This window comes from Rhizobium sp. Root483D2 (assembly GCF_001426685.1).
GTDB lineage: Bacteria > Pseudomonadota > Alphaproteobacteria > Rhizobiales > Rhizobiaceae > Pararhizobium > Pararhizobium qamdonense.
This window is the reverse complement of sequence record NZ_LMFB01000012.1, coordinates 356,090-401,978: the sequence shown is the minus strand read 5'-3', so window position 1 is coordinate 401,978 and position 45,889 is coordinate 356,090. Positions and strand designations below refer to the sequence as shown.

44 protein-coding genes (1 of these 44 only partly in view) are annotated in these 45,889 nt (G+C 61.0%); 13 read left to right on the top strand and 31 right to left on the bottom strand.

All coding sequences use genetic code 11. The features are described 5' to 3' along the window. Positions 1-180 precede the first annotated feature (180 nt). Together dapE and ASD32_RS11470 are read left to right on the top strand one after the other, a co-directional pair. Entirely contained in the window at positions 181-1,374 is a 1,194-nt protein-coding gene (gene dapE / locus ASD32_RS11475; RefSeq protein ID WP_060638139.1) for a succinyl-diaminopimelate desuccinylase, read from the top strand. Continuing rightward, on the top strand, positions 1,361-1,972 hold the full coding sequence (locus ASD32_RS11470) for a hypothetical protein (RefSeq protein ID WP_060638138.1): 612 nt from the start codon (positions 1,361-1,363) through the stop codon (positions 1,970-1,972). Before dapE ends, ASD32_RS11470 begins: the two co-directional genes overlap by 14 nt. 12 nt (positions 1,973-1,984) lie before the next feature. Here the strand turns inward: ASD32_RS11470 and truA are convergent, their stop codons facing one another. The 5 genes from truA to def all read right to left on the bottom strand — a co-directional run bounded on the left by truA (position 1,985) and on the right by def (position 4,952). Beyond that, the gene (gene truA, locus ASD32_RS11465) at positions 1,985-2,728 is read right to left on the bottom strand and encodes a tRNA pseudouridine(38-40) synthase TruA (RefSeq protein WP_060638137.1); all 744 of its coding nucleotides are present in this window, start codon (positions 2,726-2,728) and stop codon (positions 1,985-1,987) included. Further along, on the bottom strand, positions 2,728-3,663 hold the full coding sequence (fmt, locus tag ASD32_RS11460; protein ID WP_060638136.1) for a methionyl-tRNA formyltransferase: 936 nt from the start codon (positions 3,661-3,663) through the stop codon (positions 2,728-2,730). Before fmt ends, truA begins: the two co-directional genes overlap by 1 nt. 22 nt (positions 3,664-3,685) lie before the next feature. Then, positions 3,686-4,105 (bottom strand): type II toxin-antitoxin system VapC family toxin, encoded by a 420-nt coding sequence (locus tag ASD32_RS11455; protein WP_060638135.1) that lies wholly within the window; start codon positions 4,103-4,105, stop codon positions 3,686-3,688. After that, positions 4,102-4,362, bottom strand: coding sequence for a hypothetical protein (locus ASD32_RS11450; RefSeq protein WP_060638134.1), 261 nt, complete (start codon positions 4,360-4,362; stop codon positions 4,102-4,104). The genes ASD32_RS11455 and ASD32_RS11450 overlap by 4 nt, the downstream gene beginning before the upstream one ends. A gap of 65 nt (positions 4,363-4,427) precedes the next feature. Next, positions 4,428-4,952, bottom strand: a complete 525-nt coding sequence (gene def / locus ASD32_RS11445) for a peptide deformylase (protein WP_060638133.1) — start codon at positions 4,950-4,952, stop codon at positions 4,428-4,430. A gap of 144 nt (positions 4,953-5,096) precedes the next feature. On the opposite strand from def, the gene ASD32_RS11440 reads away from it, so the two are divergent. The 4 genes from ASD32_RS11440 (at position 5,097) to ASD32_RS29545 (ending at position 10,399) form a co-directional block, all read left to right on the top strand. Next, positions 5,097-6,296 (top strand): DNA recombination protein RmuC, encoded by a 1,200-nt coding sequence (locus ASD32_RS11440; protein ID WP_060638132.1) that lies wholly within the window; start codon positions 5,097-5,099, stop codon positions 6,294-6,296. A 51-nt stretch (positions 6,297-6,347) separates the two neighbouring features. Further along, positions 6,348-7,247 (top strand): ribokinase, encoded by a 900-nt coding sequence (locus ASD32_RS11435; RefSeq protein WP_060638131.1) that lies wholly within the window; start codon positions 6,348-6,350, stop codon positions 7,245-7,247. A 288-nt stretch (positions 7,248-7,535) separates the two neighbouring features. Beyond that, a complete protein-coding gene (locus ASD32_RS11430) occupies positions 7,536-9,905 on the top strand; it encodes a methyl-accepting chemotaxis protein (RefSeq protein WP_060638130.1) in 2,370 nt (789 codons plus the stop codon). Positions 9,906-10,069: 164 nt separating this feature from the next. Next, a complete protein-coding gene (locus ASD32_RS29545) occupies positions 10,070-10,399 on the top strand; it encodes a hypothetical protein (RefSeq protein WP_060638129.1) in 330 nt (109 codons plus the stop codon). A 51-nt stretch (positions 10,400-10,450) separates the two neighbouring features. On the opposite strand, the gene ASD32_RS11420 is transcribed toward ASD32_RS29545, so the two are convergent. Then, positions 10,451-11,395 (bottom strand): nucleoside hydrolase, encoded by a 945-nt coding sequence (locus ASD32_RS11420; protein WP_060638128.1) that lies wholly within the window; start codon positions 11,393-11,395, stop codon positions 10,451-10,453. Positions 11,396-11,550: 155 nt separating this feature from the next. Between ASD32_RS11420 and ASD32_RS11415 the strand changes: the two genes are divergently transcribed. The 4 genes from ASD32_RS11415 (at position 11,551) to ASD32_RS11400 (ending at position 13,963) form a co-directional block, all read left to right on the top strand. Next, a complete protein-coding gene (locus ASD32_RS11415) occupies positions 11,551-11,982 on the top strand; it encodes an Hsp20 family protein (protein WP_060638127.1) in 432 nt (143 codons plus the stop codon). 139 nt (positions 11,983-12,121) lie between these two features. Continuing rightward, positions 12,122-12,379, top strand: a complete 258-nt coding sequence (locus ASD32_RS11410; protein WP_037104558.1) for a DUF1150 family protein — start codon at positions 12,122-12,124, stop codon at positions 12,377-12,379. A gap of 231 nt (positions 12,380-12,610) precedes the next feature. Further along, positions 12,611-12,913 (top strand): metalloregulator ArsR/SmtB family transcription factor, encoded by a 303-nt coding sequence (locus ASD32_RS11405; protein WP_060638126.1) that lies wholly within the window; start codon positions 12,611-12,613, stop codon positions 12,911-12,913. Positions 12,914-12,973: 60 nt separating this feature from the next. Beyond that, entirely contained in the window at positions 12,974-13,963 is a 990-nt protein-coding gene (locus ASD32_RS11400; RefSeq protein ID WP_060638125.1) for a zinc-dependent alcohol dehydrogenase family protein, read from the top strand. A gap of 10 nt (positions 13,964-13,973) precedes the next feature. Here ASD32_RS11400 and trmB read toward each other — a convergent pair whose 3' ends face one another. The 14 genes from trmB to trpS all read right to left on the bottom strand — a co-directional run bounded on the left by trmB (position 13,974) and on the right by trpS (position 27,383). After that, positions 13,974-14,672 (bottom strand): tRNA (guanosine(46)-N7)-methyltransferase TrmB, encoded by a 699-nt coding sequence (gene trmB, locus ASD32_RS11395; protein ID WP_060638124.1) that lies wholly within the window; start codon positions 14,670-14,672, stop codon positions 13,974-13,976. Between the two features lie 86 nt (positions 14,673-14,758). Continuing rightward, the gene (gene metK / locus ASD32_RS11390) at positions 14,759-16,039 is read right to left on the bottom strand and encodes a methionine adenosyltransferase (protein ID WP_060638123.1); all 1,281 of its coding nucleotides are present in this window, start codon (positions 16,037-16,039) and stop codon (positions 14,759-14,761) included. Positions 16,040-16,289: 250 nt separating this feature from the next. Further along, positions 16,290-16,709, bottom strand: a complete 420-nt coding sequence (locus ASD32_RS11385; protein WP_060638122.1) for a helix-turn-helix domain-containing protein — start codon at positions 16,707-16,709, stop codon at positions 16,290-16,292. 156 nt (positions 16,710-16,865) lie between these two features. Continuing rightward, a complete protein-coding gene (gene lnt / locus ASD32_RS11380; protein ID WP_060638185.1) occupies positions 16,866-18,455 on the bottom strand; it encodes an apolipoprotein N-acyltransferase in 1,590 nt (529 codons plus the stop codon). 159 nt (positions 18,456-18,614) lie between these two features. Continuing rightward, positions 18,615-19,778 (bottom strand): hemolysin family protein, encoded by a 1,164-nt coding sequence (locus ASD32_RS11375; RefSeq protein ID WP_060638121.1) that lies wholly within the window; start codon positions 19,776-19,778, stop codon positions 18,615-18,617. Positions 19,779-19,790: 12 nt separating this feature from the next. Then, complete coding sequence (gene ybeY, locus ASD32_RS11370) at positions 19,791-20,297, bottom strand: rRNA maturation RNase YbeY (protein WP_060638120.1); 507 nt, start codon at positions 20,295-20,297, stop codon at positions 19,791-19,793. Between the two features lie 17 nt (positions 20,298-20,314). Then, positions 20,315-21,370, bottom strand: coding sequence for a PhoH family protein (locus ASD32_RS11365; protein WP_060638119.1), 1,056 nt, complete (start codon positions 21,368-21,370; stop codon positions 20,315-20,317). A 29-nt stretch (positions 21,371-21,399) separates the two neighbouring features. Then, entirely contained in the window at positions 21,400-22,800 is a 1,401-nt protein-coding gene (gene miaB, locus ASD32_RS11360; protein ID WP_060638184.1) for a tRNA (N6-isopentenyl adenosine(37)-C2)-methylthiotransferase MiaB, read from the bottom strand. Between the two features lie 92 nt (positions 22,801-22,892). Next, positions 22,893-23,681, bottom strand: coding sequence for a 1-acyl-sn-glycerol-3-phosphate acyltransferase (locus ASD32_RS11355; RefSeq protein ID WP_060638118.1), 789 nt, complete (start codon positions 23,679-23,681; stop codon positions 22,893-22,895). A gap of 141 nt (positions 23,682-23,822) precedes the next feature. Further along, entirely contained in the window at positions 23,823-24,335 is a 513-nt protein-coding gene (locus ASD32_RS11350) for an N-acetyltransferase (protein WP_060638117.1), read from the bottom strand. Between the two features lies 1 nt (position 24,336). Next, positions 24,337-25,002, bottom strand: a complete 666-nt coding sequence (tsaB, locus tag ASD32_RS11345; RefSeq protein ID WP_060638116.1) for a tRNA (adenosine(37)-N6)-threonylcarbamoyltransferase complex dimerization subunit type 1 TsaB — start codon at positions 25,000-25,002, stop codon at positions 24,337-24,339. A 45-nt stretch (positions 25,003-25,047) separates the two neighbouring features. Continuing rightward, positions 25,048-25,614, bottom strand: coding sequence for a NifU family protein (locus tag ASD32_RS11340; RefSeq protein WP_060638115.1), 567 nt, complete (start codon positions 25,612-25,614; stop codon positions 25,048-25,050). 156 nt (positions 25,615-25,770) lie between these two features. Then, positions 25,771-26,262 (bottom strand): universal stress protein, encoded by a 492-nt coding sequence (locus ASD32_RS11335; protein WP_060638114.1) that lies wholly within the window; start codon positions 26,260-26,262, stop codon positions 25,771-25,773. A gap of 53 nt (positions 26,263-26,315) precedes the next feature. After that, entirely contained in the window at positions 26,316-27,383 is a 1,068-nt protein-coding gene (gene trpS / locus ASD32_RS11330; protein ID WP_060638113.1) for a tryptophan--tRNA ligase, read from the bottom strand. A gap of 419 nt (positions 27,384-27,802) precedes the next feature. On the opposite strand from trpS, the gene ASD32_RS11325 reads away from it, so the two are divergent. Continuing rightward, positions 27,803-28,285 (top strand): D-Ala-D-Ala carboxypeptidase family metallohydrolase, encoded by a 483-nt coding sequence (locus ASD32_RS11325; protein ID WP_060638112.1) that lies wholly within the window; start codon positions 27,803-27,805, stop codon positions 28,283-28,285. 3 nt (positions 28,286-28,288) lie between these two features. On the opposite strand, the gene murJ is transcribed toward ASD32_RS11325, so the two are convergent. The 3 genes from murJ to mutS all read right to left on the bottom strand — a co-directional run bounded on the left by murJ (position 28,289) and on the right by mutS (position 35,566). After that, positions 28,289-29,881, bottom strand: a complete 1,593-nt coding sequence (gene murJ, locus ASD32_RS11320; RefSeq protein WP_060638111.1) for a murein biosynthesis integral membrane protein MurJ — start codon at positions 29,879-29,881, stop codon at positions 28,289-28,291. Beyond that, positions 29,878-32,724 (bottom strand): [protein-PII] uridylyltransferase, encoded by a 2,847-nt coding sequence (locus ASD32_RS11315; protein WP_060638110.1) that lies wholly within the window; start codon positions 32,722-32,724, stop codon positions 29,878-29,880. The genes murJ and ASD32_RS11315 overlap by 4 nt, the downstream gene beginning before the upstream one ends. Before the next feature lie 97 nt (positions 32,725-32,821). Continuing rightward, entirely contained in the window at positions 32,822-35,566 is a 2,745-nt protein-coding gene (mutS, locus tag ASD32_RS11310) for a DNA mismatch repair protein MutS (protein WP_060638109.1), read from the bottom strand. 102 nt (positions 35,567-35,668) lie between these two features. Between mutS and ASD32_RS11305 the strand changes: the two genes are divergently transcribed. After that, positions 35,669-37,954 carry an NADP-dependent malic enzyme gene (locus ASD32_RS11305; RefSeq protein ID WP_060638108.1) on the top strand — a complete coding sequence of 762 codons (2,286 nt, stop codon included), beginning with the start codon at positions 35,669-35,671 and terminating at the stop codon, positions 37,952-37,954. 215 nt (positions 37,955-38,169) lie between these two features. On the opposite strand, the gene ASD32_RS11300 is transcribed toward ASD32_RS11305, so the two are convergent. The 5 genes from ASD32_RS11300 to ASD32_RS11280 all read right to left on the bottom strand — a co-directional run bounded on the left by ASD32_RS11300 (position 38,170) and on the right by ASD32_RS11280 (position 43,815). Then, positions 38,170-39,048, bottom strand: coding sequence for a GNAT family N-acetyltransferase (locus ASD32_RS11300; protein ID WP_060638107.1), 879 nt, complete (start codon positions 39,046-39,048; stop codon positions 38,170-38,172). 93 nt (positions 39,049-39,141) lie between these two features. Continuing rightward, positions 39,142-41,442: an ATP-binding protein gene (locus tag ASD32_RS11295; RefSeq protein WP_060638106.1), complete on the bottom strand. Its 2,301-nt coding sequence runs from the start codon at positions 41,440-41,442 to the stop codon at positions 39,142-39,144. Between the two features lie 56 nt (positions 41,443-41,498). Next, entirely contained in the window at positions 41,499-41,990 is a 492-nt protein-coding gene (gene lspA / locus ASD32_RS11290; protein ID WP_200953593.1) for a signal peptidase II, read from the bottom strand. Further along, positions 41,987-42,841 carry an RNA methyltransferase gene (locus tag ASD32_RS11285; protein WP_060638104.1) on the bottom strand — a complete coding sequence of 285 codons (855 nt, stop codon included), beginning with the start codon at positions 42,839-42,841 and terminating at the stop codon, positions 41,987-41,989. Before ASD32_RS11285 ends, lspA begins: the two co-directional genes overlap by 4 nt. Then, the gene (locus ASD32_RS11280; protein WP_244490153.1) at positions 42,838-43,815 is read right to left on the bottom strand and encodes a class I SAM-dependent rRNA methyltransferase; all 978 of its coding nucleotides are present in this window, start codon (positions 43,813-43,815) and stop codon (positions 42,838-42,840) included. The genes ASD32_RS11285 and ASD32_RS11280 overlap by 4 nt, the downstream gene beginning before the upstream one ends. A gap of 290 nt (positions 43,816-44,105) precedes the next feature. On the opposite strand from ASD32_RS11280, the gene ASD32_RS11275 reads away from it, so the two are divergent. Next, positions 44,106-44,564: a carbon monoxide dehydrogenase subunit G gene (locus ASD32_RS11275; protein ID WP_060638102.1), complete on the top strand. Its 459-nt coding sequence runs from the start codon at positions 44,106-44,108 to the stop codon at positions 44,562-44,564. Between the two features lie 63 nt (positions 44,565-44,627). Here the strand turns inward: ASD32_RS11275 and ASD32_RS11270 are convergent, their stop codons facing one another. The 3 genes in view from ASD32_RS11270 to sppA are tightly spaced (at most 57 nt apart) and all read right to left on the bottom strand, a layout consistent with a single transcriptional unit that may run on beyond the window. Next, entirely contained in the window at positions 44,628-44,972 is a 345-nt protein-coding gene (locus ASD32_RS11270) for a DUF1049 domain-containing protein (protein ID WP_060638183.1), read from the bottom strand. A 53-nt stretch (positions 44,973-45,025) separates the two neighbouring features. Next, positions 45,026-45,406 carry an integration host factor subunit beta gene (locus ASD32_RS11265; RefSeq protein ID WP_280139426.1) on the bottom strand — a complete coding sequence of 127 codons (381 nt, stop codon included), beginning with the start codon at positions 45,404-45,406 and terminating at the stop codon, positions 45,026-45,028. Between the two features lie 57 nt (positions 45,407-45,463). Next, positions 45,464-45,889, bottom strand: partial view of a signal peptide peptidase SppA gene (gene sppA / locus ASD32_RS11260; RefSeq protein WP_060638101.1) — the end only. 534 nt of this gene lie beyond the right edge of the window; 426 of the gene's 960 nt are visible here — the last part of the coding sequence; its start codon lies off the right edge, out of view; its stop codon occupies positions 45,464-45,466.

Below are 45,889 nucleotides of genomic sequence, written 5' to 3'. Positions count from 1 at the left end.
CGCACCATCTCCGCTGCTCGTAACGACAGAGAATCACAACCACAGAATTTTGCAACGGTTCCCGCTGGGGAGAAGAGGGAGCGATCCTCCCCCCTCAAGGCGAAGGAAAGGCGGGCTAACCGCGTGACAGTCCGGCAGGGATCGGCTAAACCAAGCCCCGCGAAACAACAGGCTTTCTTGATGACCGCTATCGATCCCGTCGCCAATCTTTCCGCCCTGATCCGCTGCCCGTCCGTGACCCCTGCCGAAGGCGGCGCGCTGACGGCCCTTGAAGCCATGCTGAAGCCGCTCGACTTTGTCACCCACCGGGTGACGGCGACCGAGGAGGGCACGCCGGATATCGAAAATCTCTATGCCCGGCTCGGTACCGGTGGTCCGCACCTGATGTTTGCCGGCCATACCGATGTCGTTCCCGTTGGCGACGAGAGCGCCTGGACGCATGGGCCTTTTTCCGCCGATATCGCCAATGGCGACATGTATGGCCGCGGCGCCGTCGATATGAAGGGCGGCATTGCCTGCTTTGCCGCCGCCGTTGCCCGCTATATCGAGAAAAACGGCGCGCCTGACGGTTCCATCTCGTTCCTGATCACCGGCGACGAGGAAGGCCCGGCGATCAACGGTACGACCAAGCTGCTCGAATGGGCCGCTGCCAAGGGCGAGCGCTGGGATGCCTGCCTGGTGGGCGAGCCGACCAATCCGGATCACCTCGGCGATATGATCAAGATCGGCCGGCGCGGCTCGCTATCGGGAACCATCACCGTGCACGGCGTCCAGGGCCATGCCGCCTACCCGCATCTGGCCGACAGCCCGGTGCGCGGTATTCTCTCCCTCACGCAAGCCCTGATGGACCCGCCATTTGACGGGGGCACCGATAATTTCCAGCCGTCCAATCTGGAAGTGACGACGATCGATGTGGCCAACACAGCTGTCAACGTCATCCCGTCCAAGGCATCGGCAAGCTTCAACATCCGCTTCAACGACACCTGGGAGGCCGACAGCCTCAAGGCCGAGATCATTGCGCGGCTGGACCGTGCCGCAACGGAAAGCCCGCTTCGCCCCGGCCGCCCGCCGGTCCGCTACGATCTCGTCTGGAACGAACGCCCCAGCCACGTCTTCCTCACCCGCAACAATGCGCTGATCGCCTCGCTCTCCGGCGCCGTCGAGGCGGTGACGGGCCGCGAACCCAATCTGTCGACCACCGGCGGCACGTCGGATGCGCGCTTCATCAAGGATTATTGCCCGGTCGTGGAGTTCGGCCTTGTCGGCCAGACCATGCACATGGTCGATGAACGCGTCGCCGTCGCCGATCTCGAGACCCTGACGCAGATCTACGAAACCTTCCTCAGCCGCTGGTTTGGCCATGCCGCAGATTGAGGAGATCGGAGCCTATCTGAAAGGTGTCTGGCTGCTCATTCTGGGGGACAGAAGCGGCTTTGACTGGCTCGATATCACGGTAACGGGCGTCTGGCGCTCGTTTGCCGCGTTCCTCTGGTGCCTGCCGGCCATGGCGGTCGGCTGGGCGGCGTGGCGGCTGTTTTATCTGGAACAGATGCCGACGGGGACCGAAACCGGGCTCGGCTTCATCCTAAAACTGTTTCTCGTCGATATGACGATGTGGATCGTGCCCTTGGTGCTGGTCGCCGTGTTGGCAAAGCCGCTCGGCTATGGCGACATGCTGGCCTCGATCATCATCAGCACCAACTGGCTCGCCGTCCCCACGGTCTATGCCATGGCTGTTCCCCTGGCGATCAGGCTGGTCATCCCGGGCGGTCAGGGCCTCGCCTATCTCATGTCCCTGATCCTGCTGCTCGTCAATTTCACGGTGATTTTCCGGCTGGTCAAAACCGTGACCAACAACCAGCTTCTGCTCGCCTCGGCGATCTCGGCCCTTTTGATCCTGCCGTCGCTGATGCTGAGCGAAGCCCTGCCGCCGCTGCTCGGCCTGATGCCGGTCTATCCGGCGCCGCTATAAGCGGTACGAGGCCTAATAATCGACCTGCATGAAATAAAGCCCGTCCGGCGGCGCGACGGGGCCGCAGGCCTTGCGGTCTCTCGCCTCCAGCGCTGCCCGCACGTCATCCGGCGTCCAGCGCCCGTCACCCACCATTTTCAGCGTACCGGCAAACGAGCGGATCTGGTTGTGCAGAAAACTCTGCGCCGTCGCCCGGATTTCGATGACATCTTCATTGCGCGTCACATCCAGCCGGTCGAGCGTCCGCCACGGGCTGTTGGCCTGGCAATGCGTGGAGCGGAACGTGGTGAAATCATGGTAGCCGACCAGGGTCTGGGCGGCCGCGTGCATGGCCTCGTGATCGAGCTTTTTCGATACCCACCATGCGCGCTTGGCCTCTAAAGCCAAAGGCGATGGCCGCGAAATGATGCGATAGAGATAATGCCGCCGCAGCGCGGAAAAGCGGGCATCGAAATCATCCGGCACATCCGCCGCCTCGATGATCGACACCTGTTGTCCGGCTTGGCCCAGATAGGCGTTCAGCGCATTGCGCAACGTCTCCGGCTTCCAGGCGCGCGAAAGATCCACATGCGCCACCTGGCCACGGGCATGCACGCCGGAATCGGTCCGCCCTGCGCCGCGGATCAAAGCGGGCTCGCGGGTCAGCGCCAGAATGGCCTTTTCGACCGCACCCTGCACGGAAGGACCATTGTCCTGCCGCTGCCAGCCGACATAATTGGAGCCGTCATATTCGATCGTCATGCGAAAACGCGGCATCAGGACAGCCTTGTACCGGCGGGAACGGGCGTGCCGCGCCGGAAGTCGTCCGCATTCAGCACCTTGCCGCCGGCCTTCTGCAGCCGGGTCAGCCGCACAGAGCCATCGCCGCAGGCAATCGTCAGATCGTCGAACAGCGCCGTCCCGGTCTCGCCGCCGGCGGTTTCGACGACTGAGGACAGGACCTTGATCCGCTCCAGCTTGCCACCGGTCTCAAGCTCGAACCAGGCGCCCGGAAAAGGCGACAGGCCGCGAATGTGATTGTGCACTTCCGTGGCCGTCTTGCTGAAATCGATCCGCGTCTCGGCCTTGCTGATCTTGGCCGCATAGAGAACGCCCTGTTCGGCCTGTGGCGTCAACGGCAGCTCGCCGCCATCGAGCTTGTCCATGGCATCCTTCATCAACCCGGCACCGGCCAGCATCAGCTTGTTGTGCAGTTCGCCCGCCGTCATCTCGCTACCGATGGCGACGACCTTGGTCAGCGCCACGTCGCCGGTATCGAGCCCCTTGTCCATCTTCATCACCATCATGCCGGTCTCATGGTCACCGGCCATGATCGCCCGCTGGATCGGTGCAGCGCCACGCCAGCGCGGCAGGAGCGACGCATGGCCGTTGTAGCAGCCAAGCCGCGTGCCGCTCAGAATCTCTTCCGGCAAAAGCAGGCCATAGGCCACGACGACGGCGACATCGGCATCGAAATCCCGGAAGGCCTGGCGATCCGCAGCATCCTTGAAATTTAAAGGCGTCAGAACCTCGATGCCCAGCAGTTCGGCTGCCTGATGCACCGGCGATTTCTGCAAATCGAGACCACGGCGGCCACCGGGACGCGGCGGCTGCGTGTAGACGGCAACGATCTTGTGACCGGCAGCAGCCAAAGCCGCCAATGTGGGCACCGAAAATTCCGGCGTTCCCATGAAGATGATGCGAAGCGGCATGGTGCGCGGTCCCTCGTTCTGATCAGGCCCCTTCAAACGGGTTTACGAGCTTCAAATCAAGCCCCTCGAAGTCTTTTGTATTGCGCGTCGCCAGCGTCGCATCGTGCGACAGGCAGATGGCGGCGATCATGGCGTCCTTGGTTTCCATCGCTCTTCCCGCCTTCTGCCTTTGCGCGGCAATGGCCCCGTATCGCCCTACAGCGGTTTGCGAAAAGCTCAGGATGCGTCCGGAGAACTCATTTTCAATCCGCAACAATGTCTGGCGCAGGTTGTCCTGCCGGGCTCCCGGCTCCAGCAGGGCAATACCAAAATGCATTTCCGCCGTCGCAATTGCCGTGAGAAACACGGCCTCGCGGTCATAACCATCCAACCATCTCAGGATCCGCTCGCTATGCTGCCGGCCCTGAAGCTCCGAGATAACGTTGGTATCGAGAACGATCATGTGAAGTCTGGCGGAGCGCGATCGGGCTGCCTGCGGAACGCGTCGATAGCGCGCAGTTCGTCATCCTCGAACTTTGCATCCCCCAGAACAGCGCGGAGCCGCTGTCCGGCCGTTTGCCCACGCTGCTGAGTTCTTTCCAACGCCGATCGAATTTGAACAATGGCCTCGTCCGAAAGACTGCGGCCGTTACGGCGCGCACTTTCCTGAAGCTCGACCTTCAAAGCATCGTCTATTCCACGAAGAAGCAGATCACCCATACGTAACCTCCACTATGATATCAGTGATATCATAGTCTCTCCGGCCCATATTTTCAATGGAAGCGTCAGATCGCCTTGGCGCCGCGGGTCTTGGCGGCCTTGGTGAACTTGCGGATCACCATTTCGCGCTTGAGCTTGGAAATGTGGTCGATGAACAGCACGCCGTTTAGGTGATCGATCTCGTGCTGCAGGCAGGTCGCCAAAAGACCGTCGGCCTTGGCTGTCAGCTTCTTTCCTTCGAGATCGATATATTCGACCGTAATCGTCGCAGGACGTTCGACCTCGGCATAATAATCCGGGATCGACAGGCAGCCTTCCTCATAGACGGACCGCTCGTCCGATGTGGTGAGGATTTTGGGATTGATGAACACCAGCGGCTGCTTTTCCTCGCCGTCCTTGGCAACATCGATCACCAGCATCTGGCGCGGAATGCCGATCTGGATCGCGGCGAGGCCAATGCCCGGCGCGTCATACATCGTATCCAGCATGTCATCCGCCAGATGGCGGATTTCGGCACTGACCGTTTCCACCGGCTGGGACAGCTGGCGCAGCACGGGATCGGGAAGAATGATGAGCGGCTTGATGGTCATCTGGCTCCCATAACTGATCTTTTGCGCCGATGGAATTCTCGTTTTCAAGATTTTTGCAGCAAATGCAGCAGTTTGTATCGGCGCGTTTACCAATGTTCTTGTTTTGATCTAGTCAGCAAACCCGAATCCCCTTACTCTCTTCCGATGGAACCGACAATTCTGACGCTCGATCAACCGCTTTTCATCCTTGGCTCCTACACGGTGACGCTGGGCATGTGCCTGTTCGGCGCTGCCGCAATTGTGCTGTTTGCCGGCATTCCGGCAGTTCTTCGCAGGCGGCGCGACCGGCAATCGGCAGATGATGCCGAGCAGCGCATGACGGCGCTGCTTGCCGCGCAGACCGAGATGCAAGGCCGCATCGCCGCCATGGCCGATGTGTTTGGCGCGCGGCAGTCGGAACTCAACCAGTCGATCAGCCAGCGGATCGACGGCATGACGCACCGGCTAGGCACCTCGATTACCGAGCAGACGAAGGCGACGCATGAAAACCTGCGGCGGCTGCAGGAGCGGCTGGCGGTGATCGATACCGCGCAGACCAATATCCAGTCTTTGGCCAAGGACATGGCCGGGCTGCAAAGCATTCTGTCCAACAAGCAGACGCGCGGCGCCTTTGGCCAGTCGCGCATGGAAACGATCATTGCCGATGGCCTGCCGATGGGCGCCTATGCCTTTCAGGCGACGCTTTCCAACGGATCGCGGCCGGATTGCACCATCCGCATGCCGAACGGCCAGCCGGTCCTGGTGATCGACGCCAAATTTCCGCTGGAAGGCTGGAATGCCATTCGCAGCGCCGAAAACCCTGACATGGTCCGGCAGGCGCAGCAACAGTTCCGCCGCGACATGGAGGTGCATATCCGGGATATCTCCGGAAAATACCTGATCGCCGGCGAAACCCAGGAGACCGCCTTTCTCTTCGTTCCCTCCGAATCGATCTTTGCGGAAATCCACGAGCATTTCGAGGGGATCGTCCAGAAGGCGCACCGGTCGCGCATCGTCATCGTTTCGCCGTCGCTTTTGATGTTGTCTATCCAGGTTATCCAGGCGATCCTCAGGGACGCCCGGATGCGCGAGCAGGCGCATCTGATCCAGGGCGAAGTGATCCGGCTGATGGAGGACCTGACCCGGCTCGACGACCGGGTGCGCAAGCTTCACGGCCATTTTCTCACCACCCAGAAGGACGTGGACGATATTCTGATCTCCTCGGATAAGCTGAAGAAGCGCGGAACGCGCATCGAGGCACTGGACCTCGAAACGGCGGGCGCCGCTCAAGACGGCAAGACCGATCAGAAATCCTTCGATACGCGTATGGGGCAATTGAAGCTGCGGGTGGTTGACGAGGACTAACCCGGTCGGGCACTGTCCCGGAAAAATCGGCTGCCCCGGGAGACACCTGACATGATCACAGTTTTCGGCTCCATTAACATGGACCTGATCGCCACCACCGCACGCCTGCCCAAGCCCGGCGAGACCGTGACCGGCACCGGGTTTTCCACCGCTGCCGGCGGCAAGGGCGCCAATCAGGCGCTGGCGGCGCGCCGCGCCGGAGCGGCCGTGCGCATGGCCGGAGCCGTCGGCTCCGACAGCTTTGCCGATGGAGCGCTTGCGCTGCTGAAGCAGGCGGGCACCGACCTGTCGCTGACGAAAACAGTGAGCGAACCGACCGGCACCGCGCATATCCTTGTCGGTGGTGACGGTGAGAACGTCATCGTCGTGGTGGCGAGCGCCAACGGCACGGTCGGCGCAGGCGATGCGCAATCCGCCGTCGAGACGATGGAGGCTGGCGACACGCTGATGCTGCAGCTGGAAATTCCGGCCGCATCGGTCGAAAAAGCGCTCGTTGCGGCCAAGAGCAAGGGCATTAGCTCGATCATCAACATTGCGCCGTTGACGGCGGACGCCGCACGGCTTGGCCGGATGGCGGATATTGTCGTCGCCAATGAAACGGAATTTGAGCTTCTGGCCGGGCGCGAAGGGCTGTCGGCTGCCGAGCGTGAAGAGGCCATGCAGGCACTGTCGCAGGAAACAGGCCAGACCGTCATCGTCACGTTGGGCGCCGAGGGCGTCGTGGCGGTGCGCAGCGGCGCGATCCATCGTGCCAAGGGTTTGAAGATCGAACCGGTCGATACGGTTGGCGCCGGCGATACCTTCTGCGGTTATCTTGCCGCAAGCCTCGATGCCGGGCTCGATTTCGACGCGGCGCTGCGCCGTGCAGCGGTTGCAGGCTCGCTTGCCTGCCTCAATCCGGGCGCCCAGCCGGCCATTCCGCTGGCCGCCGAGGTGGATGCAAAAATCTGACCCGTTCTGAGCGCAACTGCGCCTCAGCGCAATCAGAACAGCGAACGTCGCCCGCACGGCACGCAGTAGAAAATCCCCTATAAACTATGGGATTTCAGTCTCTGACGTTGTTCTAATTTTAATAAATTCCGCGCTATCAAAAAGCTGCAAAGGCCGCCTTCCAAGGATCAAGGGCGGCCTCACGATGCCGGTCGGCATCTGGCGCCCTATGAGGGGGCATCTCCCATCCAAAGATCGCGTCATTCTGCGGCTTGAAATCCGCGGACCTCTCACAATGCGGGGACATTCATGTTCAAGTTCCAGGCCAAATCGCTGGCCACAAAGCTTATCGCGGTCACGGGCGGCACTATCGCGCTCGTCCTTCTCGCCTCCAACTACGTGCTCATTTCCCAGACGCAGGATCGTGTCGAGACACTGGTCATCGACCAGGCGCGGACCGAAGCGAAATCCATTGCATCCGACATTGCCAGCAACATTGCCGAGCTGGCGGGCGCTGCCCGCTCTACAGCCGGGATCATCGGACGCGGCCAGGAAGGCGGCTATCTCGACCGCAAGGCCGTCGTCGATCTGCTCAAAGCCAATGTCGAAAAGAATACATTCGCGTTTGGCAGCTGGTTTGCCGAAGAGCCCAATGCTTTCGACGGCAAGTCCAAGGATTATGCCGGCCAGAAGGATTTCGGCGCCAGCAAGGACGGAACGCTGAACCCCTACTGGACGAAGAGCAAGACCGGCATCGCGTTTTCGACCTTCGATTCCGACTATGCGGCCGACTGGTATGGGCTGGCTGCCAAGAGCCAGAAGGGCGCGATGTCGCCGCCCTATACCGAGACCACGACGGGCGACAGCAACTCGATGTCCTCGATCGCCTATCCGGTCATCTCCAACGGCAAGCTGATCGGCGTCAGCGGCGTCGATGTTTCCCTGTCCTCGCTTGCCAACAAGATGAAGGATATCCGCCCCTTCGGCACCGGCCGCGTGACCCTTCTCTCGCAGAGCGGCAAATGGCTGGTCGCACCGATCCCGGACCTCCTGATGAAGGACTATGACGGTATCGGCGCCGATATCGTCAAGACTGCGCTATCGACTGCAAAGCCGGGCATGATCCATGACCTGACTTACGATGGCAACGAAACCTTCGAGCGGGTGGTCTACCCCTTCAGCCTGCCTGACGTGAACACGACCTGGGTCGTGCTCGTCGATGTGCCGCAGAGCGCCATCAACGCCCCCATCATCGATCAGACCTATATGATGATCATCGGTGGCCTGATCGTGCTGGGCGCCGTGCTTCTCGGCCTCTACCTTGCGGTCCGCAGCTTCGTTCAGAAGCCGCTTGCAGGTCTGGTCAGCGATGTCGAAAACCTCAGCAAAGGTGTTTATACCAATGCCGTCTCCGGCCAGGACCGCACCGATGAGACCGGTTCCGTCGCCAAGGCGCTTGAAGGCTTCCGCCATAGGCTTGCCGATACCAAGCGTCTGGAAGCCGAAGCGCAACAGGAGCGCCGGTCTTCCGAACAGCAGCGCAGCCAGTCCGAGGCCGAACGCGCCCAGTCGAGCGCCACCCAGCGCGAGATTGTTGCCAAGCTCGCCAAGGGCCTGTCGCAGCTGTCCTCCGGTGATCTTGCCTACCGCATCACCGACGACTTCCCCGGTGAATACGCCCAGCTGAAGACCGACTTCAACTCCGCCATGGATAGCCTCGAAGAGACGATCCAGACGGTCAACAGCTCGGTCGTCAACATCGGCACCGGCACCAGCGAAATCAGCAACGCTGCCAACGATCTTTCGCACCGCACCGAACAGCAGGCCGCAAGCCTGGAAGAAACGGCAGCGGCGCTCGATCAGCTGACCTCGCAGGTCAATGCCAGCGCCGACAATGCCAAGGTCGCGGCAAAATCCGTCGAGACCGCCAGCAGCGACGCCGAACAGTCCGGCGAAGTGGTGCAGAAGGCGATCGCCGCGATGAAGGGCATCGAGCAGTCCTCCGGCGAAGTCAGCCGCATCATCGGCGTCATCGACGAGATCGCATTCCAGACCAACCTCCTGGCGCTCAATGCCGGGGTTGAAGCGGCCCGCGCCGGGGATGCCGGCAAGGGATTTGCCGTGGTTGCCCAGGAAGTCCGCGAGCTTGCCCAGCGCTCGGCCAATGCCGCCAAGGAGATCAAGCAATTGATCAACACCTCGGCCGGCCAGGTTCGCGATGGTGTCGATCTCGTCGGCCGTGCCGGTGGCGCGCTGCAGAAGATCGCCGACCAGGTGGTGCAGATCAACGGGCTCATCCGCCAGATTTCTGGCTCGGCCTCGGAACAGGCTGTCGGCCTGAAAGAGATCAACACGGCGGTCAACCAGATGGACCAGGTGACCCAGCAGAATGCTGCGATGGTGGAAGAGACAACCGCCGCCAGCATGGCGCTGAACGAGGAAGCCCGCGCGCTGAGCACGCTCGTCTCCCGCTTCCATGTCGCCCGTCATGGCCACTCGTCCACCGAGATGCTGCGCAACACGGCCGACAGGATGCGGGCACCAGTCCGGTCATCCGCGCCTGCCTATAGCGCGCCTGCGAAATCCGCTCCGGCCCGCTACAGTACGCCGGCGCCAAGGGCGGTGCCGCAGGTCTCCGGCAACACTGCTCTTTCCCAGGATAATTGGGAAGAATTCTGAACTGATAACGCAACCTACGGGAACGGCGCCCTTGCGGCGCCGTTTTCATTCATTCGTTTCGCGGCGTTTTTTTAATATTTCCAATATTTTAGATGAACGGCCGGTTCACATTGCGTTCATAGCGATAAGCGCAAGGTCCGGCATCACATCGAAAGGATGGAACTATGAACACGACAATCAAGACACTGGGCGCCGCTGCCATCGCCGTCATGGTCGGCCTGACATCGTTCATGCCGGCATCTGCTGCACCGGTCCGGGCAAACGACGTTCAGCTGTCGTCCAGCGTCGAACTGGCGCAGTACCGCCAGCGCGATTCGGATGCACCGCGCTGGAAGAAGCGCCACCAGAACAGGCATGACCGCGCCGAGCGCCGCAAGGAACGCCGGGGCTATTGGAACGGGCACCGTGGTTACCGCGAACACCGCCGCGGCTACCGCCGCCATAGCGATGGCTACTACTATTCTCCGGAAGTTTTCCGTCTTTACATTCGCTAACTGAGAAACGGCCGCCACTTTGAAACGTGGCGGCCGGTTCGTTTGAAAAGATTACAGCCGGGCGATGCGCTCGGTCAGAAGATCGAAGAAACCCTGGTCATCGACCTCGCGCATGACCTTGGCATTGTGCTTGCGGCCAGTCACCTGCCACCAATCGACGACGGTCATGCCCACGGTCAGTTCGGACTTGGTCTCGATCTCGACATTGCAATCGCGGCCCTTGAACAGGTCGGGACGCAGGACATAGGCGATCACGGTAGGGTCATGCAGCGGGCCGCCATCGGAACCGTATTTTTCGATATCGAAGCGCTCGAAGAATTCCAGCATCTCGGCCATCGCAACCGCTGCCGGCGAGCCGATCGCCTTGATCTTTTCGACGCGGGCCTTGTGGGTCAGAACCCGGTGCGTGACATCCAGCGACATCATCACGATCGGAATGCCCGACCTGAAGACGATGTCTGCGGCGTCCGGATCCACATAGATATTGAATTCGGCTGCCGGCGTAATGTTGCCGCCCTCGAAGAAGCCGCCCCCCATCATGACGATTTCGCGCACGCGTGGCGCAATCTGCGGCGCCTTGTTGAGCGCCAGCGCGATATTGGTGAGCGCGCCTAAGGTACAGAGCGTGACGGTGCCAACCTCTTCCGAAAGCAGTGTCTCGATGATGAAATCGACCGCGTGCTGTGTTTGCATCGGCATGGTCGGCTCCTCGACCACCGGGCCGTCCAGGCCGGTCTTGCCATGCACATGTTCGGCTGTCACCAACTGGCGTACCAGCGGCCTGTCGGCTCCGGCATAGACCTTGACGTCGCGGCGGTTGCACAATTCGCAGATCACCCGGATATTGCGGGAGGTCAACGCCACCGGCACATTGCCGGCAACTGCGGTGATCCCGAGCACGTCCAGTTCGCCAGGGCTGCCGAGCGCCAGCATGATGGCGGCGGCATCGTCCTGCCCCGGATCGGTATCGATGATAATCTTTCTCGGCGCGGGCATGCGGGTCTCCTCCAAATCAGCGAGCGGGACTATGATTTGCCTCTTGGTCCAGTGCAAGCGCCTTGCACTCGCTACGCACAGCTACCATATTGAAGCCTCTCGGATGCTGCCTCGCAGGTCCGTCAAAACAGTCGCTTGAGCTGCAAGGACTAGATATGACCCGGATCACGCCCTTTACGAGCCCGCTGCTGCTCGGTTTCGACGCGATGGAAAAGACCCTTGAGCGCATTGCCAAGGGCAATGACGGCTACCCTCCCTATAATATCGAGCGCGTGCGCCGGGACGACACATCCGGCGAGCCGGACAGCCTGCGAATCACGCTGGCCGTTGCCGGTTTTTCAGAAGACGATCTCGACGTCACGACCGAGGAAAACCAGCTGATCATTCGCGGGCGCCAGACTGAAACGGGGGAACGCGACTATCTGCACAGGGGCATTGCGGCGCGCCAGTTCCAGCGGATGTTCGTACTTGCCGAGGGAATGCAGGTTTCCAAGGCGCAGTTGAAGAACGGCCTGCTCTCTGTCGATCTCATTCGTCCAGAACCTGTCCGTATGGTAAAGAAAATTAATATTTTGGTCCCAGAGTAGGATAACCGGCAGCCTCTGCCGGCTGCACCAAGGACCCGGCCGCTCCCAATGGCCCCGACTTCGTACAGTAAAATCAATGTGTTGCGGGTTTCAATTGTCTTATCGGCGATGGAATCGGCAAAGCCACGGAGTACGACTCATGGGATTGAAACACGTCAGCTCGCATCTGTCGAAAAATGACCTGGCGCATCTGGGCGCCGGCGAAGTTGGCTATATCCGCAAGATGCGCTCGGACGAAGTGTCCCGCGTCTTTCCGGAAGCGCCCAATATGGATCCCGATCTCGACCTTTGGGCACTGTTCGGCGCCGACGGCACGCCGATCCTTCTGACCGACAACCGTTCCAGCACCTTCTTCAAGGCCGCAGAAGACGACCTGCGCACCGTGAGCCTGCATTAAATCACAGGCAAGTGACATTGCGGCTTAGTTTTGATCGACGTTCAGGATTGAACCGAGCCGATGTCTCCTCATCGCGGCGCTTCGACGATTTCGCCTTAAACGTCATAGACGCCGCCTCTCCTGCGGATGCTGATGAGCCCTTCGTCGCCTTCCGGCGTCCCATTCCCGAAGCCGAAACGTGACCGCACCTGACCGTATTGACATATCGGTAAATCTCGATATTATCAGCGCATGGATTTGCTCGAAATATTCAAAGCCCTGTCAAACCGTACCCGCCTTGAAATCCTGCAGGGTTTGAAGGATCCCGTGAAGAACTTCCCTCCACAGGATGAAGGTGACGTTCTGACGGTCGGGGTCTGCGTCAGCAGTATTCAAGAGGGCGTCGGACTGTCGCAATCGACGGTGTCCGATTATCTTGCGACGCTGCAACGAGCAGGCCTGGTGGAAGCCAGGCGCATCGGCCAGTGGACCTACTATAAACGCAACGAAGCAACCATCAGCGCTTTGGCCGGGATCATCGGCAAAGACCTGTAATTTTTACCATAGAATATCGGTAATTCGTGATATTTCTTTTTAACGAAACGAGGATTTGCAATGAAAGCGATGATACTTCACTCTTTTGGCGGGCCGGAAGCGTTCAAACTTCGCGACGTGCCGACGCCTGTTCCGCACGCGGGACAGGTCCTGGTGCGCGTCCATGCGACGTCGATCAATCCCTTGGATTACCAGGTCCGGCGCGGTGACTATCGCGACCTGGTGCCATTGCCGGCCATTACCGGTCATGATGTATCCGGAGTGGTCGAAGCAGTCGGCCCCGGCGTGACGATGTTCTCTCCAGGAGACGAAGTCTGGTACACGCCGCAAATATTCGACGGGCCGGGAAGCTATGCCGAATACCACGTTGCGAACGAAAATATTATCGGAAGAAAACCCAGCGCGCTCAGTCATCTCGAGGCGGCAAGCCTGAGCCTGGTTGGCGGGACCGCGTGGGAGGCGCTGGTCGTCCGTGCAGCTCTCAGAGTTGGGGAAAGCATCCTGATCCATGGCGGCGCGGGAGGGGTCGGTCATGTGGCGATCCAGCTCGCGAAAGCCATCGGTGCGAACGTGTTCACGACCGCACGCGAAGATAACTTCGCGTTCGTACGTGATATGGGCGCGGACGTTGTTATCGACTACAGGAACGAAGATTATGTCGATGTTATCATGCGGGAAACGGGGGGCCGTGGCGTCGATGTCGTGTTCGACACCATTGGTGGCAACACATTGTCGCGCAGCCCGGATGCGCTCGCACAACTCGGCCGCGTTGTCACGATCGTGGACATTTCAGAGCCACAGAACGTGGTTCAGGCCTGGGGCAAGAACGCGAGTTACCACTTCGTTTTCACACGGCAAAACCGCGGCAAGCTGGACGAACTGAGCGCACTGGTAGAGCGCGGCCAGTTGCGGCCCCATGTGGGCGCCGTCTACCCGCTTGCCGACATTCCGCTTGCCCATGCCCGGCTGGAGGCCCCCAACAACGGCCTTCGTGGAAAAATCGCGATCGCGGTCGAGCCTTCGGCTCATCCCGCAAATGCGGACATTTGACTGTTGAGTGTTAGAGCCGCCGGAATGTCAGATAGGCGGACTTGCGGCCTTCCCGGCGTGCCTTGGCCTCATAGCGCGTGCTCGGCCAGCCGGCATAGGGCGTCAGCCAGTCACTGGCATTTTCGGCCGTCCAGTTAAATGACGGGTGGTCGTGGCAATGCGACAGCGTCCAGTTGACATAGCTATCGATATCGGAGGCGAAGCAGAAGATGCCGCCGGGCTTCAAAACGCGCGCGAACCGGTCGAGATTGACCGGGGAGACGAAGCGGCGTTTCCAGTGCTTCCGCTTCGGCCAGGGGTCGGGATAGAGAAGATCGATCTGGTCGATCGCGTTTTCGGGTAGCCAGTCCAGAACCTGCGTCGCGTCGTCATCATGCAGGCGGATGTTTTCGACACCGCGCTCCTCGATATATCCCACCAGCTTAGCCATCGAATTGACGAAGGGCTCGACGCCGATAAAGCCGGTCTCTGCGTCTTCGGCCGCGCGGTGGATCAGGTGCTCGCCGCCGCCAAAGCCGATTTCCAGCCGCACGCGGCCAACCGGATTGCGAAACAGCGTCTTCACGTCGTCCGGTGCTGGCGATGCCAGATCAAGCCGCAGCAAGGGAAGCACGGTTTCGAGATGCGTCGCCTGCAGCGCGCGCAATGGCTTGCCCTTGCGGCGGCCGAAGAAGGCTTCGGTCGAACGGCTGCGATGCTGGTCAGTCATGGCAATGTCTTTCACGATAAAAGCGGACGTCTCCGTCAGGAAACATCCGCTTTACAGTTTTATCGGCAGGTCCGTAAAGAGCCGGATCAGGCGGCCTTCAGGGCTTCGTCCTTCAACGCATCCTTGAGTGGCTTGACGAGATCAAGCTTTTCCCAGGAGAAGGAGCCGTCGCGGCCGGCTTTGCGGCCGAAATGACCATAGGCCGAGGTCTTGGCATAGATCGGCTTGTTGAGGTCCAGATGACGCCGGATGCCCGACGGGGACAGATCCATCGTCTTGCGGATCGCAGCTTCGACCTGGTCTTCCGTTACCTTGCCGGTGCCATGCAGATCGACATAGATCGACAAAGGCTGTGCGACACCGATCGCATAGGCGATCTGGATCGTGCAGCGGTCTGCCAGACCGGCGGCAACGACGTTCTTGGCGAGGTAGCGTGCCGCATAGGCTGCGGAACGGTCAACCTTGGTCGTGTCCTTGCCAGAGAATGCGCCGCCGCCATGCGGGGCTGCGCCACCATAGGTATCGACAATGATCTTGCGGCCGGTCAGGCCCGCATCACCATCCGGCCCGCCGATCACGAACTTGCCGGTCGGGTTGATGTACCAGTTGCAGTCATCGGCAATCGCGATGTCATGCAGCGCTTCGCGGATATAGGGCTCGACGACGCTGCGAACCTTGGCCGAATCCCAGCTTTCATCGAGATGCTGGGTCGACAGAACGATCGAGGTCACTTCCGCCGGCTTGCCGTCGATATAACGGACCGTGACCTGGCTCTTGGCGTCAGGACCCAGGCGGCCGGCGTCGCCGCCGCCCTTCTTGCGGGCCGTGGCAAGCAGATCGAGAATGCGGTGCGAATAATAGATCGGCGCCGGCATCAATTCTGCGGTTTCCTTGCAGGCGTAACCGAACATGATGCCCTGGTCGCCAGCGCCTTCGTCGCCCTGCTTATCGGCGGCATTGTCAACGCCTTGGGCGATGTCGGCCGACTGCGGATGCAACAGAACGTCGATCTTGGCGGTCTTCCAGTGGAAGCCTGCCTGTTCATAACCGATTTCGCGGATGGCCTTGCGGGCGGCAGCCTTGAACTTGGCCGGGTTGATGACCGGATGTCCGGCGGCATCTTTCAGGACGTTGCCGTCCTTGTCTTTCTTCAAAAGCGTGTCCGGCACCCGGACTTCGCCGGCGATCACCACGCGGTTGGTGGTTGCCAACGTCTCGCAGGCGATGCGAACTCCCCAGGGATCAACCCCGGTCTTGGCGGCTTCACGATACACAAGGTCAACAATTTCATCGGAAATCCGGTCACAGACTTTGTCCGGATGACCTTCTGCCACGGATTCACTCGTAAACAGGTAGTTAGCGCGCATGCGGGAAGTCCCCTCAAAGAAAAAACTGCTTCAACCGTGTTAGTGATTTTGCAAGGAAATGACAAGCACACAAGGACATAAATATATCTTTATATGGGTAATGGAGGAACAGTTTTCCGGGCTTTTGATGCTTAAAAGCCGCATTTCAGCAATTTGAAGAGCGTGAGGTCAAGGTGACCCCCGGAATCCGGGCACAAAAAAAGCGGCACTGTCCGGCCGCTTTTTTTCATCTATGGATTGCAGCAGCCTATTATTCGGCTTCTGCTTCCGCTGCCAGGGCCTTGACGAGATCCACCAGCTTGCGGCGTACCTTGGGATCGCCGATCTTGACGAAGGCGCGGTTCAGCTGAAGCCCTTCCGAGGACGACAGGAAATCGACCACGTAGTTGGAGCTTGAGGCTTCGGCCATTCCAGACGGACCGGTTGACGAATCGCCCGGTGCATCTTCGAAAAAGAAAGAGACCGGAACATTCAAGATGCTTGAAATGTTCTGAAGACGGCTGGCGCCGACACGGTTCGTGCCTTTTTCATATTTTTGAATCTGCTGGAAGGTGATCCCGAGGCTCTCTCCGAGTTTCTCCTGGCTCATGCCCAGCATGGTACGGCGAAGGCGGATCCTGCTACCGACATGAATGTCGATAGGGTTCGGCTTCTTCTTGTTCTCTATCATAACGGTTTCCTAATAAGCGAAGTTTCAGTTGCTCCCATAACCTGGACACTTGCCGAGAGCAGACTACACGTCACGATGTGTAGCCGGGGCGGAAACCCCCCGAACATAGGTGAAGATCGATGGTGAGTGCCACTATGCAATTTTAGGGGTTTTTGGTCAATTCTCTCGCAGAATAAAACTTGCACGGGAAATAAGTGCTAAACCGAGCAGGAGGCACCCAATCAGGATTGCGTTCCTTTCCTGCTGCTCGTGGCTCATTAGCAAATCAAACTTTCCCGGCAAAAGTGTGTCCACGAAGCCCTTGGTTCCGAAGGGGAACCCGGTGACGATCTCTCCCCTGCCATTGATGACAGCGGATATCCCGGTATTGGCATCGCGGATGAGCGGCAGACCCGTTTCCACGGAGCGAACCCGCGCCTGTTGAAAATGCTGATAGGGGCCGGGCGTATTGTCGAACCAGGCGTCGTTTGTGAGATTGAGCAAGGCATCGGCCTGAGATGCCTCGCGGCCGATTTCCTGAGGAAAAATAGCCTCATAGCAGATCAGCGGATAAAACGTCCTGCCGCCTGGCAGTGTCAACAGCGTCCGCGTTGCCGCAGCCGAAAAACCGCCGGGCATGGCGACCGTGTCGAGACCCGCCGCCGACAGTAGGCTTTCCAGCGGCAGATATTCCCCAAACGGGACCAGATGGACCTTATCGGCCGCGCCGACGATCTGGCCGCGGTCGTCGATGACGTAAATCGAATTGTAATAGCGCGGCGGCTGGCCGGCACCGCTGGCTTCGGCCCGCACCGCGCCGGTGATCAAAAGCTGGCCATCCTGCAGCACATCGGAAATTCGCAGCAGCGCATCCGGATTTTCGGTCAGGATGAACGGCACGGCGGTTTCCGGCCAGACGACAATATCCGGACGCTTGCCGCCATCGGCGGATGGTGCCTGCGTCAGCGCCAGATGCTCTTCAAAGATCGCCATGCGCTCGGCGTCGTCGATTTTCTGCGATTGATCGATCAAGGGCTGAACAAGCCGGATCGTCAGGGCTGGATCGGCCGGTGGCGGCAGTGGCTGTTCCAGCCGGTAATAGCCGTAGCCGAAATGGGCGGCGACCAGGAGCACGGCAAGGCCCAACCCAAGGCTCAGCCCCTTGCGTGTGCCGATGAGTGCCGGCGCTGCAAAGACGAAGACAGCCAGCATATTGACGCCGGCAAGGCCGATCATGGACGCCGACTGCATCATCAGCGGAATCGGCATGGCAGCGTAACCGATGGCATTCCAGGGAAAACCGGTCAAAACGAAGCTGCGCAGCCATTCAAACACGCCGAACGCAAAGGCGAGCGCTGCGATCCGGCCCATACCGTCAGTCCAAAGGATGCGGGCGACGGCCGTAGCGAACGCATAGAAGAAGGCCAGAAACGCCGGCACCCCGATCACCGCCAGCGGCACGGCCCAGGCAAACTCATCGGCCTCGACAAGAAGCGCATTGCCCAGCCACCAGAGCCCGCCCAGAAAATAGCCGAAGCCGAAACACCAGCCGATCCAGAATGCCGGAAAACTGCGCCGGACGAACCCGTGGTCGGGATTGCCCGAGGCACCGTCGATCAGCCAGACGAGAATGGGCAACGAGAGGAACGGCGCTGCAAAAATGCCAAAGGGAGGCAGAGCGAAAACGGCGACCAGACCGGCAACAAAAGCGACAAGCGCCCGACGGGCGCCCGACAACAGCATGATCCTGCCCGCAAGCCACTCCATTCCCATCCCCCAATCGGCGCAAGCCGCCACACGGGTTATCCGCGCGGCCGATCGAATCGCGCAGCAACCGTTCACCCCGAATCAACCGGGGGCAGTGTTCCAAAAAAGCGGCGGCTTGTCGTGCCCGGAAACGCCGTTTTGGCGGTTCTGGCGGGGGGGTTATCCCGTTTCGCGCAGCGAGGTCTCCGGCTGGGCGATTGGCGTTGCCTCGAATGGCAGATCCTCTTCGCCCTTTACTGGACGGCGGCGGGCCGGCGGGCGCTTGCGGACGATCCGCACGCGCTTCACGCGGCGCGGATCGGCATCCAGCACCTGGAATTCAAAGCCGGGAATGGCCTGAACCACCTCGCCACGGGCGGGAATACGGCCGAGCGCGGCAAAGACCAGGCCACCCAGCGTATCGACATCTTCGAGCTGCTCGCGCACGTCGAAATCCGGCCCGATCGCAGCGGCAATCTCTTCCAGTTCGACGCGAGCATCGGCGACAAATACGTCATCCGAGGTTTTGGCGAACATCACTTCTTCATCGTCATGCTCGTCTTCGATATCGCCGACGACCATTTCAACGATATCTTCCAGCGAGGCGAGGCCATCGGTCCCGCCATATTCGTCGATTACCAGGGCCATCTGGATACGGGCGGCCTGCATGCGCTGCATCAGGTCGGAGGCATGCATGGACGGCGGCACGAACAGGACCTGCCGGATGATGCCGGCCTCTTCAACCGTCTTGGACAGATCGATACGGCCGAGATCGAAGCCGGGCTTGGGCTGGCGCACCGGCTTTTCCGGCTTTTCCGCCGTAATCGCCGTCGCAGTTGCCGTCGAACGGCTGCCATTGCGCCGCTTGTTGCGAGCCTGCTTGGTCACATAGGACAGCAGGTCGCGGATATGGACCATGCCGCGGGGATCATCGAGGCTTTCGCTGTAGACCGGCATGCGCGAGCGGCCGGATTCCTCGAAAATCACCATCAGCTCGGCAATGGTGATGCTGAGATCCACGGCCTCGATATCGGCACGCGGAACCATGACGTCCTCGACGCGGACTTCGCGGAAACGCAGGATATTGTTGAGCATGGCGCGTTCGGCCGGCGAAAAGGCAGTATCGCCATCGGCGCCACCTGTCATCAGCGCATCGGCGAGATCTTCACGAAGGCTGGAGGCATTGCCCGCACGCCAGATCCGGGCTGCACGGCTCCAGAAGGAGGAGCCCGACTTGCCGTTCTCAGGTTTCGGGGCGGTGCTACTACTGCCCGCTTCATCCTGACTGGAGGCTTCCGCCTCGTCTCTTGCAACCGGGGCCGGCTGCGCTCTAAAATCGCTCATTGTTCCAAACTATCAAACGGGATCACTATCCCCATAGGGATCAGATAAACCAAGACCGGCCAAAATGCGAGTCTCAAGGCTCTCCATTCTTTCCGCATCACTCTCAATGAGGTGATCATAGCCGAAAAGATGCAGAAATCCATGCACCAGAAGATGGGTGAGATGCTCATCGAACGGCTTGCCGAGATCGTCAGCCTCGCGCACCAGCGTCTCATAAGCAAGGATGATATCGCCGAGCATCGGCCCCGGCATCTTGCCGGGGGTCACCGGAAAGGCCGGGAATGACAGTACGTTTGTCGGCTTGTCCTGGCTGCGCCATTGCGCGTTGATCTCTCTGATCGAAGCATCGTCGGTGAAAACCAGCGAGAGTTCCGGCGGCATTTTTGGAAAAGGCTGCTTTTCCGCGCGCTTGAGAACATCGGCGCTTGCGCCAAGCACGCGTTCGCTCAGCGATAAAAGGTCCGTCTCGGAAGGCCATGAACCTTCCTCGACGCTGATCTGGATATCAAGGCTCGTCATGAATTGCTGCGTCCGCCTCAGCGGTCGCTCTGCTCGCTTTCGTCATGCACGGCCGTCGTGGCCTCATAGGCGCGCACGATCCGGGCAACCATCGGATGGCGGACGACATCGACGTCCTTGAAGCGGACGACTGAAACGCCTTCGACACCTTTCAGGATCTGCAGGGCTTCGACAAGGCCGGACTTGACGCCGCGCGGCAGGTCGACCTGGCTTGGATCGCCCGTGACGATCATCCGGCCGTTTTCGCCGAGACGCGTCAGGAACATCTTCATCTGCATCGCCGTGGTGTTCTGCGCCTCGTCGAGGATGACGGCGGCATTGGCAAGCGTGCGCCCGCGCATGAAGGCGAGAGGAGCGATTTCGATGACGCCGGCAGTGATTGCCCGTTCAACCTTGTCGCCCGGCATCATGTCATAGAGCGCATCGTAGAGCGGACGCAGATATGGATCGACCTTGTCCTTCATATCACCGGGCAGGAAGCCGAGGCGTTCGCCCGCTTCCACGGCCGGACGCGACAGCACGATGCGATCGACGGCGCCGCGTTCCAGGAGCTGTGCTGCGTGCGCAACTGCCAGATAGGTCTTGCCGGTGCCGGCGGGGCCGACGCCGAACACCAGTTCGGACCGCTCCAGCGCGCGCATATAGGCGTCCTGCGTCGGCGTCCGGGCCGCGACGGTCTTCTTGCGCGTCGAAATCTGCGCGAGGTTCAGCTTGGCTTTCTTTTCCATGGTCGGCAACTGTAGCTGGTCATCGGCGGCCACCGCCATGCGGATGGCGCCTTCGACATCGGAGGATTCGACGGTGCTGCCGTTCTGCAGGCGGCCGTAGAGATAATCGAGCGCCCGGCGTGCCTGATTGGTGGCGACGACCTCACCCGAGATCGAAACGGAATTGCCGCGCGGCCGTGCATCGATATGCAGGCGCTGTTCGATCAATTTGAGATTTTGGTCAAACTGGCCAAACAGCTCGCTGGCGAACCGGTTGTTCTCAAATGTGAGCACGAAGTGATTGACGTCTGTCGCGGATGTTTTCGACTGGCGCGGCGAGGATGAAACCAATTCGTGTCCGTTCAAGCGGTCAGGCTCCTTGAGTTAGCGGTCCCTCAGCTTACCACTTCGGCAAACAGACTGTTAGGCCCCGCACCAGTGATTCGTACAGAAACAATGTCACCGATTTGCGATGCGTTTGCATCAACATTCACCGATTGCAGCCAGGGTGAACGTCCGATCAACTGTCCGGGCATCCGGCCGGGCTTCTCTAAAAGCAGGTCGATGGTCTTGCCGATACACTGTTGTGCAAATTCGTTTTGCTGTTTCAACAACAAAGCCTGCAATCTTTCCAATCGCTTGGCCTTGACGTCCTCCGGCACCTGATCGCCGAGATCGGCGCCTGGAGTGCCTGGGCGGGTCGAATATTTGAACGAAAATGCCTGTGCATAACCAACGGTTTCGACGAGGCGCAGCGTGTCCTCGAAATCCTCGTCGGTCTCGCCGGGGAACCCGACGATAAAATCGCCCGACAGCGCCAGATCGGGTCTTGCCGCTTTGATGCGGGCGATCAGCGCGATGTATTCGGCCGTTGTATGGCGCCGGTTCATCGCCTTCAGGATACGGTTGGAGCCGGATTGGATCGGCAGATGCAGATAGGGCATCAGCTGCTTCAGATCGCGATGGGCCTCGATCAGGCTGTCATCCATGTCGCGCGGATGGCTGGTCGTATAGCGCAGACGGGCCAGGCCCTCGATCCGCGTCAAGCGGTGCAGAAGCTCGCCGAGCCCCCACTTCTCGCCGCCGGCGCCGGCGCCATGCCAGGCATTGACGTTCTGGCCGAGCAGGGTGATTTCGCGCACGCCGGCATCCACCAGCTTCTGCGCCTCGGCAACGATCTGCGCGACCGGCCGGGAGACTTCCGAGCCGCGCGTATACGGCACGACGCAGAAGGTGCAGAACTTGTCGCAGCCTTCCTGGACCGTGAGAAACGCAGTGACGCCCCTTGCCTTCGTCTTTGCCTTGTCCGGTGCCGGCAGATGCTCGAACTTGTCTTCGATCGCATAATCGGTTTCCAGCACCCGCTCGCCGCGCTGGACGCGCTTCAAGGCTTCGGGAAGCCGGTGATAGGTCTGCGGTCCGATGACGAGATCGACGGCGGGCGCGCGGCGCAGGATTTCGTCGCCTTCGGCCTGCGCAACGCAGCCGGCCACGCCGATCATCATCTCGCGGCCTTCGCCGGCCTTTTTCTTCTTCAGGTCGCGCAGCCGCCCGAGCGCCGAGTAAACCTTCTCGGCGGCTTTCTCGCGGATATGACAGGTATTCAACAGGACGAGATCGGCATCTTCCATGACGTCGGTCGAGACATAGCCGTCTTTCGCCAGCGCATCCGTCATCCGGTCGGAATCATAGACGTTCATCTGACAGCCATAGGTCTTCACGAAGACCTTGCGGACCGGCGGGCTTTCGAGAGCCATGTCAGGCTTTGCGGATAAAACGGCGATTTCCTGTGTCATGTCCGGTTCCATAGAGCATCAGGGCCTAAAATTGAAGCCCCAAGAGACCGTTCGAATTCGATGGGGCCGACAGCACTCGATCTCTTGACCGTTCAGCGGCCACGCAGCTTCAGGGCCAGCATTTCGCGGATGCTTTTTTCCACCTGGCGGCTGACGACCTTGCGGTTGCTCTGTGCCGTATAGGTGATCTGTTCGCCATAGATGACATCCACATCGACGGCGCCCTCATGCAGGATGCCGAGCAGATGCGGCCCGAGCGGAATGTCGCCCGGCCAGGCGGCGACCGGCCGGTGATATCTTCCCATCGGCATGCCGTGGATACCGGTATAGGCGATGGCGACGGGCTGGACGTGGACCGCGCCGGTCGGCGACAGCGGCACGGCGGCTGCGGCGGCGCCAAACAGCGAGGTCTTGATCTCCAAAAGCCGGTTGCCGTCCGATGTCGTGCCTTCAGGAAACAGCACGACGATTTCGCCATCGGCCAGGCGCTTGCCGATCTCGTTGACCTGATTGCCGGTGGTGCGCTTTTGCTCGCGCTCGATGAAGATGGTTGCCTGCAGCCGCGCCAGCACCCCGAAGACCGGCCAGGCCTTGACGTCGGACTTGGCGACGAACACCACATCGGCGATCGAACCGAGAACGAGGATATCCTTCCAGCTGGCATGGTTCGACACCAGCATCAGCGGCCGCTGCGGGTCCGGCGTGCCATGCACCCGCACCCGGATGCCGACGAGACGGCAGGCCATGCGGTGCCATAGCCGAGGCAGCGTGCGGCGCTGCGGCACGTCCAGCCAGAGAAAGAGGATCTGCACCGGAGCCATGACAAGGGTCGCAACAACGAGAAGTGTCATGCAGAGCGCGACGCGCAGCCAATTGATCACGGGTTTCCCAATCCGGCATCTCGCATCGCCGCCCGCAGCGAGGCGCAGCGGCTATCGGGATTTCTGCAGGGTGTGTCGGGATTGCAGCGCAAGCACGTCTCTCTTTAAAGGTCCGCTTCACATCAGCCGGTTCTAGCGGCTCTAACCAAGATCGAGGCGCATGACAAGGGCGCCGGTTTTGACGCCGTTCACTCCCTGATAATAGGCACGTCTTTCGCCGACTTTGGCAAAGCCGAGTTTGCGGTAGAGAGCAATGGCTGCGGCATTGGTCTCGTCAACCTCGAGGAAAACCGCCTCGGCCGCCTGATCGCGCGCCTCGCGCAATGCCGCCCGCATCAGCCGCCAGCCGAGACCGAGCCGCGAAAACCGGGGATCGACGCCGATCGTCAGGATTTCCGCCTCACCGGCAGCAACCCTAGAGAGGACAAAACCGCCAACAAACGGCTGGGTAATGAACGGCCGCGTATAGGCGTTGTTCTGGCGGGCGATGAAGCCGAAGACAGTGTCCTGGATCAGCAGCGAATGAAGTTCGCCATCGCTCCAGGCATGGGTGAAGCGCGATTTGTGGATGGCGGCGGCCTGCGGCAGATCAGCCGTTTCCAGGGCGAAGATTTCGAATTCAGGCTTGCGGGCGAAAAAGTCGGTGAGCGGCATCTTAGGCTCGCGCCACCGCAAAACCCGCCTGCGACTTGACGTCCGGGCCGCGCAGATAGAGCGGGCTGGGTTTGCCCTTCGACGGATCGGCTGCAGCACCGAGGCGCGCGACGAGGCGGATATCGGTGAGGTCCGTTTGCGCGGTATTTTCCGCCGGCTGGGCCGTCAGATGCTTCGCGGCGGTGCCGCAGACGACGCCATCGAAATCGGCAAACAACCTTTGCGCCTCTGGAATTTCCAGCATCAGCGGTTTGCTGCGCGCCGTGCCATCCGCTTCAAAACTCTGGCAATAGAGTTCCTCGCGCTTGGCGTCGATCGTCGCCAAGATGGCGCGTCCGGGATTTGCCGCGCGGGCCGCTTCAGCAATGGCCGAAAGCGTCGTGACGCCAACCGCAGGCACGCCAAGCGCCAGCGCAAACCCGCGCGCTGCTGCAACGCCGACACGGATGCCGGTAAAGGACCCTGGGCCGACGGTGACGGCGATGCGGCCGATATCCGCCAGCACCTTGCCGCTTTCCGCCAGCGCCTGATCGATGAAGCCCATCAGCAGCTCGGCATGGCCACGGCCGATATCGGCACCGGCAGAAGCGAGAACCGTGTCGGTGCTATCGTCATAGACAGCAGCAAAACAGCCCGTCCCGGCCGTATCAATGGCCAGGACGATCATGATGGTTCAACTTTTAAGGTCAGTTGCGGCACTGAAAACGCTCGCTTAGACGGCTTCGACCGCCTGAACTTCAGGGATGAAATGGTGCAGCAGGTTCTGCACGCCATGCTTCAGCGTCGCCGTCGAGGATGGGCAGCCGGCGCAGGCGCCCTTCATGTTGAGGAAGACCGTGCCATCGCGGAAACCCTTGAAGGTGATATCGCCGCCATCCTGGGCCACAGCCGGACGCACGCGGGTTTCCAGCAATTCCTTGATGGTCGCGACGATCGTCTCGTCGCCTTCCTCGAAGAATTCGCCGTCCTGGTCGCTTTCTTCAGCGCGGGTATGAACCGCCATGACCGGCTGGCCGGACATGAAATGCTCCATGATCGAGCCGAGGATAGCGGGTTTCAGGTGCTGCCATTCCTGCGCTTCCTTGGTGACCGTGATGAAATCATAGCCGAAATAGACGCCGGTGACGCCAGGGATCATGAACAGCCGTACGGCGAGAGCCGATCCGGCTGCGGCCTCTTCCTCGTCGCGGAATTCCGCCGTGCCATTTTCCATCACCACCTTGCCCGGCAGGAATTTCAGCGTGGCGGGGTTCGGCGTGGCTTCGGTCTGGATGAACATGTCTTTGCTCCGCGTCGGCCGGGATCGTGTTCAACCAGCCTGTTTAGAATTATTCAAAAGAATATAGGCGTTTTGACCGGCCGCATCAAGATGCGTGGACCAGCGTTTGCGCCACCCCAGGATCAATTCCATTGATCCTGCACTCGATGGCAGGGTTCAGCTCAGTGCGTCGATTTCCTCGTCTGTCAAAAGATCAGGAATGACCGTGACAGGAATTGGAAATGCGGCGGTCTTGCCGGCAATCGAGGAGACCAGCGGTCCCGGACCATCCTTGGCCGAACCTGCGGCCAGAACCAGGATGGCGATGTCGCGGTCTTCCTCGATCAAACCGTAGATCTGATCGGTCGCGCCACCTTCGCGGATCACCATTTCCGGCTCGATGCCGATCGTTTCGCGCACCGTCTGGGCGATCTTGGCCAGCGTCGCCTCGGCCTCGGCACGGGCCTCCGCCCGCATGATGCCCTCGACACCCAGCCATTGCTGGAAATCGGCATCAGCGATGACGTAGAGCAGCACGAGGCCGCCATTGGAGTTTTTCGCGCGCATGCCGGCATAGTGGACAGCGCGTCCGCATTCCGGGGTATCGTCGATCACCGCCATGAATTTGCGGCGGTGACCTTCCAGTCTTGAGAGTCGTGTTGAAACCATGCCGCGACTCTTACACCCGATATTTTTGGCTGCAAGGTTTCTTTTGCGGCGATTTATTGCAGAAAGCCGACGATCTCCCGGACCTGTTTCATCGTCACTTCTGCGCGCGCCCGCGCCCGCTCGCCGCCATCGCGCAGGATGCCGTCAATATGGGTGGTGTCATCCATCAGGCGGCGCATTTCGCCCGAGATCGGGGCGAGAACGGTGACCGCGAGATCGATCAGCGCCGGCTTGAAGACCGAGAACTGCTGGCCGCCGAACTCTGCGAGAACCTCAGCCTTGGTCTTGTCCGACAGGGCGGCGTAGATGCCGACGAGATTGTCGGCTTCGGGACGGCCCTTCAGGCCATCGGCTTCGCTGGGTAGCGCATCCGGATCGGTCTTTGCCTTGCGGATCTTCTTCGAGATCGTCTCGGCATCGTCCATCAGGTTGATGCGCGAAAGATCGGAGGCATCCGATTTCGACATTTTCTTGGTGCCATCGCGCAGCGACATGACGCGCGGCGCCGGGCCGCCGATCAGCGGCTCGACCATCGGGAAATAGGCATGTACCGGCTCTTCGCCGACCTTGATATCGATGCCGTAATCCGTCCGGCGGATATGATCGCCGAAGTCGATATTGAACTTTTGGGCGATATCGCGGGCCAGCTCCAGATGCTGCTTCTGGTCGTCGCCGACGGGCACATGGGTGGCGCGGTAGACGAGGATATCGGCAGCCATCAGGCTCGGATAGGCGAGCAGCCCGAGCGACATCTGCTCGGCATTCTTGCCGCCGGACTTGTCCTTGAACTGGGTCATGCGTTCCATCCAACCGATGCGGGCGACGCAATTGAAGATCCAGGCCAGCTCGGCATGCTGCGGCACGGCGGACTGGTTGAAGACGATATGCTTCGTGGGGTCGATGCCGGACGCGATGAAGGCGGCGGCGATCGAGCGGATCTGGCCGGGCATGTCCTCATGCACCAATTGCGCGGTGATCGCATGCAGATCGACGACGCAATAGATGCAGTCATTGTTTTCCTGCAGCGCCACGAACTTGCGGATCGCGCCGAGATAATTGCCGAGATGGAGATTGCCTGTCGGCTGGACGCCGGAAAAAACGAGCGGCTTGAAGTCTGACATCGTGTCCTCATTCGGGCTTGTGGAGGGCCCGGCCTCTGTTGCTGTTGGCGGGCTTATGCACATAGGCGCAGCGGCGATCAAGAGGCATGCGGCCCAGCCCGGTGGCTAAACTTGCCGATCGGAAGGCAAGCAACCGCCAAGACATTGAATCCAAAGATTCAAGTTGGAATTTTTTACTCTAATATTCTCTTCAAATTAATAGGTAAGGCGGAAATACGGCATAGCTCTTTGGAGCTATCAGAAGAAAATTTCATAAAATTGCTTCATTTCGGATGAATTTGCCAATCCGCCACCACAACAGGGTTCCCAGCCGAGTTCATCCGGCTGTGACTGCGCGCAGCAATGGCGCGGCGAACCGACATTTGCATGCGCCCCGATCCACTCAGGACATCAAACGGGGCCATGCCAAAGGGATTGTCATGCGTAACCTATTCTCGCTCGCACTTGCGTGCCTGCTCGCCATCTCCAGTTTTGCCATCGCCGAAGCCCAGGACGACCGTCCGCGCAAAGTGAAGCTTCCCGTCCACCAGAGAACGACAGCCTATGCCGTGCAGACCGTGTCGGTCCGCACGGGCTGCTTTTCACCGCGCCTTGAGGGCATTTTGGCACATATTGCCGCTAAAACCGGGACCCGGCCGCTGGTAACCTCGGGCCACCGGCCTCAGGCGCACCGTTCCGGTTCGATGCACCGGTTTTGCCAGGCCGCCGATATCCGCGTGCCCGGCGTGCCGGAAAGCAAGATCCTTGCTGCGGCAAAGACAGCACCGGGCATTGGCGGTATCGGCCGCTATTGCAACGGCATTGTTCATGTCGATACCGGCGCGCGCCGCCACTGGACCCATTGCGGCAGATCGAAGGGACATTTCCTCAGCGCCAAGCGCCGCTCGGGAAAACGGGCCTGACGTCTAGATATCTTCTGGCGGCGGGACGCTTGCGGCACCCTTGCGCTTGATATTGCGCCGGATCATCGACAGATCCGCCCCGCCGATCAGGAAGGCGACCGTGAAATAGACGACGATCGAGACGCCGATGAGAATGCCAAGCGCGCCCAGCTTCGTCCAGAACGGCGATCCTGAGGCAAGCGACGCGGCAAAGACGCCGCGCAGATAATAGAGCACGCCGCCCATGATCGAGGCGGCAACGACCAGCAATGCGGCCCGGCGCACCAGAGCCCATTCCCAGACAAGATGACCGCGGCGCAGAAGCGTGACGAAGAGCAGGACAGTGCTGATCCACCCGGCCGTGGCTTCGGCAACGGCAATGCCCGGCGCGCCGAGACGCGGAAACAGCGTGATGGCGAGGGCGCAGTTGGCGGCGACCGAAATGGCGGAAAACCGCATCGGCGTCTTCGTATCCTCGCGCGCGTAGAAACCGGGCTGCAGCGCCTTGATCAGAACGAAAGCCGGCAGGCCGATGCCGTAGATGGCAAGGATCGAGCCGACGACAGCGGTATTGCCGGCATGGAAAGCGCCACGTTCGAACAGAACCCTTATGATCTCGTCGGAGAGGATCCAGAGCGCAAAGGCCGCCGGAATGGTCAGGAACAGCACGAACTCGATCGAGCGGTTCTGCAGGCTTCCCGCCTCGCGCAAATGGCCGCCCTTCAGCGCGCGCGACAATTCCGGCAGCAGGACGACGCCGACAGCGACGCCGACGACCCCAAGCGGGAGCTGATAGATCCGGTCGGCATATTGCAGGGCTGCAATCGCGCCATCCTGGGCCGAGGCGATCGCCTGGCCGATCAGCTGGTTGATCTGGGTGATGCCGCCGGTAATCGCGGCGGGGACTGCAAGTATCAGCAGGCGTTTGACGTTGGGGGTCAGACGCGGAAATTTGAGGCCGATGCTCATGCCTGCATGACGCACGCCGAGATAGACGACGCCAAGCTGCAGGATGCCGGCAACCAGCACGCCCCAAGACAGATACCAGGCGGTGGTGAGCGGATCGGCGCCGGTATAGAGCGCATAGGCGAGCGCGCCGATCATCACCACGTTGAGAAAAATTGGGGCGACGGCGGCAGCGAAGAAGTGATGCAACGAATTGAGCATGCCGCTCATCATCGCCGTCAGCGACATGCACATGAGATAGGGGAACATCACCATGGCCATGCGCACGGTGAGCGCTGATTTCCCGGCATCATCGGCAAAGCCGGGCGCGATGACGAAGCGCACCAGAAGTGGCATCGACAGTTCCATCGCGATGGTGATCAGCAGCAGCACCGTGAACAGCACGCCGAACACTTCTTCGGAGAAACGCTTGGCGCCATCCGTGCCGTTGGCTTCGATCTCCTTGGAAAACAGCGGCACGAAGGCTGCGTTGAAAGCGCCTTCGGCAAACAGGCGGCGAAACAGGTTGGGAAAGCGGAACGCCGCATAGAACACGTCGGCCATCGGGCCGGTTCCAAGTGCGGCCGCCATCAGCATTTCGCGGGCAAATCCGAAAATGCGGCTGCCGAGCGTAGCGCCGCCGACGGTCATGAATTTCTTGACGAGGCTCATGATTCCGCCTTGGCTTTTTTCGCACCGGTGACGGAGCGGGTATGTTGCGGGGCGATCATGCCGGATGGCATGCGGTCGCGCATCTCGTCCGCCTCGTCCGACATCACGGCTTTGAGCCGCGCAATGATATTGCTCTGGCGGCCTTCGTTGGTGATCTTCTGCCCGACGAGGTCGGTGACATAGAACGTATCGATGACTTTTTCGCCGAATGTGGTGATATGCGCGGAGGCGATGTCGAGCGACAGGTCGGAGAGCACGGCGGTGATTTCCGAAAGCAGGCCGGTGCGGTCGAGGCACTCCACCTCGATGACGGTGAACTTGTTGGACAGGCTGTTGCTGATGGTGACGGCCGGCGGCACCGTGAAGGCCTTGTTGCGCTTGCGGTGTTTCGTGCGGCTGGCGATCACTTCCGGCAGGCGCTTCTTGCCCGACAGCACGTCCTCGATCATCTTGCCGATGCTCGCTGCCCGGCGCATCTCGTCGTCATCGACCGGAAATTCGCGGGTGATCAGGATCGTATCCAGCGCCCGGCCGTCGGACGTGGTGAAAATCTGCGCATCGACGATATTGGCACCGGCCGCAGCGCAGGCGCCGGCGATCACAGCCAGCAGCCGCGGATGGTCCGGCGAGAGGATGGTGATCTCGGTGATGGCATGGAACTGGTGCGTGCGCACCATCGTCGCCAAAGCCCGGCCGGCCTTGTCGGCCTCGCGAATGAAGCGGGCGTGGCGCAGCTGGTCTTCGAGCGGCACGGAAAGAAGATACGGCTGGTAGTGCAGCTTGGTATAGGTCTTGCGGTCCTTCTGGCTCCAGTCGGACAGCGCATCGAACAGCACGTCGGCGGCATGCGCCGCACGTTCCTTGCGCGGCAGATCAGAAAAGCCGCCCGACAGCAGCAATTCGGTCTCATAATAAAGCGTGCGCAGCAGCTGGCCCTTCCAGCCGTTCCACACACCGGGGCCGACGGCGCGAATATCGGCGATCGTCAGGATCAGAAGCATTTTCAGCCGGTCGAGCGACTGTACCTTTTCGGTGAAATCGATGATCGTCTTGCGGTCGTTGAGATCGCGCGTCTGCGCCACCATCGACATGGTCAGATGCTCTTCGATCAGCCACGCTACCGTTTCTGTCTGCTTGGGCGTCATGCCGAAGCGCGGGCAGAGCTTGCGGGCGACCTTGGCACCGGCGGTCGAATGATCCTCCGGACGGCCCTTGGCGACGTCGTGCAGGAGAACGGCGACGAACAGGGCGGTGCGGTCCTCGACGCCCGGCATCAGTTTGACGGCGAGCGGATGCAGTTCCTCGTCGCGGCCCTGATCGATGCGCGACAGCACATCGACGGCACGGAGCAGATGCTCGTCCACCGTATAGTGATGATACATGTTGAACTGCATCAGCGAAACGATCTTGCCGAATTCGGGAATGAAGCGGCCAAGCACACCGGCCTCGTTCATCCGGCGCAGGATGAGTTCCGGATTGCGCTTCGACGTCAGCATCGACATGAACAGGCGGTTGGCCTCCTCATTGTCGCGCACGGCGGGCGTGATCAGGGCAAGCGAACGCGTCACCTGTTTCAAGGCCGCCGGATGAAACTCCAGCCCGTTGATATCGGCGACATGGAAGATGCGGATCAGGTTGACCGGGTCGCGCTTGAAGATATCGGTGCTGGCCAGCGCGATACGGCCGCCGTCATCGACGAATTCCAGCGTACCGGCGATCTTGCGCACGCGGTGGGTGAAGCGGCTGAGCGCTGCGGTGAAGCCGGGAAGCTGCTTGGCCTGCTGGTCCTCCAGCGCCGCGCAGAAGATGCGGGTGAGATCGCCGACATTCTTCGCCACCAGGAAATAGTGCTTCATGAAGCGTTCGACGGCGGTCATGCCGGGGTGGTCGTGATAGCCGAGGCTTTCGGCAATCTCGCGCTGGATATCGAAGGACAGCCGCTCTTCCGCCTTTCCCGTTAGAAAATGCATGTGGCAGCGCACCGCCCAGAGAAAATCGTCGGCTTTTTGGAAGAGCTGGTATTCCTGGCGCGAGAGAACGCCGAGCTTGATGAGATCGGCGGAATCCTTCACCCGGTAGAAATATTTGGCGATCCAGAACAGCGTGTGGATGTCGCGCAGGCCGCCCTTGCCTTCCTTGACGTTCGGCTCGACCAGGTAGCGGGTGTCGCCCGCCTTGCGGTGCCGCTCGTCGCGCTCGGCGAGCTTGGCGGCGATGAAGTCGGGGCCGGTATTCTTGACGATTTCGCTGTCGAAGCGGATTTCCAGCTCCTCGGTCAGTTCCTTCGAGCCGCAGATATAGCGGGTTTCGAGGATCGCCGTGCGGATGGTCATGTCGCTGCGCGACAGCCGGATGCACTCCTCGATGGTGCGCGTGGCATGGCCGACCTTGAAGCCGAGATCCCACAGGATATAGAGCATGAACTCGATGGCGGGCTCGGCCCAGACGGCTTTCTTCACCGGCAGCAGGAAGAGAAGATCGATATCGGAGCCCGGCGCCAGCGTGCCACGGCCATAGCCGCCGACGGCGGTCACGGCGATGCGGGTGGAGGGCTGTGCGTGGGCGGCGTCGAACACCTCGTTCAGGACAAAATCGTGGAGGACTGTAATCAGCTGGTCCTGCAGCCAGGAAATCCGCTCGGCGCATTTCAAGCCGCTGCCGTCTTCCAGCAACAGTTCGCGCGCCTTTTCGCGGCCGGCCAGATTGGCCTGCTTGAACGCTGCCAGAAGCGCCTGGCGCATCATGTCGCGATGTTCCGCATGCGCCGAAGCGATGAAACTGCACTTGGCCCTGAGTGCCGGGACATTCAGGATATCGGGAAATGACGTTTCGTGCTTGGTCATCAAAGGCCGACCGTCTTCCTGTCCGGCGGGCTCTGCGAGCCGCTGATTTTGCATGCGCTATAGACCTTTTGTCAGAGAGCCGACAAGAGACTAGCGATCAAGAATTGCCAAGTTGTTTCTTCAGCGCATAAAGCGCATCCATGGCTTCCCGTGGGGTCATATCATCGGGATTGAGGCTTTTCAAAGCTTCTTCGACCTTGGATGGACCTGCCTTGACGCGCTCCTCGCGGCGGATGGCCACCTGGAACAGCGGCAGGTCGTCGATCAGCTGGCTGGCCGGGTTCTTGCGGTCGGCGTCCTCCAGCTTTGCCAGCACGTCCTTGGCGCGGGCAACGACGGAGGCCGGCAGGCCGGCAAGGCGGGCAACCTGGATGCCATAGGAACGGTCGGCAGCGCCGGGACCGACCTCGTGCAGAAAAATCACGTCGCCATCCCATTCCTTGACGCGTATCGTCGCATTCGACAGGCGCTCGAGCTTTTCGGACAGAACCGTCAGTTCATGGAAATGCGTGGCGAACAGGCCCCGGCAGCGGTTGCCCTCGTGCAGATGCTCGACGGACGCCCAGGCAATCGACAGGCCGTCGAACGTCGCGGTACCACGGCCGATTTCGTCGAGGATGACGAGCGAGCGATCTGTCGCCTGGTTGAGGATCGCTGCCGTTTCGACCATTTCGACCATAAATGTGGAGCGGCCCCGGGCAAGATCGTCGGACGCGCCGACGCGGGAAAACAGCCGGTCGACAATACCGATATGGGCCGATGTCGCGGGCACGAAAGCGCCCATCTGCGCCATGATGGCAATCAGCGCGTTCTGGCGCAGGAAGGTCGATTTACCACCCATATTGGGACCCGTAAGCAGCCAGATCGCCCCATCTCCCTCGCCGTCATGCGGCGACAGATCGCAGGCATTGGCAACGAAGGCGGCGCCGGACTGACGGCGCAGCGCCTGCTCGACGACCGGATGACGGCCGCCGTCGATGGCAAACATTTTCGAGGTATCGACCAGCGGGCGGCAATAGGCCTGCTCCTCGGCCAGCGTCGCGAGCCCGGCGGACACATCCACCACCGCCAGCGCAAGCGCTGCCGCCTTGATCGCCTCGGCTTGCGCAACCACCATGGCCGAGAGCCTGTCAAAGGCTTCAAGCTCGATGGTCAGCGCCCGGTCGGCCGCATTGGCAATCTTGGTTTCGAGGTCGGAGAGTTCCGTCGTGGTGAAGCGCATCGCGTTCGCCATGGTCTGGCGATGGATATAGCGGGCCTTGGCTTCCGGGCTGTCGGTCATCGGCCCGGCATTGCCCTGCGTCACCTCGATGAAATAACCGAGCACATTGTTATATTTGATCTTCAGCGACTTGATGCCGGTTTCCTCGGCATAATCGAGCTGCAGGCCGGCGATCACCCGGCGGGACTGGTCGCGCAGCGCCCGCATCTCGTCGAGTTCGGGGCTCGCGCCATCGCGCAGGAAGCCGCCGTCGCGCTTCAGCAAAGGCAGTTCGTCGCCGAGAATGGCCGCCAGTTCTGCGACCATATCCTGCGGCAGCGCCTTGACCGCCTGACGTGCGGCATCCAGTTCCGCCGACAGATCGCCACGGCCCAGCAGGCCGGCAACCTCGACTGAAGACTGGCAGCCGGCCAAAATGCTGCCGAGATCGCGCGGACCGCCACGGCCGAGCGACAGGCGCGACAGAGCGCGCGGCATGTCCGGCACGTGTTTCAACGCGGCACGCAAGTCGCTGCATAAGGACGGCTGATCGGCAAGCGCCGAGATGGAATCGAGCCGGGCGTTGATCCGTTCGGGATCGGTCAGCGGCGACATCAGACGCTCGGCCAGCAGGCGTGCGCCGCCGCCTGTCACGGTGCGATCCAGCGCCTTCAGCAGCGTGCCGTTGCGGTCGCCCGACTGGGTTTTGACCAGTTCGAGATTGGTGCGCGTGGCCGGGTCGATGAAAAGGGTGGAGGCAGCACTCTCGCGTTCCGGCGCACCGAGCGGCGGCCGCTCGGCAAACTGGGTCTTTTCGACATAGGAGATCGCGGCCGAGGCGGCGGCCAGTTCGGCGCGCGAGAAGCTGCCGAAGCCATCGAGCGTTTTCACGCCGTAATAGCGGGTGACGCGGTTTTCCGCCGTGGCGCTGTCGAACAGGACGGCTGGCTGCGGAACCGCGACGCGGCCGAGAATATCGATGACCGGGCGCATTTCCGGATCGTGAAAGACCGTGTCGGCCAGGATCAGCTCGCGCGGCTCGATGCGCAGGATATCGGCCAGAAGCCGCGTCTCGGTGGTTTCGGCCAGCCGGAAGACGCCGGTGGAAATATCGATCCAGGCCAGCGCGATGGCCGGTTCATTGCCGCCGCGAATGCGGGCAAGCGCCATCAGGTAGTTCGATTCCGATGGCGACAGCAGCTTGTCTTCGGTAATCGTGCCGGGGGTGACGAGGCGCACGACATCGCGTTTGACGACCGATTTTCCGCCGCGCTTCTTGGCTTCCGCCGGATCCTCGACCTGTTCGCAGACGGCGACACGGAAGCCGAGACCGATCAGTTTTTGCAGATAATCATCGGCGGCATGAACCGGCACGCCGCACATCGGGATGTCCTGGCCGAGATGCTGGCCGCGCCGGGTCAGCGTAATGCCGAGCGCCCGCGAGGCTTCGACCGCGTCCTGGAAGAACAGCTCGTAGAAATCGCCCATGCGGTAGAACAGCAGCGAATCCGGGTTGTTCGCCTTGATCTCGATGAACTGTTCCATCATCGGAGTGGCCGTGGCGCGGCTCTCCTCCGTCGCCAGTTGAACGGCGGTGAGAACCTCGGGACTGCGGGTGATCGGCTCGGGAACAAAAGTCATGGTGGTCCTAAAAAAGTGGTGCCACACTATCCACGCGCGTTTATAGAAGACAACACCAAAGCGGCTGTGGAGAGCCGTCGCCCACAACAGGTTGGAGAACCCATGGCTGAAAATGAGAAGAGCAGTCGCAGCGCAACCAGCGTAACGGACCAGGAAGCCCTCGATTTCCACTCGCAGGGCCGGCCCGGAAAACTGGAAATCTCGCCGACCAAGGCGATGGCGACGCAGCGCGACCTGTCGCTTGCCTATTCGCCGGGCGTGGCCGTGCCGGTCAAGGCGATCGCCGCCGACCCCTCCAAGGCCTATGACTATACGACACGCGGCAATATGGTCGCCGTCATTTCCAACGGCACGGCGATTCTCGGCCTTGGCAATCTCGGCGCACTTGCCTCCAAGCCGGTGATGGAGGGCAAGGCGGTGCTCTTCAAGCGGTTTGCCGATGTCGATTCGATCGACCTTGAAGTCGATACGGAAAATGTCGACGAGTTCATCAATTGCGTGCGCTTCCTCGGCCCCTCCTTCGGCGGCATCAACCTGGAGGACATCAAGGCGCCGGAATGTTTCATCATCGAGCAGAAGCTGCGCGAAGTGATGGATATCCCGGTCTTTCACGACGACCAGCATGGCACCGCGATCATCGCCGCTGCCGGCCTGATCAATGCGCTGACGCTGACCGGCCGCGACTTCAAGACGACCAAGCTTGTCTGCAATGGCGCGGGTGCGGCAGCGATTGCCTGTATCGAGCTGATCAAGTCGATGGGGTTCAATCCCGCCAACATCATTCTGTGCGACACCAAGGGCGTAATCTACCAGGGCCGCACCGAGGGCATGAACCAGTGGAAATCGGCGCATGCGGTGAAAACCGACCGCCGCACACTGACGGAAGCCATGGACGGCGCCGATGTGGTGTTCGGTCTTTCGCAGAAGGGCGCATTGTCTGAAGACATGATCCGCTCGATGGCGGACCGGCCGATCATCTTTGCGATGGCCAATCCGGATCCGGAAATCACCCCGGAAGAGGTCGCGCGCATCCGCGACGATGCGATCATGGCGACCGGGCGCTCTGACTATCCCAACCAGGTCAACAACGTCCTCGGCTTCCCCTACATCTTCCGTGGCGCGCTCGACGTGCATGCCTCGACGATCAACGAGGCGATGAAGATTGCCGCCGCGCAGGCGCTGGCAAGCCTTGCCAAGGAAGACGTGCCGGATGACGTCGCCGCCGCCTACCAGGGCAACCGGCCCCGCTTCGGGCCGCAATATATCATTCCCGTACCGTTCGATCCGCGCCTGATCTCGGCTATTCCGGTTGCCGTTGCCAAGGCAGCAATGGAGAGCGGCGTTGCCCGCAAGCAGATCCCCGATCTCGCAGCCTATGGACGGCAGCTGTCTGCCCGCCGTGACCCGATCGCCTCGACGCTGCAGCGGATCTACGAGCGCGTTCGCCGACAGCCCAAGCGGATCGTCTTTGCCGAAGGCGAAGAGGTGCAGATGATGCGCTCGGCTCTGGCCTATGCCAATCAGGAACTCGGCACCGCCATGCTGCTTGGCCGCGAAGACCGGATGCGCGAAACGGCGGAGCGCGAAGGCATCGATCTCGACCGGCCGGGCATCCAGCTCGTCAATGCCCGCATTTCCAAGCGCACCGGCGCCTACACGGACTATCTCTACGCGCGGCTGCAGCGGCAGGGCTACCTGTTTCGCGACGCCCAGCGCCTGATCAACAACGACCGCAACCATTTCGCCGCCTGCATGGTGGCGCTGGGTGATGCCGATGGCATGGTGACGGGCATTACCCGCAACTATTCCACAGCCCTTGAGGACGTTCGCCGCTGTATCGATCCGAAGCCGGGTCACCGGGTCATCGGCGTATCGCTGGCGCTCTGCCGCGGCCGCACGGTGCTGGTTGCCGATACCGCCGTTCATGACATGCCGTCTGCGGACGAGCTGGCCGATATTGCCGAGGAGGCCGCGGGGCTTGCACAACGTCTCGGCTACGTGCCGCGCGTGGCGCTCCTTGCCTATTCGACCTTCGGCCACCCGTCCGGCGAACGCTCCGAGCGGGTGCGCGAAGCGGTCAAGCTGCTCGACAAGCGCCGCGTCGATTTCGAATATGACGGCGAGATGGCAGCCGATGTGGCGCTGAATGCCAAGGTGATGGAGCAATATCCGTTCTGCCGCCTGTCCGGCCCGGCCAATGTTCTGGTCATGCCGGCTTTCCATTCGGCATCGATCTCGACCAAGATGCTGCAGGAACTGGGCGGATCGACCGTGATCGGCCCGCTGCTCGTCGGCCTCGACAAGTCGGTGCAGATCGTCTCGATGTCGGCGAAGGATTCCGACATCGTCAACATGGCGGCCCTTGCTGCGCATAACGCCAATAGCTGAGCCAAGTCTCTGACATGAAAGAACCCGCCTGGACAAAATCCAAGGCGGGTTCCCTTTTTTCTCGCAATATCAGACTTGATGAAAAATACCCAAGTTCAATACCCGGCACGCTGCATTTGACACCGCATCAACAAGCCACCATCAACATGCAATGTGTATTAATATTTGCTAAATTATGTCAAGTTAACTTACTGTAATCTTTGGATCCCGAGCCGTCAGCTCGCGAAACGGCCGGCATCGGCGCCGTAATAATTCAGGTAGCGGCCGGAAATATTGGTGATCGGCAAAACGATCAGCACGTCGGTGGTGCGGAACGCGTGATCGACCACGGCGCCGTTTCCAACCATGGCGCCGAGCCGCATATAGCCCTTGATCAGCGGCGGCAGGGCGGCCAGCGCCTTGCGCATGTTGATTGCTTCGACCGGCATCAGGTCCATGGTGCGGAACAGTTCCGGACGGGCGGACACGTCCCATTCGCCGCGCACGACCATGTTGTGATGCAGGAAGGACAAAGCCAATGCGTGCTCTTCAGGAATGACGCCCGGAAACGAGCCGCAGCCGAACATGGCATCGACGCCATATTTCAACGCATAGGCCCAGTTCCCCTGCCATAGAAGCTCGACGGTGCGCTTGGTGCGATATTCCGGCAGAACGCAGGAACGGCCAAGCTCCATGAACTTCTTGTCTGGATGACGCTCCAAGAGAGCGCCGACCGAAAACTCCGAAGCCGAATAAAAGCCGCCGGTGCGGGCCGCTACATCCTGGCGCAGAAGTCGGTAGGTTCCAACGATCTGGTCTTCCGGGTCACCCTCGATCGCGGTGTCGAGCACGAGAAGGTGATCGCAGACCAGATCCCAGGCATCGGCATCGCGCTTGCGGCGGTCGGCCTCTTGCGGAATCTGCGCCTTCATTTCCTCGACAAACACCCGGTAGCGGACAGCCTGCGCGGCATCGATCTCGGATGCGTTGCGGGCAAGCCGTGTCTCCAGGTTGCCGATACGGCCAAGTATGTCATGCGCCGGAGCATTGACGCCCCGGACACGGGTTTGCGGCTGCTCAGCCACCACAACCAGATCCAGAGTTTCGATTGTCATCGTACGTCATCCTAGTCGCTTTGATCCTGTCCGGCTTAAACCATGTTTCTGCGACAGGATAGTGACATCGGGCACCCAAGAAAACCGTCAAAATCACGGGGAAAGCAGCCGGTCAATCTCGGCGGTCAGCGCCTTCGGATCGGCGGGTTTGGACAGGACGGCGCTTGCTCCGGCACTCAGGAGTTTCCGGCGCATATCGGGCTGCGTATCGGAGGTCAAAATGATCACCGGAACGGGCTTTACGCCTTCCTGGCGCTCATGCTGGCGCAGGCGTTCCAGCATCGAGAGACCGTCGCCACCCGGCATGTTCAGATCGCTGATGATCAATTCTGGCGTAATGCGGGCGCCGGCCGGCGCATCGAACAAGGTGACGGCAAGTGCGCCGAAATCATCGACGACCCGGACACTGTGGCCGGCCCGCTCCAGAACCGAGCGCACCATGAAGGCGTTGACCGGATCATCCTCGGCCAGAAGCACACCGCCTTCGGCCGGCCTGTCGCGCAGCGCCGGAACCTCGCGCAGCATCGGGCGGTTGTCGTTGAAGGCGTCGCGCACTTCCATTCCTTTCATGCGGCCGCGCAGAACCTCGACCAAAGACTTTTCCCGCAGCGGCCTGATCAGCCAGGCATCGTAACCGTCCATCTGGTTGATCTGCCGGCCGTTTCGGGCTTCAGGATTGATCAGATAGGTCTTGCGGAGTTGTTGCTGCTCCAGGCTCGGAATATGCGCCAGCAGCCGGCGGAACTGCGCGGCATGGCGGTGATCGACGATAATGTCGGTCAGCGGCAGGCCCATCGACAGCGCCTTTACGGCCGCCGCCTGTGCGCCCTCCAATGTCTCGGCGCGCTCGCAGGAGCCCCCGAGCGTCCGGATCGTCGCAGACAGCGCAGCGGACGCCGGACCGGCCGGTGCCATGACCAGCACGCGCGACATGCCCAAAACGTCCTTTCTGGCCAGCGAAGCGGTGGACAGATCGCAACCGAGCGCCGGAAAGCGGATCTGGAAGGTGCTGCCGGTGCCGGGAATGCTGGACAGGGTCAAGGAGCCGCCGTGCTCCTCCATGATCCGCCTGGAAATGGCAAGACCGAGGCCTGCGCCACCGGCGCGCTGGGCATGGGTGCCCGCTTGCTCGAATTCATCAAACACCCGCGCCTGCTCGCGCGCGTTCATGCCGGGGCCGCTATCATCGACGCTGATGACGATGGTTTCGCCCTCCCGCGCGGCGCCGACGAGAACGCCGCCGGTATGGGTGAACTTGACCGCGTTGCCGACGACGTTGAACAGCACCTGGCGCAGGCGGGCGGCATCGAAGTCCATCAGGCCCGGCACATCGGCAGCGATCGTGGCGCCGATCTCGATGCCCTTTTCATGCGCCCGGTGCGACAGCATCTCGACGACGCTTTCGATGGTTTCGCGCAACGGTTCGGGCGCCGGCCGCAACTGGAACCGGCCGGCCTCGATCGAGGAGAAATCCAGGAGGTCATCGACCAATTGCACCAGCGCATGGCCCGACTGGCGCATGCCGGCCAGATAGTTCTTCTGCTCGCTCGTCAGCCGCGTCTGGCTGATCAGATGGCTCATGCCGAGAATACCGGAGAGCGGCGTGCGGATTTCGTGGCTGACGGTGGCCAGCAGCCGGGATTTTGCCTGGCTGGCATGTTCGGCGCGGCGGCGGGCTTCCTCGCTTTCGCGGGCGATCCGGCTTTCCTCCGTGACATCGCGGGCGATGCTGTGCAGCATGAAGGTACCACTTGCCGGCTCGCGGGCGATCACGTCATGCCAGTCGAATATTTTCGTTCCTGCATCGGTCGCGATGCGGACGCGGTAGCGATGGGGGGCCGATGCCGGCTCGAACTCGATCCCCAACGCTTCGCACGTACGCCCCTCCGGCTTCAGCCACCCGGTCATCCGGCAAAACACCGAATTGGCCTGGACGATCTTGCCGCCCGGCTCGCGGATGATGGCGATATCGCCCAGCGCGTCATGGATGGTGGAGAGAAGCTGCGACGTCTCGCTGCGCTCCCAGCGGCTATCGCTGGCCTTTTCTTCCCGCAGCCGACCCTTCGCCGCAGGTATCGTGCTTGCCCGGTACCAGTCCTTGAGAAGCAGGGCAGCACCGCTGACGCCGGCCACGGCGAGCCCCGCCGAAAGCAGATAGAACCCGGCATCAATGCCGGTGCCCAGAATGGCAGCGGACCCCAGAAGCCCGGCACCGGCCAAGGCCGGTTTCAAAGCCGCATGACGCTCTTTTGGCGCGTTGAACCCCTCTTCCGGCTCCAGCGAATGCGGATCATCGGCCAGGGGCATTTCGGACGCACGCCGGCTTGCCAGCGTCCGCTTCGGTGCGCTGAACTCGGTGGCAATCCGTTTTCTCAGGTTTGGCAGGTCGCTCATGACGCTTGGCCTAGCATGACAAGCGTTTTGATAGGCTTCAGCCGGTCTGTAAGATTTTAGCGATCCTGCTTTTTCATATGCAGGATTTCATCCAAAATGATCGCGCCGGCCCCGATCGTGATAAAGCTGTCGGCGAGATTGAAGACGGCAAAGGACCATGCCGGCAGGTGAAACAGCACGTAGTCGATGACATAGCCAAACACCAGCCCGTCGATCACATTGCCGATGGCGCCGGCGATGATCAGCGCATAGCCGAGATGCGTCAGGAACCGATCCGCCGGTGTCTTGCGCCAAAGCCAGATGACAAAAGCCACGACGACGATGCGCAGGCCGATGATCGCCCATCGTTCCACGCCTGAAAAAAGCGAGAACGCGACGCCGTAATTATAGACACGGTGCAGCGCCAGGAACGGCAGAACCGGAACGCTTTCGCCATAGGGCAACCAGAGCTCTACGGCCGCCTTGATCGCCTGATCAAGCAGGACGGCGACAACGATCAGGATTGCGACCGGAACCGGGCGCGAGAAAAGAGCGGATTTTTGCATCAGGTTCTATCGTCCAGCGTCAGCAGATGGCGGCGTGCCTCAAACAGCATGATGCCGGTGGCGATCGCCAGGTTGAGGGAATCCGCGCGTCCCTGCTGTGGAATGCGGGCAAGTGCCGTGGCTTCGCGGGCAAGCTCTTCCGGCAGGCCGGCCTGTTCATTGCCCATCAGAAGCACGACCGGCTTCTTGCGGTAGTCGATGGTGCGGTAATCGACGGCACCGGCCAGATGCGTGGCGGCAAGCTGCACGTTTGCCGCCTTCTGCCATTTGACGAATTCGGCGACGGTGGCGCGCATCAGCGGCATGGCAAAGACCGAGCCCATGGTGGCGCGTACGGTTTCCAGCGAAAACGGATCCGTGGTCTCGCCGACAAGGATGACGCCGGACGCGCCTGCGGCATCGGCCGTGCGGATGATGGTTCCGAGATTGCCGGGATCGCGGACACGGTCGAGCGCCACATAGGTTTCGCCGAGGATCGGTTTGACGTCACGCAGATTGGCGTAACGCTGCTCGAAGACGCCGACGACCATCTGCGGATTGTCGCGGCGGGTGATCGCGGACAGCACCTTCTCACTGACCTCGAGCACGAGCCCGCCGGTTGCGACCGTCTTCAGCGCCACCTGTTCGACCTGCGTCTTGCCCTTGGCCGCCTTGGCATAGACCAGCGTCTTGATGGTCCAGCCGAGATCCAGCGCATCGATGACCAGTTTCAGGCCCTCGGCGATGAAAGAGCGGGTTTCATCGCGCTCCTTCTTGTTGGCCAGCGCCTTGATATCCTTGATGATCGGATTGGCAAGGCTGGTGACTTCCTTCACCTGGCCGACGCGGCGGGGTCCCTGATTATAGTCGTTCATTTCGGCACCCAGCGGCTAAAGAGAGAGGTGGACAGCGCGCGGCCCGGCTCATTGCCGTCAAGACCGCCTTCGCGCAGGATCAGCTCGCCGGATTCCACCGCACCGCCACGCCCGCGCATTGTCTCACGCATCAGCTCGTGGATGGAATAGAAGCTGGCGCGGATCGAATAGGCCGTCAGCACCAGACCCTTGGCATCAGGCGACAGGATTTCGCGGCAAATGTCCAGCATCAACGCGAGGTGATCGAAGAGCTGCCAAACCTCGCCATTGGGTCCGCGGCCAAATTTCGGCGGGTCGGTGAGGATGATGTCGTAGCGGCTGCCACGGCGCTCCTCGCGCTGGATGAATTTCATCGCATCCTCGCAAATCCAGCGGATCGGCAGATGGTCGGCGCGGCCCAGCGCCTGGTTTTCGCGCGCCCAGCCGATCGCCTTCTTGGAGGCATCGACATGCGTCACCTCGGCACCGGCTTTTGCCGCGATCAGCGAGGCGACACCGGTATAGCCGAACAGGTTCAGCACCTTCAGCGGACGGCCCGCTTTCTCGATCTGCTCCTTCATCCAGCTCCAGTGCGCCAGCTGTTCGGGGAAGACGCCGACATGGCGAAAGGCGGTGAAGCGGCCGTAGAATTCGGCATCGAGGATCTGCATCGGCCATGTCTCGCCAAGTGCCTGGCGCGGAAAGCGCCAGCGCCCCATGCCGTCCTCATCGGTATCGCCGGTAAAGATTGAATCGGCATTGTCCCAGACATGCGCGGGCAGCGTCCTTGGCCAGAGCGCCTGCGCTTCGGGGCGCACGATCCGGTAGGGGCCATACTGCTCCAGCTTCAGGCCGTCGCCGCTATCGATCAGGTGATAATCGCGCGCGCCCTTGGTTTCCAGGATGATTGGAATGCGCTCGTCCGGCTTGGCGCCGGTGCGGACCCTCACCTCGGCGCGGGGCGCGGGCTCGGATACCGCCGGCTTTGACGGCACCTTCTCCGGCGCAGCCTTGGACGCCGGGCGGGCATCAGCGGGCCTTGGTGTCTGCTGATATTTCGGTTGCTGCGTCCGGCTCACCGGCGCCTGCACGGCGCGGCCCTGCACGCCGCGCGACGACGTTGCCGGTGCGGCTTTGCCTTTTGGCCGTCTATCTTTATCTTTCACGCCGTTTCGTCCGTCAGCTGTCATGGTTCAAAGGCTGCAAATAGCACCGCTCTTTCTGTTGGCAAAGCTGTTTCCTATCTGAGATACAATCGTGACACGGCCGCAGGGAGACAATGCCAATGGAAATGAAGGGGGAAGAACGCATCGCCGCACCCCGCGACCTCGTCTGGGCAGCGCTCAACGATCCCGACGTGCTCAAAGGGTGCATCCCCGGCTGCACGGCCATTAAACGCCACTCGGCAACGGATTTCACGGCAACGCTCAAGGTGCGGATCGGGCCGATCCCGATGACCTTTTCCGGTTCTATGACGCTCTCGAATGTGAATGCGCCGCATAGCTACACCCTGAGTGGGGAAAGTACCGGCGGCATTGCCGGGCTGGCGAAAGGCCGCGCGGATGTGACGCTTACGCCCGACGGCGAAGAGACAATCCTTGCCTATGAGGCCAGTGCGGAGATCGGCGGCAAGCTCGCAAAACTGGGATCGCGCCTTGTCGGCTCGAGCGCCAGCAAGCACGCGGCGAAGTTCTTTGCGGATTTTGGCGATGCGGCGCGCGCCAAGGCGATGCGGGACGCCTGACCGGCAATCCCGCTCAAACCTTTCGGACTGAATTGCCTTTTGGACTTACTTGCCCTTTTGGACTTACTTGGACGAGGCCGGAAGCAGCGTCTGCGAGGCGATTGTTTCAGCGCGGGTGCGGTGCTTTTCGGCCTCCGCATGCCATTTGACGGCTTCATGCGCTTCGTTGCGCGCCCGCTTGCGATATTTACCCTGCGTGAACCATGTGGTCAGCGAACCGACGATCATGCCGAAGATGACGGCGAGAAACAGGAAGACGAAGAAGGGAGCGGAGGCTGACAGCACGCTGTCGGTCGGGTTGAACGGATTGAGCGCCAGCGTCACCGTCTGCCGGTTGGCGACCGACAGCACGATCAGAATGATGGCGACCGGAACCAGCACCACGATATTCAACAGCTTCTTCATCATCATTGCCTGTCTCCGTCATGCAGTCTGCCCGGCGTTTTCACCGGGCGGACGTCTCACTCATCATCTTCGTCGTCGGCGCCAGGATTAAGGCGCTCGCGCAATTCCTTGCCGGTTTTGAAGAAGGGAACCCATTTTTCCTCGACGAACACGCTGTCGCCGGTGCGCGGGTTGCGGCCGGACCGCGACGGCCGGTTTTTCACCGAAAACGCGCCGAAACCGCGCAATTCGACCCGATTTCCTCCCGCCAGCGCATCTGTGATCTCATCGAGAACCGCATTGACGATATTTTCGACGTCACGGTGATAGAGATGCGGGTTGCGTGCCGCAACAATCTGCACCAGTTCTGACTTGATCACTGTCGCCCCCTGTTGTGAATTTGCATGTGATCTTAAAGCGTTAAGCCCATAAGACGGCCTTGTCCACCTCTTGTGCAAAGGTGCATGCCGTTTTCAATCCTCCAAAAACGGCATACAAAAGGCCATCGCGTCTTTTCAGTCGCCGCCAACCTGCCAAACGGAAACAAGACCGTCAAGAAACAACTTCTCGCGGCCCAATTTTTCGAGCGCGCCGAAAGACGGAAAAGCGTCATATCCCAAGGATTTGGCCACGGCGGCAGCGGCCGATCCGAGCCCGAACGGCAGGGACGAACTGGGGGCTTTCCAGTCGATGACGTCGAGTTCCTTGCCAACCTTGCGGCTGTCGAGGAAGGCGCGGATCTCGTCATCGCCGCCGAGTTCGTCGATCAGCTTGAGTTTCAGCGCCTGGCGGCCGGTAAAGATGCGCCCATCGGCAAGCTTGAGTGCCTCTTCACGCGGCATCTGGCGGCGATCGGCGACGAGATCGACGAACCAGTTGAAGCTGTCGTCGATCATGGCCTGGATCACTGCCTTGGCATCGTCGCTCGGCGGATGGAACGG

Excerpts from the sequence above, each read along its gene's own strand:
- dapE (WP_060638139.1), top strand. The coding sequence starts at position 181 with ATGACCGCTATCGATCCCGTCGCCAATCTTTCCGCCCTGATCCGCTGC.
- ASD32_RS11470 (WP_060638138.1), top strand. The coding sequence starts at position 1,361 with ATGCCGCAGATTGAGGAGATCGGAGCCTATCTGAAAGGTGTCTGGCTG.
- truA (WP_060638137.1), bottom strand. The coding sequence starts at position 2,728 with ATGCCGCGTTTTCGCATGACGATCGAATATGACGGCTCCAATTATGTC.
- fmt (WP_060638136.1), bottom strand. The coding sequence starts at position 3,663 with ATGCCGCTTCGCATCATCTTCATGGGAACGCCGGAATTTTCGGTGCCC.
- ASD32_RS11455 (WP_060638135.1), bottom strand. The coding sequence starts at position 4,105 with ATGATCGTTCTCGATACCAACGTTATCTCGGAGCTTCAGGGCCGGCAG.
- ASD32_RS11450 (WP_060638134.1), bottom strand. The coding sequence starts at position 4,362 with ATGGGTGATCTGCTTCTTCGTGGAATAGACGATGCTTTGAAGGTCGAG.
- def (WP_060638133.1), bottom strand. The coding sequence starts at position 4,952 with ATGACCATCAAGCCGCTCATCATTCTTCCCGATCCCGTGCTGCGCCAG.
- ASD32_RS11440 (WP_060638132.1), top strand. The coding sequence starts at position 5,097 with ATGGAACCGACAATTCTGACGCTCGATCAACCGCTTTTCATCCTTGGC.
- ASD32_RS11435 (WP_060638131.1), top strand. The coding sequence starts at position 6,348 with ATGATCACAGTTTTCGGCTCCATTAACATGGACCTGATCGCCACCACC.
- ASD32_RS11430 (WP_060638130.1), top strand. The coding sequence starts at position 7,536 with ATGTTCAAGTTCCAGGCCAAATCGCTGGCCACAAAGCTTATCGCGGTC.
- ASD32_RS29545 (WP_060638129.1), top strand. The coding sequence starts at position 10,070 with ATGAACACGACAATCAAGACACTGGGCGCCGCTGCCATCGCCGTCATG.
- ASD32_RS11420 (WP_060638128.1), bottom strand. The coding sequence starts at position 11,395 with ATGCCCGCGCCGAGAAAGATTATCATCGATACCGATCCGGGGCAGGAC.
- ASD32_RS11415 (WP_060638127.1), top strand. The coding sequence starts at position 11,551 with ATGACCCGGATCACGCCCTTTACGAGCCCGCTGCTGCTCGGTTTCGAC.
- ASD32_RS11410 (WP_037104558.1), top strand. The coding sequence starts at position 12,122 with ATGGGATTGAAACACGTCAGCTCGCATCTGTCGAAAAATGACCTGGCG.
- ASD32_RS11405 (WP_060638126.1), top strand. The coding sequence starts at position 12,611 with ATGGATTTGCTCGAAATATTCAAAGCCCTGTCAAACCGTACCCGCCTT.
- ASD32_RS11400 (WP_060638125.1), top strand. The coding sequence starts at position 12,974 with ATGAAAGCGATGATACTTCACTCTTTTGGCGGGCCGGAAGCGTTCAAA.
- trmB (WP_060638124.1), bottom strand. The coding sequence starts at position 14,672 with ATGACTGACCAGCATCGCAGCCGTTCGACCGAAGCCTTCTTCGGCCGC.
- metK (WP_060638123.1), bottom strand. The coding sequence starts at position 16,039 with ATGCGCGCTAACTACCTGTTTACGAGTGAATCCGTGGCAGAAGGTCAT.
- ASD32_RS11385 (WP_060638122.1), bottom strand. The coding sequence starts at position 16,709 with ATGATAGAGAACAAGAAGAAGCCGAACCCTATCGACATTCATGTCGGT.
- lnt (WP_060638185.1), bottom strand. The coding sequence starts at position 18,455 with ATGGAGTGGCTTGCGGGCAGGATCATGCTGTTGTCGGGCGCCCGTCGG.
- ASD32_RS11375 (WP_060638121.1), bottom strand. The coding sequence starts at position 19,778 with ATGAGCGATTTTAGAGCGCAGCCGGCCCCGGTTGCAAGAGACGAGGCG.
- ybeY (WP_060638120.1), bottom strand. The coding sequence starts at position 20,297 with ATGACGAGCCTTGATATCCAGATCAGCGTCGAGGAAGGTTCATGGCCT.
- miaB (WP_060638184.1), bottom strand. The coding sequence starts at position 22,800 with ATGACACAGGAAATCGCCGTTTTATCCGCAAAGCCTGACATGGCTCTC.
- ASD32_RS11350 (WP_060638117.1), bottom strand. The coding sequence starts at position 24,335 with ATGCCGCTCACCGACTTTTTCGCCCGCAAGCCTGAATTCGAAATCTTC.
- tsaB (WP_060638116.1), bottom strand. The coding sequence starts at position 25,002 with ATGATCGTCCTGGCCATTGATACGGCCGGGACGGGCTGTTTTGCTGCT.
- ASD32_RS11340 (WP_060638115.1), bottom strand. The coding sequence starts at position 25,614 with ATGTTCATCCAGACCGAAGCCACGCCGAACCCCGCCACGCTGAAATTC.
- ASD32_RS11335 (WP_060638114.1), bottom strand. The coding sequence starts at position 26,262 with ATGGTTTCAACACGACTCTCAAGACTGGAAGGTCACCGCCGCAAATTC.
- trpS (WP_060638113.1), bottom strand. The coding sequence starts at position 27,383 with ATGTCAGACTTCAAGCCGCTCGTTTTTTCCGGCGTCCAGCCGACAGGC.
- ASD32_RS11325 (WP_060638112.1), top strand. The coding sequence starts at position 27,803 with ATGCGTAACCTATTCTCGCTCGCACTTGCGTGCCTGCTCGCCATCTCC.
- murJ (WP_060638111.1), bottom strand. The coding sequence starts at position 29,881 with ATGAGCCTCGTCAAGAAATTCATGACCGTCGGCGGCGCTACGCTCGGC.
- ASD32_RS11315 (WP_060638110.1), bottom strand. The coding sequence starts at position 32,724 with ATGACCAAGCACGAAACGTCATTTCCCGATATCCTGAATGTCCCGGCA.
- mutS (WP_060638109.1), bottom strand. The coding sequence starts at position 35,566 with ATGACTTTTGTTCCCGAGCCGATCACCCGCAGTCCCGAGGTTCTCACC.
- ASD32_RS11305 (WP_060638108.1), top strand. The coding sequence starts at position 35,669 with ATGGCTGAAAATGAGAAGAGCAGTCGCAGCGCAACCAGCGTAACGGAC.
- ASD32_RS11300 (WP_060638107.1), bottom strand. The coding sequence starts at position 39,048 with ATGACAATCGAAACTCTGGATCTGGTTGTGGTGGCTGAGCAGCCGCAA.
- ASD32_RS11295 (WP_060638106.1), bottom strand. The coding sequence starts at position 41,442 with ATGAGCGACCTGCCAAACCTGAGAAAACGGATTGCCACCGAGTTCAGC.
- ASD32_RS11285 (WP_060638104.1), bottom strand. The coding sequence starts at position 42,841 with ATGAACGACTATAATCAGGGACCCCGCCGCGTCGGCCAGGTGAAGGAA.
- ASD32_RS11275 (WP_060638102.1), top strand. The coding sequence starts at position 44,106 with ATGGAAATGAAGGGGGAAGAACGCATCGCCGCACCCCGCGACCTCGTC.
- ASD32_RS11270 (WP_060638183.1), bottom strand. The coding sequence starts at position 44,972 with ATGATGAAGAAGCTGTTGAATATCGTGGTGCTGGTTCCGGTCGCCATC.